The organism is Sphingomonas sp. (assembly GCF_036387595.1).
Classification (GTDB): domain Bacteria; phylum Pseudomonadota; class Alphaproteobacteria; order Sphingomonadales; family Sphingomonadaceae; genus Sphingomonas.
In genome coordinates, this window is the sequence record NZ_DASVTL010000078.1 from 57672 (window position 1) to 114241 (window position 56570).

General features: G+C 66.2%; 53 protein-coding genes (2 of these 53 cut by a window edge). 25 read left to right on the plus strand and 28 right to left on the minus strand.

The window, feature by feature from the left end; genetic code table 11:
* Positions 1-1313, minus strand: partial view of a DUF5597 domain-containing protein gene (locus tag VF643_RS08100; RefSeq protein ID WP_414713827.1) — the 5' portion only. It extends 262 nt beyond the left edge of the window; 1313 of the gene's 1575 nt are visible here — the first part of the coding sequence; it begins with the start codon at positions 1311-1313; its stop codon lies off the left edge, out of view.
* A 264-nt stretch (positions 1314-1577) separates the two neighbouring features.
* On the opposite strand from VF643_RS08100, the gene VF643_RS08105 reads away from it, so the two are divergent.
* From VF643_RS08105 to VF643_RS08115, 3 genes are all read left to right on the plus strand, one after another.
* Positions 1578-2606 carry a LacI family DNA-binding transcriptional regulator gene (locus VF643_RS08105; RefSeq protein ID WP_331042876.1) on the plus strand — a complete coding sequence of 343 codons (1029 nt, stop codon included), beginning with the start codon at positions 1578-1580 and terminating at the stop codon, positions 2604-2606.
* Positions 2607-2969: 363 nt separating this feature from the next.
* Positions 2970-4151 carry a histidine kinase dimerization/phosphoacceptor domain -containing protein gene (locus VF643_RS08110; RefSeq protein WP_331042877.1) on the plus strand — a complete coding sequence of 394 codons (1182 nt, stop codon included), beginning with the start codon at positions 2970-2972 and terminating at the stop codon, positions 4149-4151.
* An 11-nt stretch (positions 4152-4162) separates the two neighbouring features.
* Entirely contained in the window at positions 4163-4597 is a 435-nt protein-coding gene (locus tag VF643_RS08115; RefSeq protein WP_331042878.1) for a response regulator, read from the plus strand.
* A gap of 51 nt (positions 4598-4648) precedes the next feature.
* On the opposite strand, the gene VF643_RS08120 is transcribed toward VF643_RS08115, so the two are convergent.
* Positions 4649-6259, minus strand: coding sequence for a tannase/feruloyl esterase family alpha/beta hydrolase (locus VF643_RS08120; protein WP_331042879.1), 1611 nt, complete (start codon positions 6257-6259; stop codon positions 4649-4651).
* A 62-nt stretch (positions 6260-6321) separates the two neighbouring features.
* On the opposite strand from VF643_RS08120, the gene VF643_RS08125 reads away from it, so the two are divergent.
* The gene (locus VF643_RS08125; RefSeq protein WP_331042880.1) at positions 6322-6972 is read left to right on the plus strand and encodes a GntR family transcriptional regulator; all 651 of its coding nucleotides are present in this window, start codon (positions 6322-6324) and stop codon (positions 6970-6972) included.
* A 10-nt stretch (positions 6973-6982) separates the two neighbouring features.
* On the opposite strand, the gene VF643_RS08130 is transcribed toward VF643_RS08125, so the two are convergent.
* From VF643_RS08130 to VF643_RS08140, 3 genes are read right to left on the minus strand one after another with little or no spacing between them, the layout of a single operon-like run.
* Positions 6983-7849: a dioxygenase gene (locus tag VF643_RS08130; protein WP_331042881.1), complete on the minus strand. Its 867-nt coding sequence runs from the start codon at positions 7847-7849 to the stop codon at positions 6983-6985.
* A gap of 36 nt (positions 7850-7885) precedes the next feature.
* Positions 7886-8509 carry a malonic semialdehyde reductase gene (locus VF643_RS08135; RefSeq protein ID WP_414713828.1) on the minus strand — a complete coding sequence of 208 codons (624 nt, stop codon included), beginning with the start codon at positions 8507-8509 and terminating at the stop codon, positions 7886-7888.
* Positions 8510-8538: 29 nt separating this feature from the next.
* Positions 8539-9399 carry a fumarylacetoacetate hydrolase family protein gene (locus VF643_RS08140; RefSeq protein WP_331042883.1) on the minus strand — a complete coding sequence of 287 codons (861 nt, stop codon included), beginning with the start codon at positions 9397-9399 and terminating at the stop codon, positions 8539-8541.
* A gap of 91 nt (positions 9400-9490) precedes the next feature.
* Between VF643_RS08140 and VF643_RS08145 the strand changes: the two genes are divergently transcribed.
* Both VF643_RS08145 and VF643_RS08150 read left to right on the plus strand, forming a co-directional pair.
* Positions 9491-10714: a malonyl-CoA decarboxylase domain-containing protein gene (locus VF643_RS08145; RefSeq protein WP_331042884.1), complete on the plus strand. Its 1224-nt coding sequence runs from the start codon at positions 9491-9493 to the stop codon at positions 10712-10714.
* Positions 10715-10730: 16 nt separating this feature from the next.
* A complete protein-coding gene (locus VF643_RS08150) occupies positions 10731-12221 on the plus strand; it encodes a malonyl-CoA synthase (protein ID WP_331042885.1) in 1491 nt (496 codons plus the stop codon).
* Positions 12222-12239: 18 nt separating this feature from the next.
* Here VF643_RS08150 and VF643_RS08155 read toward each other — a convergent pair whose 3' ends face one another.
* Genes VF643_RS08155 through VF643_RS08180 form a run of 6 tightly spaced genes read right to left on the minus strand, consistent with a single transcriptional unit; the run spans position 12240 to position 17838 of the window.
* Positions 12240-13031, minus strand: coding sequence for an ABC transporter permease (locus VF643_RS08155; protein ID WP_331042886.1), 792 nt, complete (start codon positions 13029-13031; stop codon positions 12240-12242).
* Positions 13028-13864: an ABC transporter permease gene (locus VF643_RS08160; RefSeq protein WP_331042887.1), complete on the minus strand. Its 837-nt coding sequence runs from the start codon at positions 13862-13864 to the stop codon at positions 13028-13030. The genes VF643_RS08155 and VF643_RS08160 overlap by 4 nt, the downstream gene beginning before the upstream one ends.
* 3 nt (positions 13865-13867) lie before the next feature.
* A complete protein-coding gene (locus VF643_RS08165) occupies positions 13868-14869 on the minus strand; it encodes an amidohydrolase family protein (RefSeq protein WP_331042888.1) in 1002 nt (333 codons plus the stop codon).
* Between the two features lie 2 nt (positions 14870-14871).
* Positions 14872-15879, minus strand: coding sequence for an ABC transporter substrate-binding protein (locus VF643_RS08170; protein ID WP_331042889.1), 1008 nt, complete (start codon positions 15877-15879; stop codon positions 14872-14874).
* A 2-nt stretch (positions 15880-15881) separates the two neighbouring features.
* Entirely contained in the window at positions 15882-16649 is a 768-nt protein-coding gene (locus VF643_RS08175) for an ABC transporter ATP-binding protein (protein ID WP_331042890.1), read from the minus strand.
* A gap of 10 nt (positions 16650-16659) precedes the next feature.
* Positions 16660-17838, minus strand: a complete 1179-nt coding sequence (locus VF643_RS08180; RefSeq protein ID WP_331042891.1) for an acyl-CoA dehydrogenase family protein — start codon at positions 17836-17838, stop codon at positions 16660-16662.
* 126 nt (positions 17839-17964) lie between these two features.
* Between VF643_RS08180 and VF643_RS08185 the strand changes: the two genes are divergently transcribed.
* Positions 17965-18480, plus strand: coding sequence for a MarR family winged helix-turn-helix transcriptional regulator (locus VF643_RS08185; RefSeq protein WP_331042892.1), 516 nt, complete (start codon positions 17965-17967; stop codon positions 18478-18480).
* Here the strand turns inward: VF643_RS08185 and VF643_RS08190 are convergent.
* The 5 genes from VF643_RS08190 to VF643_RS08210 all read right to left on the minus strand — a co-directional run bounded on the left by VF643_RS08190 (position 18477) and on the right by VF643_RS08210 (position 25897).
* Positions 18477-20822, minus strand: coding sequence for a TonB-dependent receptor (locus tag VF643_RS08190; RefSeq protein ID WP_331042893.1), 2346 nt, complete (start codon positions 20820-20822; stop codon positions 18477-18479). The two genes, VF643_RS08185 and VF643_RS08190, sit on opposite strands and share 4 nt — an antisense overlap.
* Before the next feature lie 117 nt (positions 20823-20939).
* Positions 20940-22688 (minus strand): acyl-CoA dehydrogenase family protein, encoded by a 1749-nt coding sequence (locus tag VF643_RS08195; RefSeq protein WP_331042894.1) that lies wholly within the window; start codon positions 22686-22688, stop codon positions 20940-20942.
* 17 nt (positions 22689-22705) lie between these two features.
* Complete coding sequence (locus tag VF643_RS08200; protein ID WP_331042895.1) at positions 22706-23053, minus strand: cupin domain-containing protein; 348 nt, start codon at positions 23051-23053, stop codon at positions 22706-22708.
* A 176-nt stretch (positions 23054-23229) separates the two neighbouring features.
* The gene (locus VF643_RS08205; RefSeq protein WP_331042896.1) at positions 23230-24543 is read right to left on the minus strand and encodes a sensor histidine kinase; all 1314 of its coding nucleotides are present in this window, start codon (positions 24541-24543) and stop codon (positions 23230-23232) included.
* On the minus strand, positions 24533-25897 hold the full coding sequence (locus VF643_RS08210; protein ID WP_331042897.1) for a sigma-54 dependent transcriptional regulator: 1365 nt from the start codon (positions 25895-25897) through the stop codon (positions 24533-24535). The genes VF643_RS08205 and VF643_RS08210 overlap by 11 nt, the downstream gene beginning before the upstream one ends.
* Positions 25898-26040: 143 nt before the next feature.
* On the opposite strand from VF643_RS08210, the gene VF643_RS08215 reads away from it, so the two are divergent.
* The 5 genes from VF643_RS08215 to VF643_RS08235 are packed head-to-tail and all read left to right on the plus strand — an operon-like array spanning position 26041 to position 33256.
* Complete coding sequence (locus tag VF643_RS08215; protein ID WP_331042898.1) at positions 26041-26262, plus strand: hypothetical protein; 222 nt, start codon at positions 26041-26043, stop codon at positions 26260-26262.
* The gene (locus VF643_RS08220) at positions 26259-27572 is read left to right on the plus strand and encodes an efflux RND transporter periplasmic adaptor subunit (RefSeq protein WP_331042899.1); all 1314 of its coding nucleotides are present in this window, start codon (positions 26259-26261) and stop codon (positions 27570-27572) included. Before VF643_RS08215 ends, VF643_RS08220 begins: the two co-directional genes overlap by 4 nt.
* Positions 27573-27583: 11 nt before the next feature.
* Positions 27584-28264 (plus strand): ABC transporter ATP-binding protein, encoded by a 681-nt coding sequence (locus tag VF643_RS08225; protein WP_331042900.1) that lies wholly within the window; start codon positions 27584-27586, stop codon positions 28262-28264.
* A gap of 35 nt (positions 28265-28299) precedes the next feature.
* Positions 28300-30753, plus strand: coding sequence for an FtsX-like permease family protein (locus VF643_RS08230; protein ID WP_331042901.1), 2454 nt, complete (start codon positions 28300-28302; stop codon positions 30751-30753).
* Between the two features lie 10 nt (positions 30754-30763).
* Positions 30764-33256, plus strand: a complete 2493-nt coding sequence (locus VF643_RS08235; protein ID WP_331042902.1) for an ABC transporter permease — start codon at positions 30764-30766, stop codon at positions 33254-33256.
* A 108-nt stretch (positions 33257-33364) separates the two neighbouring features.
* On the opposite strand, the gene VF643_RS08240 is transcribed toward VF643_RS08235, so the two are convergent.
* Complete coding sequence (locus VF643_RS08240) at positions 33365-34111, minus strand: 16S rRNA (uracil(1498)-N(3))-methyltransferase (RefSeq protein ID WP_331042903.1); 747 nt, start codon at positions 34109-34111, stop codon at positions 33365-33367.
* Positions 34108-34278 (minus strand): hypothetical protein, encoded by a 171-nt coding sequence (locus VF643_RS08245; protein ID WP_331042904.1) that lies wholly within the window; start codon positions 34276-34278, stop codon positions 34108-34110. Before VF643_RS08245 ends, VF643_RS08240 begins: the two co-directional genes overlap by 4 nt.
* 81 nt (positions 34279-34359) lie before the next feature.
* Between VF643_RS08245 and ubiA the strand changes: the two genes are divergently transcribed.
* The 5 genes from ubiA (at position 34360) to VF643_RS08270 (ending at position 38273) form a co-directional block, all read left to right on the plus strand.
* On the plus strand, positions 34360-35265 hold the full coding sequence (gene ubiA, locus VF643_RS08250) for a 4-hydroxybenzoate octaprenyltransferase (protein ID WP_331042905.1): 906 nt from the start codon (positions 34360-34362) through the stop codon (positions 35263-35265).
* Positions 35266-35379: 114 nt separating this feature from the next.
* Positions 35380-35817 carry a hypothetical protein gene (locus VF643_RS08255; protein ID WP_331042906.1) on the plus strand — a complete coding sequence of 146 codons (438 nt, stop codon included), beginning with the start codon at positions 35380-35382 and terminating at the stop codon, positions 35815-35817.
* Positions 35808-36053, plus strand: coding sequence for a helix-turn-helix transcriptional regulator (locus tag VF643_RS08260; protein ID WP_331042907.1), 246 nt, complete (start codon positions 35808-35810; stop codon positions 36051-36053). Before VF643_RS08255 ends, VF643_RS08260 begins: the two co-directional genes overlap by 10 nt.
* 104 nt (positions 36054-36157) lie before the next feature.
* On the plus strand, positions 36158-37504 hold the full coding sequence (locus VF643_RS08265; protein WP_331042908.1) for a TldD/PmbA family protein: 1347 nt from the start codon (positions 36158-36160) through the stop codon (positions 37502-37504).
* Positions 37497-38273: a 3'(2'),5'-bisphosphate nucleotidase CysQ gene (locus VF643_RS08270; protein ID WP_331042909.1), complete on the plus strand. Its 777-nt coding sequence runs from the start codon at positions 37497-37499 to the stop codon at positions 38271-38273. The genes VF643_RS08265 and VF643_RS08270 overlap by 8 nt, the downstream gene beginning before the upstream one ends.
* A gap of 7 nt (positions 38274-38280) precedes the next feature.
* Here the strand turns inward: VF643_RS08270 and VF643_RS08275 are convergent, their stop codons facing one another.
* Complete coding sequence (locus tag VF643_RS08275; RefSeq protein ID WP_331042910.1) at positions 38281-39012, minus strand: hypothetical protein; 732 nt, start codon at positions 39010-39012, stop codon at positions 38281-38283.
* Between the two features lies 1 nt (position 39013).
* Entirely contained in the window at positions 39014-40255 is a 1242-nt protein-coding gene (locus VF643_RS08280) for a toxic anion resistance protein (RefSeq protein ID WP_331042911.1), read from the minus strand.
* A gap of 138 nt (positions 40256-40393) precedes the next feature.
* Between VF643_RS08280 and VF643_RS08285 the strand changes: the two genes are divergently transcribed.
* The 6 genes from VF643_RS08285 to VF643_RS08310 all read left to right on the plus strand — a co-directional run bounded on the left by VF643_RS08285 (position 40394) and on the right by VF643_RS08310 (position 44481).
* Positions 40394-40702, plus strand: a complete 309-nt coding sequence (locus VF643_RS08285) for a hypothetical protein (protein ID WP_331042912.1) — start codon at positions 40394-40396, stop codon at positions 40700-40702.
* Complete coding sequence (locus VF643_RS08290; RefSeq protein WP_331042913.1) at positions 40699-40992, plus strand: type II toxin-antitoxin system RelE/ParE family toxin; 294 nt, start codon at positions 40699-40701, stop codon at positions 40990-40992. The genes VF643_RS08285 and VF643_RS08290 overlap by 4 nt, the downstream gene beginning before the upstream one ends.
* Before the next feature lie 93 nt (positions 40993-41085).
* Positions 41086-42930: a translational GTPase TypA gene (gene typA / locus VF643_RS08295; RefSeq protein ID WP_331042914.1), complete on the plus strand. Its 1845-nt coding sequence runs from the start codon at positions 41086-41088 to the stop codon at positions 42928-42930.
* 353 nt (positions 42931-43283) lie between these two features.
* A complete protein-coding gene (locus tag VF643_RS08300; RefSeq protein WP_331042915.1) occupies positions 43284-43655 on the plus strand; it encodes a hypothetical protein in 372 nt (123 codons plus the stop codon).
* 77 nt (positions 43656-43732) lie between these two features.
* Positions 43733-44038: a DUF3297 family protein gene (locus VF643_RS08305; RefSeq protein ID WP_331042916.1), complete on the plus strand. Its 306-nt coding sequence runs from the start codon at positions 43733-43735 to the stop codon at positions 44036-44038.
* Positions 44039-44142: 104 nt separating this feature from the next.
* A complete protein-coding gene (locus VF643_RS08310; protein WP_331042917.1) occupies positions 44143-44481 on the plus strand; it encodes a PilZ domain-containing protein in 339 nt (112 codons plus the stop codon).
* Positions 44482-44487: 6 nt separating this feature from the next.
* On the opposite strand, the gene VF643_RS08315 is transcribed toward VF643_RS08310, so the two are convergent.
* Positions 44488-46335, minus strand: a complete 1848-nt coding sequence (locus VF643_RS08315; protein WP_331042918.1) for an ABC-F family ATP-binding cassette domain-containing protein — start codon at positions 46333-46335, stop codon at positions 44488-44490.
* Between the two features lie 58 nt (positions 46336-46393).
* Positions 46394-46603: a helix-turn-helix domain-containing protein gene (locus VF643_RS08320; protein ID WP_349256120.1), complete on the minus strand. Its 210-nt coding sequence runs from the start codon at positions 46601-46603 to the stop codon at positions 46394-46396.
* A 140-nt stretch (positions 46604-46743) separates the two neighbouring features.
* Between VF643_RS08320 and VF643_RS08325 the strand changes: the two genes are divergently transcribed.
* Both VF643_RS08325 and VF643_RS08330 read left to right on the plus strand, forming a co-directional pair.
* On the plus strand, positions 46744-47652 hold the full coding sequence (locus VF643_RS08325) for an outer membrane protein (RefSeq protein WP_331042920.1): 909 nt from the start codon (positions 46744-46746) through the stop codon (positions 47650-47652).
* 162 nt (positions 47653-47814) lie between these two features.
* Positions 47815-50136 carry a TonB-dependent receptor gene (locus VF643_RS08330; protein ID WP_414713823.1) on the plus strand — a complete coding sequence of 774 codons (2322 nt, stop codon included), beginning with the start codon at positions 47815-47817 and terminating at the stop codon, positions 50134-50136.
* A 48-nt stretch (positions 50137-50184) separates the two neighbouring features.
* On the opposite strand, the gene VF643_RS08335 is transcribed toward VF643_RS08330, so the two are convergent.
* The 6 genes from VF643_RS08335 to VF643_RS08360 form a co-directional block, all read right to left on the minus strand.
* The gene (locus VF643_RS08335; protein ID WP_331042921.1) at positions 50185-50460 is read right to left on the minus strand and encodes a hypothetical protein; all 276 of its coding nucleotides are present in this window, start codon (positions 50458-50460) and stop codon (positions 50185-50187) included.
* 59 nt (positions 50461-50519) lie between these two features.
* Positions 50520-51329 carry a LytTR family DNA-binding domain-containing protein gene (locus VF643_RS08340; protein WP_331042922.1) on the minus strand — a complete coding sequence of 270 codons (810 nt, stop codon included), beginning with the start codon at positions 51327-51329 and terminating at the stop codon, positions 50520-50522.
* Complete coding sequence (locus VF643_RS08345; RefSeq protein ID WP_331042923.1) at positions 51326-52453, minus strand: sensor histidine kinase; 1128 nt, start codon at positions 52451-52453, stop codon at positions 51326-51328. The genes VF643_RS08340 and VF643_RS08345 overlap by 4 nt, the downstream gene beginning before the upstream one ends.
* Positions 52454-52946: 493 nt before the next feature.
* Positions 52947-54068 carry an OmpA family protein gene (locus VF643_RS08350; protein ID WP_331042924.1) on the minus strand — a complete coding sequence of 374 codons (1122 nt, stop codon included), beginning with the start codon at positions 54066-54068 and terminating at the stop codon, positions 52947-52949.
* Positions 54069-54180: 112 nt separating this feature from the next.
* Entirely contained in the window at positions 54181-54624 is a 444-nt protein-coding gene (locus VF643_RS08355) for a DUF2793 domain-containing protein (RefSeq protein ID WP_331042925.1), read from the minus strand.
* 25 nt (positions 54625-54649) lie between these two features.
* A protein-coding gene (locus VF643_RS08360) for a phage tail protein (RefSeq protein WP_331042926.1) crosses the window boundary here: on the minus strand, positions 54650-56570 show its 3' portion. Its footprint extends 206 nt past the window's final position; 1921 of the gene's 2127 nt are visible here — the last part of the coding sequence; the start codon falls outside the window, past its right edge; its stop codon occupies positions 54650-54652.

Genomic DNA, 56570 nt, shown 5'->3' on the forward strand with positions numbered 1-56570 from the left:
TTGCCCTTGGGCGGGTCCATGCCGAACTGGGGGCGGCCGAAACTCGCCGTGGCGCGCCATCGCCCCAGCGCCATCACCTGCTGGTGATCGGCCTTGGGATCGTTGGGTTCCACCGCGCCCCATGTCTTGCCAGCGAACGCCAGCTTGGCCCAGAGCCGGACCATCGGCGCGAACAGCGCGTAATTCTGCGCGAAGACCTGGATCGTTGCTGGGTCCAGCTTCTTGGCGCCGAGCGGGAAATTGGCATAGCCCGTCTCATCCATGCCGAAGGGCGCGAAGCCGAAGCCGCGATGGCCGATCAGCGCGAAGAAGAACCGCGCATATTCCCGGTCGTTGCCCGTCTCGGGCACGAACAGCGGATTGTCCGCCCGGCCGTATAGATCGAGATAGCGGTTGTAGGCCGCCGCATCGCGATTGTAGATGTCGGGCGCCAGCGCATCGATGTGCGGCGCCGCAGCCTTCCACACGTCGATCACGTCATGGGTCGGGCCACCGCTGGAATAGGTCGCCGGATCCTGCTTCTTGAACGGATCGCTGAGCGCCGCGTTGACGTACATCGGCAGCGGCTTCACCGCCTTGCCCGCCGCGGCCACCGCATCGACGTAGCGCGCGATGGCCCAGGCGTGGAAATACTCGTCAGCATCCTTGCCGAACGCCTCGCGCCAGGTGCCCGGTTTCGCCTTCAACCGCGCGACCAGCGCGGCCGGGGCCGGGCCGTCGAACAGCTTCTGTGCGGCAGGTCCGTAATCGCGCACACTGCCATAGGTGCCGGTCTCGTTCTGCGGCTGCACCATGATGATCGTGTGCTGCGGATCGGCCGCCTTGATGTGCGTCATCAGCGCGACGAACGCACGCCGGTCGGCATCCCGCGTAGCCTTGGCGAACGGCGACAGCGCGTAATGCACCTCGCCCTTGGCATTCATCATCCGCGGAAAGCGCTTGTTGTCGAGCTTGACCCATGCGGGCGCGTAATTCGGCCCGGTGTTCTTCCAGGTGCCGAACCACAGGATGACCAGCCGCACGTTGTGCGCGCGCGCCTGCGCCAACAGCGTGTCCAGGAAGGAGAAGTCGAACCGCCCTTCCGTCGCCTCGATCTGCTCCCATGCGATCGGCACTTCCACCGTATTGGCGTGCAGCGCCTCGATCGTCGGCCAGACCTTGGGCAGCATCGCCGGCCAGGCGCTCGAATTGTTCACCTGCGCGCCGAGCATCAGATAGGGTGCGCCATCGACGATCAGCGCATGGCGCCCGTCGCGTGACACGATACGCGGCATTGCTCCGGACTCGGCGGCGAGCGCAGGCGCGGCCGCCATCAGCCAGATCGCGGTAGCCACGGCACACAGCCGGCCGATCGGCCCGACTTCGGAGCGCACCCACCGCTTGACGTCGATCATGCCACATCCCCTCGACCCCGCGCCTTGCCGCGATGATCCCGCTTGCTAACCAACCCAGGACCGGCACCAAGTCAATCTTTAATTGCCACCGCTGGCATAGGTCGGTCGTCTTTCGTGTGGAGCCTCGCGCGAAACCGGCTAAGAGCGGGCGCAGGGGAGAGCAACGATGACGATCCTTCTCGCGTGAGCAGCTTCAAATCCGTCACCATCACCCAGGTCGCAGAGGCCGCGGGGGTGTCGATCCGAACCGTCTCGCGGGTGCTCAACGATTCGCCCAAGGTCGCCGCCGAGGTGCGCGAACGGATCAAGGCGACGATCGAGACGCTGGGCTTCAGGCCCAGCAGCCGGGCGCGCGCGCTCGCCTTCGGGCGCTCATCCCTGATCGGCGTCATCCAGGACGATCCCAACGCCCACGTGATCGGCGTCCTGCAACGCGGGATCGTCGAGGTGTGCGCAGCCAAGGGATATGAGCTGGTCGTTCACCCGGCCAAATTCGGTCATCCCGAGCTGATGCCCAGTATCGAGGATTTCGCGCGGCGCTCGCGGATCGACGGGTTGATCGTGCTGCCGCCGATCTCGGAAGCCTCCTCGATCCCGATGGCGTTGTCGCAATTGGGCGTACCGACAGTGGGCATCGCCTCGGTACGCGTGCCCGGCTATCCGGCCGCGCTTGTCAGCTGCGAGCGGGATGCCACGGCGCTGCTCGCCGATCACCTCGTCGCGCTCGGCCACCGCCGCATCGCGATCGTCACCGGGCCGATGCATTTCCACTCGGCCAAGGAGCGCGAGCAAGGCTTTCGCACGGCGTTAGCCGCGCACGGCCTGCCCCTGCCCGACGCCTATGTGCGCGAGGGCGATTATGGCTTTGCCTCGGGCCATGCCGCGGCCGGCGCCCTGCTCGATCTCGCGGCGCCACCGACCGCGATCTTCGCCAGCAACGACATCATGGCGGCCGCCGCGATCAAGGCTGCTTTCGATCGGGGGATCGCGGTTCCCGCCCAACTATCGGTCGCCGGCTTCGACGACAGCGACATCGCGTCGATGGTCTGCCCCGCCCTGACCACCATCCGTCGGCCGCTCTTCGAGATGGCGAAGGCAGCGGCCGAACGGCTGATCGGAATGATCGAGGACCGCAGCCTGACGAGCCTGCCCGACCATCACGTTGCCTTGAGCCTCATCGAACGACAATCCACCGCACCCGCGTGCGATTGAGACGTCCGCGTCCAAGGGATAGGTTCGTCGGGGAGCAGCATGGGCAGGTACGACGCCAACGCCTCGCAGTCCTTGCCGGACGCGATATTGTAAGAAGTTGCCAACCTGACCTTCTTCAATCGCAAGCAGCTTTCGCGTACCTATCGTATCTTCTTCCTACCTACGCTCGGTCGAGTGATCTTCGGAAGGTTTGGACATCTACCTGGAAAGCTGGTGGGGGCGCCGGCGAGGGCATCTGCTATCGCTGCCTGATCCTGATCGACGGAAGGCGACAAGACATGCACCCGTGACGACACGCTGATACTTGATGAAAAGCGAATAGGCGGGCAAAAGCACGTCGGGGATGGGACGGGGGAGGTATACTTGGAGAAGTTTAACGCTTGGTTGTTGGCAGATGGTCTGAACCTTCAGCGCGGACAGTCGGACCCGTTTTCGGCTGCGATCCGCGCGACGCGTATGCCGATGATCGTGACGGACCCAAAACAGCCGGACAATCCGATCATCTTCGCCAATGATGCTTTCCTGACCATGACAGGTTACGCGCGCGAGGACGTCAATGGCGTGAATTGCCGCTTCTTGCAGGGGCCGGATACCGACCCCGCGCATGTCAAGAAGATCAAGGAGGCCTTGGCTAGGGGGGAAGACGTCTCGGTCGACATCCTGAACTACCGCAAGGACGGCACGCCGTTCTGGAATGGCCTGTATATCAGCCCGGTTTACAACGCGCTCGGAGAGATACAATATTTCTTCGCGTCGCAGAGCGATGCCACCGAGCGCAAGAACCATGAACTAAATGCAGCCAATCTCCAGGTCGATCTGGAGCGTCTTGTTTCCATCCGCACGGAGGAACTGGAACGCGCGCTCGGGACGAGCACGCGCCTCGTCGCCGAATTCGAGCAGCGCGTCCGTACACGTACGGAAGAATTGGAAGAAGCGCTCTCCACCAGCAACCTGCTGCTTCACGAAGTCGACCACCGCGTGAAGAACAATCTGCAGATGATAAGCGCCATGCTGATGCTGCAATCGATGAGCATTCCCGATGCCGGGATCAAGACCACGCTTCACGAGATGCTGGAACGCGTCGAGGCCATGGGCCTGGTGCACAAGCGGCTCTATCAATCCGATAACATCGCCGAATTCGATCTGGGTGAGTTTACGCGCGAAATCGCCATCAATCTCGTCGGCGCGTCGGGACGCAACGACATTGGCTTGGTCATCGATACGGATAGCGTGAAGATCAAGGCAGACGATGCGGCCACCATCGCGCTCGTCATCAACGAGACGATCACCAACGCGCTCAAGCACGCTTTCCCCTCGGGCCGCGCCGGAGACCTGCACGTCAGCATCAAGCCCGTCGAGAGATCCTGTGAAATCGCGATCCGGGACAATGGCGTCGGCATGGGCTGCTCCAGTTCGCATCGTACCGGCTTTGGTCATACGCTGGTCGAAACCCTGGTGCGGCAACTCCATGCCGATATCGAATGGACTCCCACGCTACCGGGAACATGTGTCAGGATAAAGTTGCCCATATCGGCAGCGGCGTGAACGGAACGAGCGTGAAAATCCTGATCGTCGAAGATCAGTTTCTGATCGCCAGACAGGTCGAGATGATCGTGTCGGCGGCCGGCCACCGCGTGGTCGGTATCGCATCGAGCTTGGCCGAGGCGTGCCGGATGGGAACGGCGTCGGGGCCGGATATCGCTTTCGTCGATCTCAGCCTGGCGGACGGTCTCACCGGTGCGGCGGTCGCTCGCTTCCTGATCGACGAATGTCATGCGAGCGTCGTCTACACCACGGCGAACCTGCGCCGCCTGCCCCAGGATCTTTCGGGCGCCTTCGGCGCTGTGGAAAAGCCCTTTACCAAGGGCGGACTTCTCGCGGCGCTGGGCTATGTCGTCGCGGTCGTCCGGGATGGCCTCTGCCCGGACAAGGTGCCGCGCAGCCTCAATCTGCCATCGCCGGGCCACGGCGCTCGCGGCTGCGTGGCCTGACGACGTTGCGTTGAGTAGCCAGCAGGCAAACGCAGATCTTCCGCGGGAGCGTCAGGTCTTGGCGCAAGTGAAACTGGTCGCCGCATCCATGCTGCCCGAGCCGCGATACCGCGCGATCTTTGGATAGGCGCAGACCGGTCGGGTGCGCAGCAGCCTGCCGCCTTCTCGTCGTTCGGTCTTGCCCGCGACGATCGCGTCGGGCGCCTGGCCTGCCTCGACCCAGTTGATGATCGCGGTCATCGCGTCCATCCGGTCCGGACCATAGCCGCCAAAACAGTGGAACATGCCTGGAAGCAGGAACAACCGCACGGAATCGGATCCGGCCGGACCGCCGCCGCGCGCGGTCGCGGCGTTGAAATAGTCGATCGTGTGCAGCGGATTGGTGCCGAGATCGGCCCAGCCGTGATACATCAGCAGCTTGCCTCCGCGCCGCGCGAAATCGCCGAGATCGGGGTCCAGCGCATCCACCATCTGACGGCCCTCGGTCATGCGGGCCGGATCGCTGGTGAAGTCGAAAGCGTCGGCCCGCGCCTGCGGATCCTGCACGGGATAGGCCATGTACTTCAGGAACTGCTCGGCCAGCTGCCCCTGGTAGAACATCGGACCGCGCGGATCGCTGACCCATTCGAACCAGCCGGTCTTGATGTCGTTGGGCGGCAGATAGATGACGCCGTCGGGTTCGGCCCCCGGCAGCACGCCGTGAACATAGGGTCGCCCGTTCGCCGGTGGTCCGGACCTGATCTTCTGAAGCGTCACCAGTTCGGCCGCCGTTACGCACGCGCCGCCCGCATCGCCTGAGCAACGCGGCAGGTCGCGTGCGGGGTCGAAATTGCAGGCGCGCGGATCGGCGATAAGGCCGTCCCTCACACCGTCTTTCGCATCGCAACGGCGCAACACCGCCGCAGCGATCATCGGCATCTTGGGCGCAGGAATCGGGGTCTGCGCCAGCGCACGTGACGTCCAGAGATAGGAGATCGAGGTTTCGGTGAAATTGAGCAGCGGCGCTCCCGCAACGATGCCGTCGAAATCCTGCGGAAACCGCTGCGCGGAGATCAGCCCCTGCCGCCCGCCGTTGGAACAGCCGTCCAGATAGGCGAAGCTGTGCGCGCGATCGAAATACATCCGGACCAGCTGCTTCGACGCTTCCGCGGTCAGATGCGTCGCGCGATAGGCCCAGTCGATCTTCTTCTGCAGATTGCGGGCGGCGAAGGTCGCGTCCGGCTCCGCGCGTGCGTCATGCCCGGTGTTGGTCGCAGCGGTAGCAAAGCCATGCCGGATCGCCGTATCGCGATATTGTGCGTAGAAGGTGTCGACGGGCTGCCCGCCATAGCCGCCGTTCCCGGTCATGTAGATGCGTCGATTCCAGCGGGTGGGCAGGCGTACCTCGAACTGGATCTCCGGCGTAATGACCCCGCGCACGCGGCAATAGGCCGGAACCGTCCCGGTCGCCGGAACGTCCACTGCCGAGGCGATCGTGAGGTCGGCGGTGAACGCCCGCATCAGTGCCTTGCACGGGATTGCCGGCGCCACGTCGGCGCGGCTGTAATCGAGCCGTGAGGCGCCCGCATCGAGGAAGCTGTAGCCGTTCGACGCCGCCGCCGGCGACCCGATCATCGCGCCATATGCCGCCGCCAGTGCGATCAGCCGCGGTGCATGTCCCATGTCGGAGCCTCCCAACGTCGTATTAAGCATGATTTCTGCGAGAATATCGATAAAGTGCCGCCATGCCGGACAGTGTCGATCCATCCTCCGCCACCGAACGAGCCTATGGCCGCCTGCGCCGCATGATCGTGACCGGGGAGATCGCGCCGGCGCAGCGGCTGAAGGTCGAGACGCTCAAGCAGCTCCTCGACACCGGCGCGACGCCGATCCGCGAAGCGCTGAGCCTGCTGACGTCGGATCAACTGGTCGAGCGGGTCGACCAGCGCGGGTTCCGTTCCGCGCCCGCGACCAAAGCCCGGTTCATCGAAATCCTGACGCTGCGCTGCACGCTGGAGAGCCTGGCGCTGACCCGCGCGATCGCCAGCGGCACGGCGGAATGGGACGAGCGGCTCGTGCTCGCCCTCCACCGCACGACGCGCGCGCCCCGCACGCTGTTCGAGGAGAGCGAGGTCCACCACAAGGCGTTCCACATGACTTTGCTGGACGCGTGCGGCATGCCGATGCTGCTTCGGCTGTGCGGCCAATTGTACGATCTCAACATCCGCTACCGCTATCTCGCCGGCACCGCGGTCGACTATGGCCGGCGCGACATCGCGCGCGAGCATGGCGACGTGGTCGCGGCGGTGCTCGACCGCGATGCGCCGCTCGCGGCCGAACGCCTGGTCAGTCATTATCAGCGTACCGGCCAGTATCTGGCGGACAAGCTGGCATAAGGCGACGTCATCATTCCGCGGTCAGGATCAGGTCGAAATCGACGCTCGAATAGCCGCCGTCGACCTGGCCTGACAGGGCCAGCCCTCCGGGAAAGCTGCCTGCCGGCTGCGGGACATAACGCATCACGAGATCGCGCCGCACGCCGAACACCGTATCTTCATCCAGATACGGATCGTCGTCGGGAAACACCTCGGTCACCAGCGTGCGAAAGCCGTCGGCGGTGACGATGAAGTGGAGGTGCGACGGACGCCAGGCGTGGCGCCCGCTCGCGCGCAGCAGCTCGCCCGCGGGTCCGTCGGTCGGCACTTGATAGGGAACCGGTCGCACGGTGGTGAAGGCATAGTGCCCGTCGTCGTCGGCGGTCAGCAGGCCGTGGAACGAGTAGGTATCCTGATCCGGATCCTGGCTGGAATACAGGCCGTTCGGCGCGGTCTGCCAGATGTTCACCGCCGCGCGGGGCACGGGCCGGCCCGACGCATCGCGGACCTGCCCGCGGACGAGCACGACTTCGCCGGCGAATTGCCCCTTCAGATCGCCGCCGTTGGCAAGCGCGGGCGCGCCGGTGACATGGAACGGCCCGAGCACGCTCGAACTGGTGCCCGCCGGCGTCGAATGGATCATGTCGACCAGCGACGACACGCCGAGCACGTCGGAAAACAGCACGAACTCGTTGCGCTCGGGCGTGGTGATGCGACCCGCCCAGCCGAGCAGTTCCAGCCCCTTGCGCCATTCGTCATGCGTCAGCCGGGTTTCGAGCACGAACGCGTGGAGGTGCTGCGCGAGCGCGCCCAGAACCTCGCGCGCGCGCGGATCGCTCGCATCGTCGAAATAGCCGCGGAATACCTGGGTGATCGTTTCGGGAGTCAGGTCACGCATGGCGGGCGTCCTTGCGACAGGCGGAATGCGGTCATGCTATCGTACCGAACAGGCGGCGGCGAACGGCAAGCGCGGCAGCTTGGCGAACAGCGCGGTCTCGTCCGCATAGCCCAGGTTGCAGAGGAAATTGGATCGCACGCTGGTCCCTGCGAAGAACGCATCGTCGACCACCGCATTGGAAAAACCACTCATCGCGCCGACATCGAGGCCGTATGCCCGCGCGGCAATCATGAAATACGCACCTTGCAGTGTCGAATTGCGGAACGCGGTTTCCTCGGCCAAGGCGGGATTGTCCGCGAAGATGGCCCGGCGCTCGTCGTGCGGAAACAACTCGGGCAGCAGCCGCCAGAACTCGCGGTCATAGGCGATGATCGCGGTGACGGGTGCGTCTGCCATCTTGGCGAAATTGGCCGGCTTCACCGCGGCACCGAGCTTTGCCTTGCCCTCGGACGACTGCACGAAGACGAAGCGCGCCGGACACGAGTTCATGCTGGTCGGCCCCGCCGCGGTCGCGTCGTAGATTGCCTGGAGCAATGCGGGGTCGATCGGGCGTGCGGTCCAGGCATAATGCGATCGCGCGCTGCCCAGGATGATGTCGATCGCGTGCGCATCGAGCACGGCGCCCTTGGCCCGTGCGGCGCGCACATTGTCCCAGGCCATCCTGCGGTCGGCTGGTTCCGCTAGCGTCGTCACCGCGCGGGCTCATCGACGATCGGGCTGGCGCAGATGCCGATGCGCTCGATCTCCACCTCCACCGTCTCGCCCGTAACCAGCCAGCGCGGCGGCGTGCGGGCGTGACCGACACCCGGCGGCGTGCCCATCGCGATCAGGTCGCCGGGCTCAAGCGTGGTGTATTCGGAAATGATCGCGATCGCTTCCTCGACCGACCACATCATGTCGGCCGTGTCGGCGCTCTGGAGGATTTCGGATCCGACCCGCGATTCGATCTTCAGCCCGCGCGCGCCTTCGGGCAGTTCGTCCGGTGTCACGACGATAGCGCCGACCGCCCCGGTCGCGTCGAAGTTCTTGCCCGGCGTCCATTGATGCGTCTTGCGCTGATAATCGCGCACCGACCCGTCGTTGAAGACGGTATAGCCGAACACATGCCCCAGCGCCTGATCGCGCGCGATATGACGCCCGCCGCGGCCGATCACCACCATCAGTTCGACTTCATAATCCAGCCGGTCGGAACAGGCGGGACGGACCATCGCTGCGCCGGCCGGCATGATCGACGTCGTGCTGCGCATGAAGATCGCCGGATAATCCGGGATGTCGTAGCCGCCTTCCTTGACGTGATCGACATAGTTCAGCCCCAGGCAGATGATCTTGCCCGGCCGCTCCACCGGCAGGCGCGGTGTGATGCGGGCGACCGGAATGGCCGGCGCGCCTTGCACCAGCGACACGATCTCCCCGCCTGCGACCCGTCCCGCCGCAAGTGCCGTCAGGTCCGTCCCGATCCGCTCGTCGAGCGCGGTCAAGTTCGTCGCCGCGTCGCCATCGATCAGGAACACCGCATTGCGACCCTCCAAGCTGCCCACCATCAACCGCATGCCAATCTCCATTGTTGCGGCAAAACTATAGATTGAACTTGTCGTGTCAACGAATATCGATATTGTGGCCGCCGACGGGGAGTGTGGAACGATGCAGTCCGGATCGTTCAAGGACATGATCGCGACGCTGTTGGAGCGCCGCTTCAAGCCCGCGCGCAAGAGCGACGACGGGCCGATCGAGCTACTGTGCACTGCGTTGCTCAGCGAAACGGGCGACATCGCGACCGTCGGGATCGGCCGCCAGATTCTGGGGCGCTACCGGGCCATGACGGCGGGTGAAAAGGCACGGTTCTTCGGATATCTGGCACGCGATCTCGACATCGACCCGTTCGCGGTCGCGGCGTCGGCGAGCAGATATGGCCAGGAACGTACCGCCGAACGCCTCGCTGCCCTGCTCGAAGCCGCCGAACCTTGCCGGCAGGAACTGCTGCGGCGGCTCAACCGTGTTCCGGGGGCGACGCCACTGCTGGTCGCCATGCGGTGCGATCTGTTCGCCGCCATGCGCGACGATCGCGACCTTCGCCGCATCGACCTCGACTTCGCGCATCTTCTGTCGTCCTGGTTCAATCCCGGCTTTCTGGTTCTCAAACGGATCGGATGGGACAGTCCGGCGGACATCCTGGAAAAGATCATCGCCTATGAAGCGGTGCACGAGATCGGCGACTGGGAAGAGCTGCGGCGCCGCATCCACCCCGACGATCGCCGCTGCTTCGCCTATTTTCATCCCAGCATGCCAGACGAGCCGCTGATCTTCGTCGAAGTCGCGCTGGTAGCGGCCGTTCCGCGTTCGATCCACGCGGTGCTGGCGACGGCACGAACCGCGCTGCCGCCCGACCACGCGACCACCGCGGTATTTTATTCGACATCGAATTGTCAGGAGGGGCTGCGCGGCGTCTCCTTCGGCAATTCGCTCATCAAGCAGGTGGTCGAGGATCTCGCGCGTGAGTTTCCACAACTCACGACCTTCGTCACGCTGTCCCCGATTCCCGGCTTTCGCGCCTGGCTCGACGCTCGCGGCGATACGAAGGTCGGCGGCTGGCGCACCGCGGCGGCACGGTATCTCGTCGATGCCAAGCGCGCGGATGGCTTGCCGATGGACGCCGTAGCGCGATTCCATTTGGCCAACGGCGCGATTCTTCATGACATTCAAGCCGATGCTGACCGATCCGACAAGGGTATGGAGCAATCGCATGGCCTGATGGTCAATTATCGCTACGACCCAACGCGGCTGGAGGCGAATATAGACGCGTATTTCGGCAAGGCGTCTGTCGCGCGATCCCCGCTGGTCGCCGACCTGCTGAAGATGCCGGCATGACACGCCTGGAGGGGCCATGACCAACACCTTGTTCGATGCATTGTTCGGCCCGCGCCAGGCAAGCCCGCGGCCGTTCCTGATCCCGCGACACGGCGATCCGGTCACCTATGGCGCGTTCCTCGACCGGTCCGCGCAGCTTGCCGGGCTGTTCGAGCAGCTGGGCGTGGAGAAAGGCGACCGGATCGCGGTGCAGGTTGCCAAGACGCCCGAGGCGCTGGCGATCTACGCCGCCTGCGTGCGGACGGGAGCAGTGCTGCTGCCGCTCAACACCGCCTATACCGCCGACGAAGTCGCCTATTTCATTGCCGACGCGCAGCCGCGGCTGCTGATCGCCGATCCCGGGTCCATCGACGCGCTTGGCGGACTCGCCGCGCGACATGGCGCGACGCTGCTGACGCTGGGCGCCGATGGGACCGGCACGCTGACCGATGCGGCCAACGCCCATGGCACCGATCATGGCGTGCGCGCGTGCGAACCGGACGATCTGGCGGCGATCCTCTATACGTCGGGCACTACCGGTCGGTCCAAAGGGGCGATGCTGTCACATCGCAACCTGCTGTCCAACGCACAGGTTTTGGCCGAGCTATGGCGGTTCACCGCGGACGACGTCCTGCTCCATGCCTTGCCGATCTTCCACACTCACGGATTGTTCGTCGCGGTCAACACCTGCCTCGCTGCGGGCGCATCCATGATCTTCCATCCCGGCTTCGATACCGACGCGGTCATGGACGCGCTGCCCCGCGCGACCGCGATGATGGGAGTCCCGACCTTCTACACGAGGCTGCTGCAAAGCCCGGCGCTGACCCGCGATCTGGTCGGCCACATACGGGTCTTCATTTCAGGCAGCGCGCCGCTGCTGGCCGAGACCCACCGGGAGTTTTCCGTGCGGACGGGGCACCGCATCCTGGAACGCTACGGGATGACCGAGACGAACATGAACACGTCCAATCCCTATGTCGGCGAACGCAAGCCCGGCACCGTCGGACTGCCGCTGCCGGGCACCGAGGTGGCGATCACCGATCCCGACACCGGCGCCGAACTGCCGCACGGCGAGGTCGGGATGATCGAGGTCCGCGGGGCCAACGTGTTCCGCGGCTATTGGCGCATGCCCGAAAAGACCGCCGACGAACTTCGCGCCGACGGATTCTTCATCACCGGCGATCTGGGCTGCGTGGATGCCGACGGCTATCTGGCGATCGTGGGACGGCAAAAGGATCTCATCATCTCGGGCGGCTACAATATCTACCCCAAGGAGATCGAGCTGCTGATCGACGAACTGCCCGGCGTCGTAGAATCCGCGGTGTTCGGTGTCCCCGACGCCGATTTCGGCGAGGCGGTGGTAGCGGCGGTCGTCGCCGACGGAGCAAGCGCGGAAGACGTCATCGCGGCCCTCCGGCCGAAGCTCGCCCGGTTCAAACAGCCGAAGCGGGTGATCCTCCTCGACGATCTGCCCCGCAACGCGATGGGCAAGGTCCAGAAGGCCGTGCTGCGCGACAGCTATTCCTAGAACCCCCTCCCGAAGCGCTCATTCCTGAAAGGATCGCGCTCCCCGGTGCCAGGCGAGCCAGCGATGCTCGGCGGCGGAAAAGAGCATGTTCAGGCCGTAGCCGAGCAGGCTGAGCAGCAGCAGCGCCGCCCACAGGCGCGGTAGCGCGAAGCTGGCCTGCGCATCGACCAGATAGCCGCCGATACCGTTGCTGGCGCCGACCAGTTCGCTGATGATCGTGACGACCAGTCCGACCGATACCGCCACCCGCATGCCCACCACGATCGACGGCGCGGCGGCTGGCAGCAGGATGCGCCACATCGCCTGGCCACGCCGGATCTGATACGCCGCGGCGGTCTCGCGCATCGTCGGATCGACCGCGCGCGCGCCATCGACGGTGTTGATGAGGATCGGCCAGACGGCGGCGCTGACGATCAGCGCGATCTTCGATGTGTCGCCGAGGCCCAGCAACAGGGTCAGCGCGGGGATCAGCGTCGCTCCCGGCAGCGAACGGAAGAAACCGATGAACGGATCGAACCCGCGGTAGAGAAGCGGGTAGGCCCCGAGCACCAGGCCGGCACCGACCCCCAGCACCACCGAAAGCGCAAAGCCCAGGATAAAGCGCCACAGCGTCTGGCCGATGGTTAGCAACCCCGCGGTGGAAAGAAAATCGCGGCCAAAGGCTGCGGCGATCTTGTCCGGGGTGGGAAAGAAGATCGCCATGGTCGTTCCGAAAAACGGCACCAGCCACGCGGTCAGTGCGTACCACAGCGCAAGCAGCGCGATGATCGACGCAAGTTCGATACGAACCGCTCGCCCCCGGGTCATCATGGCTGTTCCTCGCGGTGAGCGGCGTGCCAGGGCATCAGCCGTCGTTCCATCCGCGCCAGCAGCGATCCCAGCAGCATTCCCTGAACGCCGATCAGCACGAGCAGCGCGTACATGCCGACATAATCGCCCGCCTGATCGAGCTGAAACACCAGGATGCCAAGTCCGCCGCCGCCGCCAAGCGCGACTTCGGACGTGATCGTCACCAGCAGCGCTATCGACGCCTGGATACGCACCGCGGTGGCGATGCCCGGCAGTGCGCTCGGCAGCACGACCCGCCGGATCACCGCCCGACGGCCAAGCCCGAACGAGCGTGCGGTCTCGATCGCGGTCGGGTTCGTGTCGCGCACGCTGTAGGCGGCCTGAATGAAGACCGGCCAGATCGTGGTGAAGCAGACGAGAAACGCCTTGCTGAACGTCGATGGTCCCCACAGCAACACGACCAGCGGGATCATCGCGACGGTCGGGAGTGGGCGCAGGAACTCCACGAGCGGCCGGACGACATGCCACGCCACCTGGCTGCGTCCCGCGACCAGCCCGGCCGGAATCGCGATGGCGAGGCCGATGGCGAAGCCGTAGAGCGCGGCGCTCCAGGTCGCCGCGGCATTCGCCCACAACGACGGCTGCGCGAGCAGGCGCACCACGCCGACCGCGACGTGCGAGGGGCGCGGCAGATACCGGCCGTCCACCACGCCGCCCGCAATCAGCACCTCGATCGCCAGCAGCACGATCGCGACCGTCCAGAAAGGCAGTCCGCCGCGGACCCAGCGGGGCCAGGACCGCGGTCGCTTGGGTGCGCGGCTGGCGACGGACCGCAAGGGGAGCGCGGTGGCCATGCTTCAGGCGAACGCCGCTACCTTGGCGAAGCCGAGCAGCTGCGCGGCATTCACTTCGAGGATATTATGCTTTTCGGTCTCGGTCAGGTGAACCGAGTCGGTGATGTAATCGACCGCAAGAATGGGGTCGATCCGCGGCGAATCGCTGCCGAGCATCATCTTGTCCGCCCCGAACAATTCCTTGGCAGCGAGCAGCACCAGCGGCTCCTCGATCACCGACGTGTCGAACCAGAATTTGGCGTAATGGCTCGCGACGCCGCCCAGCTCGGCATATTCCTGCGGATTCTGCTGCTGATAGCCGTGGTCGAACCGGTGCGCGAAGAAGGGCAGTCCGCCGCCGGTCGTCGAGATCAGGAAGCGGATATCGGGGTAGCGGCTGGTGACGCCGCGAATGATAAGCCGGGTCGCGGCGACCGCGATTTCGGCGGGGCTGCAGAAATCGGGGCCGAGATGATATTCCTGCGCGCCGGGCACCGACGCCATCTGCACGCCGGGATGGAGAAAGACCACGGTCTTGCGCCGGTTCAACTCGGCCCACACCGGCTCGAACCGCTCGTCGTCGAGCGGCAGGCCGTGCGCGGAGCAGCCGATCACCACGCCGACTTGCTCGCTTTGGCCCAGCACGCGGTCGATTTCGGCCAGGGTCGCGTCGATATGGGGGAGCGGCAGACACGCGAAATACGAGAAGCGGCTGCTGTTGGCCGCCGACAGTTCGGCATAGAGATCGTTGGCGAACCGCGCCGCCGCGACGGCCGACGCCTGATTGCGAAAATATGGCTGGTAGGCGCCGATATCGAGGATCTGGCGGTCGCACCCGGCTTCGTCCATGGCCGCGAACCGCTCCTCCAGCACCCCTTCCAGTCCGATGGCGAACCGCTTCTCCCAATATTTGCGCCGGTGAATTCCCAGCACCTGCAGCCCGACGAGTTCCTGGAAACCGCCAAGCTCGTCGAGCTTCTCGAACAGCTTGGGCGAGTGGAAATGGGTATGGACGTCTATGCGCATGGCTAGGATCCTCGAGGCGGGATGGGCGATCGGCAGGTCCGGGGCGCGATGGCGTGGCCGGAATAGAAGAGGTCGGAAAGCCGGGCCACCGGCGTGTGCGTGAAACCGTACCGCAGCGTGTAGTCGGCGATCGAGCGGATCGCGTCCATCTGGAAGCACCGGCTCCACGCGGCGAGCGGCACCCGTGCCGCCGCCTGACGATCGGGGACGATCTGCGGAAAGTAGCGCGGCATCGCCGCGCGCGCCTCCGCCGGATGCTCGGCGGCATATATGGTCGACTTTTCCGCTGCACGGATGAACGCCTTCAGCTGGCGCGGATGGCTGTCCGCCCAGACGGTGTTCACCGCGATCGGCCCCAGCGGATGGCCGAGCGCGGTCTCGGCTATCGGATCGCCGATCTTGCGAAACCCGGCGGCTTCGGCCTTGGGCACCAGGCCCGGGGACACCGATGCCGCGTCCAATTGGCCGCGGCCGAGCGCGGGCACCGCCTGTGCGGTCGGCATGGTGACCAACTGAATTCTCGCTGAATCGCCGCCGTTGCGATCGACCGCGCCGCGCAGATAAAGTTCGCTGCCACATTTGCGGCAACTGGTGTTGACCTTGCGGCCTGCCAGATCAGCCCAGCGGCGAATGGGGCTGTCGGGGCGGACATAGACGCCCTGGAACGCCACGTCCGCGCGATCCGGGCTGCTGTGGACGGTCGTCACCCATTGGATCGGCAATTGCTGCTCGCGCGCGATCAGGCCGGTGACGACATCGACGTTGGCGAAGTGGACGGTGTTGCTCAGCAATGCGCTGACCGCGGCGTCGCCGCGCGGAACGTCGATGAAGCGCACCTTGATGCCCTGTTCGGCGAAGAACCCCTTCGCTTCTCCCAGCCGCAGCGCGACCAGGTCCGGCACCGGCAGCAGCCCGACGACGACGGTATTCGGGTCGTCGCTGGCGCTGGCGCAGCCCGCCACGAGCAGGCACAGCAGCGACCCAAATACCGCTGCCGGCGCACGCGCCACGTTCAATGCCCCTCGACCATGGCCACGCCCTGTTTGCGCACGCCAGAGAACACATGCGCGCGCAGCCGGGTGAATTCGGCCAGTTCCTTGGTCGCGACCTGATCCCGCGGGGAAGGCAGATCGACGACGATTTCTTCCTTCACCCGCGTCGGCCGTCCGCTCAGCACCAGCACGCGATCGGCAAGAAACACCGCCTCGTCGACATCGTGGGTGACGAGCAGCGTGGTCATCCCGAAGCGGTGATGGATGTCGAGCAGCAAGTCCTCCAGGTCGGCGCGGGTCTGCGCATCGACCGAGGCGAAGGGTTCATCCATCAGCAGGATCTCGGGCCGGTAGGCGAGCGCCCGCGCGATCGCCACGCGTTGCTGCATCCCGCCCGACAATTGCCACGGGTAATGCTCGGCGAACCCCTCGAGCGACACCGCGCCGAGCGACTCGCGCGCGCGTTCCTCGATTTCGGCGCGTGGCAGCCGCTGGTTGACCAGCGGCAGCTTGATGTTGTCGGCGACGCTGAGCCACGGCATCAGCGACGCCCGATAATCCTGAAAGACCAGCGCCATCTGCGCGGGCGGCCGGGTGACCCTGGCGTCCGCCAGGATCACGTCGCCCTCGGCGGCCATCAGCCCCGACAGGCAGCGCAGCAAGGTCGTCTTGCCGCATCCCGACGGTCCGACGATGCAGACGAACTCGCCGCGCGCGACCGAGAAGCTGATCCCGTCGAGGATCCGCGCGGACCCGTAGGATTTGGCAAGGCGATCGACGCGCAGCATCGGCCCGGCGTCAGGCGGCGGGCGCGGCGTGCGCCGCCACGATCGCCGAACCGTGGATCGCATAGGCCGCGTCGCTCACCAGAATATGCGCCTGTGCCACCTTGATGTCGCGCAGCGTGCCCTCGATGACGTTGGGCAGGAACGCGGCCTTTGTTCCAGCGCGCCGGAATGCGGTATCGGCGCAGGCGAGCGCCACGTCGGTGATGTGCACCGCAATCGCGCGGCCATGCGCGGACACGACCGGATCGGCGCTCTGTTCGGTCGTCAGCGTCTCCAACGTGGTGTAATATTCGAGCATCAGCGCCGACGCCGCCTCCAGTTGCACCGACAGGCGGCTCACCTCGGCGGCGACGATCTCGCGCGTGGCAAGTGCGGGGCCGAGCCGCGCGGCCTGTTCGGTCAGCAGCGCCAGCGCGCGCCGTCCGATCCCCCAGGCAAAGGCTGCATGCTCGTAGATCGCGATCAGGATGCCCGGCCGCCCGTACAGGCGGTTGCCGCGCAGCTGGACCCGGCCGACGTTGGCGATCGCGCGGTCGGCGGGGATGTGGTAATCCTCCAGCGAGAAGTCGATGCTGCCGGTGCCGCGCAAGCCAGACACGTTCCAGTTGTCATGCCGCGTAACGTCTTTCTGCGGCACGACGATCAGCAATTCCAGCTTGGAGTCGTCGTCGAGCTTGACCGCGCAGACGATCCAGTCGGCATTGTGGAAACCGCTGCAGAACCGCCACCGGCCGGTGATCGCGTAGCCATCCGCGGTGCGCCGCGCGGTGCCGCTGGCACCCGCGACGAAGGAGACGACGGGCGGCCCGTCCGCGAATATGGCGGTGAGTGCGGAACTGGGGAAATAGGCAGCCAGTGTGCCGACGCCGTTGTTGTGCACCATCGCGCACCATGCGGTTGCCGAATCGGCCTCGGCCAGCGCGGCCAGCACCTTGCACTGGGTCGCGATCGAGGCTTCCATGCCCCCCATCTCTTCCATCAGCCGCATGTTGAGCAATTGGTGCCGCTTGAGCAGCGCCAGACTCGCCGGCGACAGATGCTGCTGCGCCTCCGATTCCGCGGTCGACGCCTGCAACTCCTCACGGATCGACGCGACGCGGCGCAGCAGTTCGCTGCACAGCCGCTCCTCGTCGGCTGCGGGTCGCAGTTCCTCGTTTCGGTCCGGAAGACGTGCCAGCGACGCGACCATGTTTGATTTCCCTTCTCGGTTCTGCGAAGCGACGCAGGAATCACTATCGACTAACAGTTATCTGAGATAATAGTTATTGGTTGAAATGTCAACCGCGCGTTCGGCGTGGAGACCAAAGGATCGATCATGGCTCAACCCGAACGCCCCCGGCGCGGCGTCATTCGTGACAGTGCGCCAACCGCAGCAGATTCCGACTATCATTTCGGCGTCTTGACGACGCTGAGCGGCTTTGCGGTCCGGTGCATGCATCAATATCTCGTTGCCGGGCTTGCGTCGGTGGTCGAGCAGGAAGGATTGAAGCCGCACCAGTTCACCGCCTTGTCGCTGATCGTCGACAATCCCGGCATATCGCAGCGCGACGTTGCGCAGGCGTTGACGATCAAGCCTTCGAACATGGTGCCGCTGATCGACGAGCTTGAACTTCGCGGTTTCGTCAAGCGCAACGCCGCCGCCACCAACCGCCGCAGCTATGCGCTGACTGCGAGCCGCGACGGGCGGCGCTTTCGGGACCGGGCACTGGCAGTGATTGCTGGTCATGAGGAGAACCTGCTGCGTTTTCTGAACGACGACGAGCGCGCATTCCTTGCGGGTCTGACGCAAAGGCTGGATGCCCATGTCCGCGGCAGACCCGCCTCGGACTAGAAATTGACCTGTCCGCGAATGCCGGCATAGCGGCGGAAATCACGCGCGATCTGCTGGGCATAGGCAGGGCCGTTGCCCGCGAACGTGCCGTTGAAGGTGATCGTGCCGACGCGGTATTGCTGATCGAACAGGTTGTTGACGAACAGGCTGAGTTCGAACCGCCCGTCGCCGGTGGTGAAGCCCGCGGCGGCTTCGGCGATCCCGTAGGCCTTCTGGACGCGCAGCGGATCCTGCGACACGTCGAAATTGACCTTGGACTGCCAGACATAGCCGAGTTGAACATGCGCCCGGTGCTCGCCGACGTCGAACTCTTGCCGCGCGGAAACGGTGTAACGCCAATCGGGCGCGTTAAGGAACGGTCTGCCGTCGAGCACCTGATAGGTGAGCGCCGGGCTGGCCTGCGTTATACATCCGAGCGCCGCGGTCTGACCCGGGTAGCAATTCGCATCGGTCCGCACGAACCGCGCGTCCAGATACGTCACGCCGCCGCTGATCGTGAGTCCCTGCGTGGGTGCCGCGGTCAGTTCCAGCTCGACACCGTCGATGCCGACCGTGCCGGCATTGGTCAGTGCACGCAGGCCGTCGCTCGGGCGCGTGATCGTTGCCTGATAATCCTCGTACCGCGTCCGGAACGCCGCCAGGTTCACGCGAACGCGCCCGTCGGCGAACTGGCTTTTCAACCCGATCTCATATTGCTCCGACGTCATCGGATTGGCGGGGCCGTTGTTGAACTCGGCGATGGTCAGGCTGGCGCCGCTGTTGGTGGCCTTGCCGGTATAGCCCGTGGCGTAGCTGGCGTAGGCCAGCACGTCCGACGTGGCCTGATACGCCAGCGCCAGTTTGCCGGTGAGCGCATCGTCCTTATAGTCATAACCGCTGTTGAGGGGCGGCGCCGTCGTCCGGTCGAAATCGAAGCGGTTCTTTTCGTTGATGTAGCGCAAGCCCCCGGTGATCGTGAATTTGTCGGTCGGGTGGACGTTGATCTGGCCGTAGAGGCCGATGTTGCGCGTATCGACCGACGCGAAGGCCAGCACCGGCACCAGCGCCGGCGTAGGCGTGATGACCCCCGTCTGCTGATTGATCGCGCCGACCGGTATCGTCGCGATGTTGTAACCGCGGCGATCGAGCAGGTTCGAGACGAAGCCGTCGAAATACAAGGCGCCCGCGACATAATCGACAAACCCGCCGGCGGGCGACGTGACGCGCAATTCGTGCGTCCGCGTCTTGCTCTTTTCGGTGTTCAGGAATTGCAGCAGGACTGCGGCACGGGTGTTGTCGGCGTCGAAATTGCTGACGTTCCTGAACCGACGTAACGCGTTGAGAAATGTAAGCGTGTGATCGCCGATGTCGAGGTTGAACTCCAGCGACGCGCCGTAATTCGTCTGCCGCGCGAACGAGGCGACGTCGTTGTCGACTTGATCGTTGCCGGCGCCGATATCGACCTGCGGCCGGGGCACCTTGGTGCTGGTTCCGATCGTGAACAGCGGCGATGCGCCCAGCGTGGAATTGAGCTTGTTATAATCCGCGGCCAGCTTGATCTCGAAGCCTTCGGTCGGGCGGATCGTCATCTTGGCCCGCCCCGAATAGGCATCGCCGCCATTCAGATTGTCGCCGGTGAAGACGTTGCGGACAAAGCCGTCGAGCGTGCGCGCAAGTGCCGCGACGCGGATCGCCACCTTGTCGGAGATCGGCTGCGAATAGATCACGCTCGCACGATACTCGCCGTCCTGCGCGATCAGCGCCGACGCGCTGCCCTCGACCTTGTCGAAGCGGGGATCGTTGGTGACGACGTTGACCACGCCCGCGACCGAGTTCTTGCCGAACAACGTGCCTTGCGGACCGCGCAGGATCTCGATCCGCGCGATGTCGATCAGGTCGCCGAATGCCGCGCCGGGTCGTTGCAGGACGACCCCGTCGACCACGGTCGAGATACTGGAATCGACGCCGACCGAACTGTTGTCCGAACCGATGCCGCGGATGCGGATCGAATTGTCGCGTGCCTCGAACCCGGAAGTGAAGGTAACGCTGGGCGCGATCGCGCCGATCTGGCTGATGTTGACCAGCCCGCGCTCCTGCAACGCTTCACCCGATACCACGGTGACCGCCACGGGCACGCGCTGCACTGATTCCTCGCGTCGCTGGGCGGTGACGATGATGTCCGCAAGGCCGACCTTGTCCTGGGGTGCAGTGCTGGTGGTCGTGTCCGTGGTTGCCGCCGTCGTGGCATCCTGCGCCCATGCAGCCTGCGGCAACAGCGAAGCACCTGCAAGAAGGCAGGCAAGCCACCGTCGCGCCGCGAGGCGGGTAGGCAATTGGCGGCGCTTTAGAATCGTCCTGTTCATAGCTGTCCCCTCCTGGGATGAGAACCGCCGACTCTTGCCGGTCTGTCGTTCAGTTATGCAGTAACACTGTTATCAATTATAATGTCAAGCCGCTTGCGTGCGGCAGTGCGAGAGGGGTTAAGCTCGCGCAGCGGCGACCCGAATTTGCGCGAACGGCGCCAGGCTCCCGGCCGCGCGTTCGATCTGCGTGGCGAGCATCGCGGCGCGCGCATCGATGTCGTGAAGATGATGTCGCCCCGCTGCGATCAGGCGCCGGTGCGACGGGCTGCCGTCGTCGTCGAGCGCACACAGGCGCGCGGCGATCCAGCCTGTCGCGGCAAGCGCTGCCAGGTGCAGAAAGGCGGTCGCTCCCGCGTCTCGGCCATGCGTGTCAGCGGCCATGCCCGACAGATGCACCGCCGCTGCGTCAAGATACCCGAGGCACGCGCCATAACGCTTGGCCTCACCGGCGGGGCAGGCGGCCAGCGACGCATCGGCCCCGCGGCGAAACACGTCGAACCCGCGTCGGTCGCCGCGCAGCAGCCGTCGGTGCAACAGATCCAACGCCTGGATACCGGTCGTGCCCTCGAAGATCGTCAGGACGCGCGCATCGCGCAGCGCCTGTTCGACCGGCCACTCGCGGGTATAGCCCGCACCGCCCAGCACCTGCATCGCCGCGCTCGCGGTATCGAATGCGATCTCGCCGCCCGTCGTCTTGACGATCGGCAGCAGCCATTGGACCAATGCCGCGGCATCCATCCGCTCTGTCTCGTCCGTGGCACGTGCCGCGATCTCGGCCAGGTTCGCAGCCTCCAGCACGAGGCCGCGCATCGTCTCGACCGCCGCGATCATGCCGAGCAACTGCCGCTGCACGTCCGCGTGCTCGGCGATTCTGACTGCCTGAGCAGACGTACCGCCCTGGCGGCGTTCCTCGGCATAATGCAGCGCCGTATCGGCACACCCGCCCGCGATCGCCAGCCCCTGCACGCCGACCGACAGCCGCATATTGGTAATCATCACGAACATCTGTGCAAGGCCGCGGCCCTCGGTGCCGATCAACTCGGCCACGGCACCTTCGAAGCCGAGCGCGCAGGTCGGCGATCCGTGCAGCCCCATCTTGTGCTCGATACGGCGGACCGAGACCGCGTTGCGCACCGGACCTGCCTCGGTGTCCACGACGCTCGACACCATGAACAGGCTAAGACCGCCCGCACCGGGTGCCGCGCCCGGCGTGCGCGCCAGCAGACAATAGCCGATGCGCGGCGTGAGATCGTGATCGCCGAGCGAAATCCAGCATTTCTCCCCCGTCACCTGCCAGCGGCCGTCGTCTTGCAGGATCGCCTGCGTTCGGATGCGCCCGACGTCGGACCCCGCCTCCACCTCCGAAATCGTGATCGCCGCGCCCCAGGCGCCCGTGGCGAGCGACGGCAGCCATTGGGTCTGGAGCGCGGGGCTCCCATGCGCGGCGATCAGCTTGGCGGCGGCCCGCTGCGGCACCGACATCATTCCGAAGGCGGGGCACGCGCGGTCGAACACCTCCTGCGCGGCCACTGCGACGATCAGCGGCAGGCCCTGACCGCCGGCCGCGACGGGCTGTTCCAGCGTCGGCCAGCCTGCTGCGACGAACGCCGCCCATGCCTGGCGGTGACCGTCCGCAGTCGTGACGCGACCGTCGATCAGCGTGCAACCATGCGCGTCGATGCCGTCGTTCAGCGGCGCAAGATGCAGTTCGGCGAATTTCGACGCCTCGTCCAGAATGGCAAGGATCGTCTCGGCATTCGCCGCGGCGCATTCCTCATCCGTCGCACGCACGCGCGCGATGCTCGGGGTCGCCTCGATATGCGCGGCGATCAGCGCGGTGTCGACGACCGGATATTGCGCTCTCATCTGCCCTGCCCCGTGCGTCAGGCGGCCGCTGGAATATAGGGAATGATCACCAGCATGGTGGAGGTGTCGTTCGATCGGTTCACCACTTCGCGCGTTTCGCCAGGCGCGATGGTGCAACTGTCGTAACGGCGCAGAACAGTTTCCCGGCCATCGACGATTACCGCGATCTCGCCCGATACCACGACGTAGATCTTCTCGACCGTGCTGCTGTCGGGTCCGGCGCTTCCGCCGGGGAGATAATGGGAAAGCCCCACCCACTGGTTCGCCGGGCCGTCCGGCTCAAAACCCTGCAAACGCAGACTGACACTGCCCCGGTGGTTGGCGGCGTCATAGGGTCGTGCTTCGTCGAACCGCGTGACCTTCATGCCGTGTCCCCTAATGGCAGCCGCCGGATATGGCTGCGGGCCATGCCACGAGCCATATCCGACCTGTCTAAAGCTCCGTTACGTATATAACAATACTGTTATGGGATATAATTGAGTGATCGACATCGTGCTCCATTATGATGCGCCTGCACCCGGTGACCGCCACGCGCCAGGCATCAGTCGAGCAGGAGGATCCGAAAACAGGCGCCGCCGCCGGGGCAATCGACGATGTCGATCTGCCAGCCGTGCGCGACGATGATCTGGCGAACCAGGTTGAGGCCGATGCCGTTGCCCTCTGCCCGCGTGGTGAAAAAGGGCAGGAACACGTCGCGCCGCAACGGCTCGGGCACGCCGGGTCCGTTATCGCGGACCGCGATCGTCGTCGCAGAGCCGCCCGCGATCGAGAGGGTCACGCGCGGGTGAATCGCGGTGGCGCTCGCCTGTGCGGCGTTTCGCAGCAGGTTGATGAGCGCCTGGCCGAGCAGATCGGGGTCGGCGCGCAGCATGAGGTCGGGCGCGACCTCTGCCGCCAGCGTCACTCCCGGCCATTCGCTGCCGATCAGCCGCACCAGTTCGTCCGCGAACGGCGCTGCGCGAAAGTCCTGCAGCCGGACCGCGGGCGCGGTGGACACCGCGCGGTAGCTTGCGATGAAGCCATGAAGCGCCTTGGCGCGCCGTGCGACCGTCCGCACCGCCTCTCGCGCGCCCTCGCTGTCGCACGGGTCGGCTTCCAGCAACGCGGCAGCGGTCGCCGACAGCGACGTCACCGGCGTCAGCGAATTGAGTATCTCGTGCGTCAATACCCGCACGAGATCGGTCTGTGCCGCAATCTCGACGGCGTCGAGCGTACCCTGCACCGGCTCGACGGTGATCGCCCGGACACGCGCACCGAGTCGCACCAAAGTCGCCGCACGCAGGATCGCACGCTGCGGGCCGCCCGGCAGGCGCAGGATGATGAGCTCCGCCCCACCGCGTTCCGGATCGGCCAGCCGCGCGGCGAAGGTTCCGCCGAACGCGGCGTAATCCGCGGGCCGCGTGCTCTCGGCGTGGCCGAACAGGCGCCTGGCCGCCTTGTTGGCCAGCCGAACGCCGCGCGCGTCGTCGACGGTGAGCAGCGCGACGGGCAGGTCGTCGACCAGCGCTTCGAGAAAACGCAGTTCCTCCAGCCCTGTGGTACGCTCGCGCTGCAGACGCGCCATCGCATCGTTCAGCGCCTGGCCGAGCACCGCAAAGCCGGTGCCGCCGCGGGGATCGAACCGGGTCGCATAGTCGCCGTGGCGCTGCGCCTCGACGAAGCGCGCGATCATCACGTTGGTGCGCGAAACGTGACGCCACAGCCCGGCAACCGCGCCAACGGCGAGCAACAGCGCGATGATCCGCACTGCCACAAAGCCGGCGGTCTCGAACGCCAGGGTCACGCCGAACCAGGCGGCGATGATCGCCGCGATCCATGCGACCAGGATCAGCGTAAAGCGCAGATCAGAGCCCATGTTTCTCCATCCGGCGGTACAATGCTGCGCGCGACACGCCGAGTTCGGCCGCGGCGGCCGAGATGTTGTAGCCGTGCTTGCGCAGCGCCTCCTCCACCAGCCGGCGTTCGACCCGGTCGAGATTGTAGTCGGTCGGCGGCGCCACGACCGCTACGCGCGCGGCGGGCGCGGCGAGCGGAAAGTCTTGCGGTTCCAGTGGCGCATCGCCCGCCAGGATCACGGCGCGTTCGATCGCGTGGCGCAATGCGCGGACGTTGCCCGGCCAGTCGTGCGCGATCAAAGCCTCCATCGCGGCATAGGTGAGCAGCGGCGCGCGCCGATCGTAGCGGCGGGCATAATGATCGAGGAAATGATCGACGAGGGCGCGAATGTCCTCGCGCCGTTCGCGCAGGGGAGGCAGTTCGATCTCGACGGTATTCAGGCGGAACAGCAGATCCTGCCGGAAATGCCGATCGTCGCGCAGCGTCGCCGGCGTCATGTTGGTCGCAGCGATCACGCGGATGTCCACCGGCACCGGCTTGTTCGCGCCGACCGGCGTCACCTGACGCTGCTCCAGCGCGGTCAGCAGCTTGGGCTGGAGATGGAGCGGCAGGTTGCCGATTTCGTCGAGGAAGAGCGTGCCCCCATCAGCTGCCTGAATGCGGCCGACGCGATCGCCGCGCGCGTCGGTGAAGGCGCCCTTCACATGGCCAAACAGCTCGGAATCGATCAGGTCGGTGGCGATCGCGCCGAGATCGACGGTCTGGACCGGCCGGTCGGCCCGTCGCGAATGACGGTGGAGCGCGCGCGCGACCAGTTCCTTGCCGGTGCCGTTCTCGCCGAGTACCAGTACGTTGGCCTCGGTCGGTCCCGCCCGCGCGATCAGCGAGTGGACGCGCGCCATCGCCGGCGACGCCCCGATCAGCGGCGCACTTCCCGCGGCCGGCACCTCGGCGGGGGCCACCAGCCCACGCTGGCGGCGCAGTTGAGCGGCGGTGCGCACCGTTGCGAGCAGCCGGGCGTTGTCCCACGGCTTGGAGACGAAGTCGGTCGCACCCCGCTTCATCGCCTCCACCGCTACGCTCACGCCCGCATGCGCGGTTATCATCACGACGATGACGTGCGGATCGGCGACGAGCAACGTGTCGAGCAGCGCCAGCCCCTCGGCTGCATCGGTCGCGCCGCGGCCGTAATTGGCATCGAGCAGCACGACGTCGGGCGCACGCGTGGCGACGATTGCCGCGGCATCCTGCGGGTCGCTCAGCGTCACCACCTCGGCGAACAGACCACGCAGCAGCAGGCGGATCGCGGTCAGTATGTCCTCGTCGTCGTCCACCACCAGGCACAGGTCGAACGGTGCTGCTGTCCTGGTCATTGTCCGCTTCCGTACACGTCGCTGTTCGATATCGAACACTTCGGCGATGATGTCGCCTGCGAAATGACGCGAATGGCCGGTTTATGGGCTGGCACGATTCCTGCTTGGGTTCCTGCGCAAGCGTCGGCAACAGGGAGACGGTTATGCGCGAAACAGGCAGACGGCGGATCGTGGCGATGTTGGTGCTCGGGGCGATAGTGCTGGCGTCGGTGATCCTGCCGGGTCCACGCGCGCAGCTGAAAATCGGCACCGCCCAGGTTTCGCTGCTGATCGAGACCGGGCCTGTGCGTTTGCAGGCCCGGGTTGCGAACGAGCTTCCGACCCCGAAGACGCTAGCGCTTTCGATCGGCGGAATCACACCGTGAGCGTGCTGCGCTTGAAGCGGGAGGCCGGAGCGGCCGTGCCGGTCACCGGTAGCGGCATGGACCGGGTGGTGGCGCGCAGCGGATGGTCGCCGCGCGCGAAGATGGCGGGCGGGGCGGGCTTCCTCCTGCTGCTGCTCGCCGGCTTCTGGTGGTTCGCCCCGCGTGAGGGGTCGCAGACGATCGCCGCCGACCGGCTCACGCTGTCGCCGGTACGCCAAGGCGTCTTCGAGGATTTCGTGCCGCTTCGCGCGCGGGTGACGCCGCTGCTCACCGTCTTTCTCGACGCGATCGAGGGCGGACGGGTCGAGCAGGTGATCGCCGAGGATGGAGCTTCGCTGGCGAAGGGACAGCTGATCGCGGTGCTCTCCAACGCCGAGCTGCAATTGTCGACGCTGGCGCGCCAGACCGAGGTCGAGCAGCAGATCAACAACATGCGCAGTCAGGAACTGGCGCTCGCGCAGACCCGCCTGACCAACGAGCGCGCGGTGCTCGAAGCCGGTCTGGCAAGCACGAAAATGCGCCGTCAGTATGAGCGTGAGCGCCCGCTCGCCGAGCGCGGTTTCGTCGCGGGCAAGCAATTCGCCGACACGCAGGATGCGTATGAATATGAGCAGCAGCGCCTGCGCGTGTTGGAGCGCAGCCGGGCGACCGACGAACGGCTGCAGGCCAGCCAGCTCGCGCAGACCCGCGCCTCCGCCACCTCCATGCGCGCCAGCCTCGGCCTTGCGCGGGCCAATCTGGAGGCGCTCAATCTACGCGCGCCGGTGGCTGGGCAATTGTCGGGATTCAGCATCCAGGTCGGCCAGTCGCTGAGCCGCGGCGAACGGGTCGGCCAGATCGACAGCCCCGGGCGCAACAAGCTGATGTGCGGGGTCGACGAATTCTACCTCGGACGCGTCGCTTTGGGGCAGAGGGCGAGCGTCACGATGAACGGCCGCACCTATGCCGCCAAGGTCGCCAAAATCTATCCGCAAGTGCAGAACGGCCAGTTCCAGATCGACCTGCACTTCACCGCGGGTGAGCCGGCCGACCTGCAACGCGGCCAGACGCTCCAGGCCAAGCTCACGCTCGGCGACGCGCAGCCGGCCAAGTTGATCCCGAACGGCGCCTTCTACAACGAAACCGGCGGCAATTGGGTCTTCGTGCTCGCCCCCGACGGCAAAAGCGCGGTCAAGCGCCAGGTCAGGCTCGGCCGGCGCAACGCGGACTCCATCGAGGTGCTCGAAGGGCTCGACCGGGGCGAGCGCGTAATCACCTCTCCTTACACCGGTTTCGCCGACAAGGGCCGGCTCGACCTCTCCGCTTCATGAAAGGACATTCCATGCTCCAGATGCGTGCGCTCTCGCGGGTCTACCGCGCCGATACCGTCGAGACGACCGCGCTGGACGCGATCGACCTCGACATCGCCGACGGTGAATTCGTCGCGATCATGGGGCCGTCGGGGTGCGGCAAATCGACCCTGCTCAATCTGATGGGGATGCTCGACAGCCCCACCGGCGGCTCCTACCTGTTCGATGGGCAGGAGGTCGCGGGGCTCAGCGAGGCGCGGCTCGCCGAGGTTCGCAAAGCGGCGATCGGCTTCATCTTCCAGAGCTTCAACCTGGTCGACGAACTGTCGGTGCGCGAGAATATCGAACTGGCCTTGCTCTACCACGACGTGTCGGCGGCCGACCGCAAGCGCCGCACCGACGAGGTGATGGACCGCGTCGGCGTCGCCCACCGTGCCCGGCACCGGCCAAGCCAGCTTTCGGGCGGCCAGCAGCAGCGCGTCGCGGTGGCGCGTGCGCTGGTGTCCAGCCCGCGCCTGATCCTGGCGGACGAGCCGACCGGCAACCTCGACACCGCGCACGGCGAGGAAGTGATGCGCATGCTCCAGCACCTGAACACCGAAGGCTCGACGATCGTGATGGTCACCCATTCGCCCGCGCATGCCGATTACGCCAGCCGGATGGTCAACATGCTCGATGGCAAGATCCTTCAGGAGCGGCGGCGGGCGGCTTGAGCGGGGCCGGAGCGATGCTGCGCAACCATCTCACGATGGCATTCCGATTGCTGGCGCGCAATCGCGCGTATGCAGTCATCAACATCGGCGGGCTGGCGCTCGGGCTGGCCGGATGCCTGCTGATCCTCAGCTACATCCGCTACGAGCGGAGTTACGATAGCTGGCTACCCGAAAGCGATCGCATCTATCAGGTTCAGTCGGTTTTGCGGGAGCCGGGGCAGCCGGTGGCGCGGTCGCAATCCAGCCCGTTTCCCGTCCGGGATACGCTGGCGCAAGGGTTCCCGCAGATCGCGGCGATCACCGTCGTGCGGACGGGGCCGACGGTTACGACGCGCGGCGGCTTGCCCGTATTCGTACCTACCGCGTCGGTCGATCCGGCGTTCTTCGACATCTTTCGTCTGCCCTTCGCCTACGGTTCGGCGGCGACCGCTTTGCTCGACACCAATTCGATCGTGCTGACCGAAAGCGAGGCGCGGCGGCATTTTGGGAAAACGAACGTCGTTGGGCGAACGATGACCCTGGGGGCAGGCGAAGGGAAGCGCGACCGCCGCGTCACGGCGGTGCTGCGCGATCTTCCCAAGAATTCTTCCCTGCGGCTCAACCTGCTTTTCCGCAACGATCAGGCGCAGTTCGCCAAATGGCCCGCGTCTGAAACGGGGTGGGGCGCAATGAGCCAGCAGCATTATGTCAGGCTGCGCACCGGGGCGGACGCGACGGCGATCAACGCGGGGCTTCCCGCTTGGGAGAAGCGCACGATCCCGCCAGAAACCGCTCGGGGTAGCACCCTGTCGCGCGCCGATATGCTCGACCTGCGACTCATGCCGATGACCGGGGTGCATCTGGGCGATGCGCAGCAGGGCACGAGCGTACCGGGCGGCGACCCAAGGACGCTGGCGACGTTCGGGATCGTTGCGTTGCTGATCCTGGGCATGGCGGTGATGAACTTCGTCAACCTGTCGACCGCTCGCGCGACGCAGCGGGCGCGCGAGATCGCGCTGCGCAAGGTACTGGGCGCGTCGCGGCGGCAGATCGTCGTGCAATTGCTCGGCGAGTCCGTGCTGATGACCGCGGTGGCGATGCTGCTGGCGTGTACGATCTTCGAACTGGCAACACCGTGGATCGCGGTATGGACGGGCGCCGACCTGCATGTCGCCTATCGCGGCGCGGGAGGGATGCTGGTTCCCGCGCTTGTTCTGTTCGCGGTCACCGGCCTGGCGGGGGGATTGTATCCCGCGATCCTGCTCAGCCGTTTCCGGCCGGCCGACGTGCTGCGCGCCAACAGTTCTGCGGCGCAGCCCTCGGGAACAGGGCGGGTGCGCACCGTCCTGGTCTTGTTCCAGTTCGCGGTCGCGATCGGGCTGATCGCGAGTACGTGGGTGATCGCCGCGCAGACGCGCTTCATCGCGACGATCGATCCCGGCTATCGCCGCGACGGGCTGATCCAGGTCGATTCCGCCTGGCGTTTCGCGGGCGATCAGAGCGAATATGGCGCGGCGCGGCCGCAGTTGCTGGCGATCCCCGGCGTGGTCGCAACTGGCCGGACCAATCTGGCGCTGGCGGCGACCAACAAGTCGAACGTCACCGCGCATGTGCCGGGCGGGCCGGAACTGTCGTTTGGACGCTATGCGATCGACAAGGATTTCTTCGACACGATGGGGATGCGCATCCTCGCCGGACGTGCGCTCGGCGATCGGTTCGCGACCGACCGGGTCGAGCGGGTCGATTATGACAAGGTCGCCGATCCGCAGCGCGGGGTGAACGTCGTCGTCAATCGCGCCGCGGCGCGGCTGCTGGGGCACGCCGACCTGCAAGCGGCGATCGGAATGCCACTCGCGACCGGGATCGATGGCGCGGACGTGACCGCGACGATCGTCGGCGTCGTCGAGGACACGCGCATCCGCACGCCCCGCGATGCCATCGAACCGATCGTCTATCTCTACGATCCCCTGCGCACGAGCCAGGTGATCGTCCGCTACGCCGCGGCTCGGCCTGCCGACGTGATGGCGGGGATTGCGCGGGTGTGGCGGCAGTTCGAACCTGAAATTCCGTTCGAGGGGCGGTTTGCCGAGGATATCGTCGGCGAGACCTATGCCGCCGATCGTGCGCGCGGTGCCATGTTCGCGACCTTTGCCGCGCTGGCGGTGCTGATCGCATGTCTGGGGCTATACGGTCTGGCGGCCTTCGCGACGCGGCGGCGAACGCGCGAGATCGGCATCCGCAAGGTGCTGGGCGCGCAGGTGCGCGACATCGTCCGCCTGCTCGCTTGGCAATTTTCCAAACCCGTCGTTGTCGCCAATCTGATCGCCTGGCCAGCGGCCTGGTGGGTGATGCGCGACTGGCTGGACACTTTCGACGTCGCCATCGCGCTGACGCCGACCCCGTTCGCGGTTGCCGGCCTGATGGCACTCGCCGTCGCCCTCGTCACCGTTGCCGGCCACGCACTCCGCGTGGCCCGACTGAACCCGATCCACGCCCTTCGTTACGAATAGGAGCCTTCCCATGTGGCGCAACTATCTCACCGTCGGCCTGCGCGCGCTGATGAAGAACCGCACCTATGCGCTTATCAACATCCTCGGCCTTGCGATCGGCATGGCGGCGTGCCTGATGATCCTGCTGACCGTGCGCTACGAATTGAGCTATGATCGGTGGCTGCCAGGTGCGGAGAACGTCTATCAGATCCAGTCGTGGTACAAAGACCCCGACACCGGCCGCGAGGACGCGCTGCAGATGACGCCGTTCGTCACGGGCGCGGCGATGCAGAAGGATTTTCCGCAGATCGAGCGCTGGGTCTATGCTTTCGGCACGACGCCGGTCGTGATGAAGGACGGCCAGGCGTCGCCGAGCGAGGATTTCCTCTTCACCAACGACGATCTGCTCGACATCCTCAAGCTGCCGATGCTGCGTGGCGCACCCACGCTGCGCCAGCCCGGCGACACCGTGCTGACCCGGACGGAGGCGATCCGCCGGTTCGGCACCGACGACGTCGTCGGCCAGACGCTTAGCGTCATCAGCCGCGGCCAGACTCGCGACTTGCGCATCACCGGGGTGCTGCGCGATCTGCCCAAGAATTCGCACCTGGAGATCAACATCCTGTCGCGGATCGACATCCAGGCATTCAATGCCGATAACCTACAGTCGCTGAGCTGCTGGGGCTGCCAGAATGGCTGGATATGGGCGCGGCTGAAGCCGGGCACCGACCCCAAGGCGCTGGAGGCACAGTTCCCGGCGTGGGAAAAGCGCAATATTCCCGACGAGAATGCCGGCGACGCGCGCTTCAACGGCGGTGACGCGCAGGACTGGCATCTGGTCAACGTTCGTGACATCCACCTCGGTCGCGCGCAGAGCGGCGCGTTGACGCCGGGCAACGACCGCCAGACGATCGTCACCTTCGCGATCATCGCGTTGTTGATCCTCGGCATGGCGATCATCAATTTCACCAATCTTGCCACCGCACGGGCCGGGCAGCGCGCGCGCGAAGTCGCGCTGCGCAAGGTGCTGGGTGCGACGCGCAAGCAGCTGATCTTTCAGTTCATCGCCGAATCGGTGCTGATCTCGATATTCGCCATGATTATCGCGCTCGCTTTCGTCGAACTGCTGATGCCACCGCTCGCCGCGTTTCTCGATGCCGATATTCCGGTGACCTATCTGGGCAGCGGCGGCATCCTCGCGCCGGTACTCGCGCTGATGTTAACGGTCGGCCTGCTGAGCGGCATCTACCCCGCCTTCTTCCTCTCGCGCTTCCAGCCCGCACAGGTGCTCAAAGCAAACAAATCGGCCAGCGAGGCGCAAGGGACAGGCCGGCTGCGCAGCGCATTGGTCGTCGGCCAGTTCGCGGTGTCGATCGGGCTGATCGTCTGTACCATCGTCATCTACGGGCAGACCGTGTACGCGCGCACCGTCGATCCCGGCTACAGCCGCGATCACATCCTGCAAGTCGACGAACTCAGCCGCTACCAGCTCTACAACATGGGCGAGACGATTGCGGCGCAAACCGCGCGCGTGCCCGGCGTGCAGGCGGTGGGCCGTACCGGGATCGGCGTCGCGACCGACAATAATAACAACACCGGCGTAATGGTGCCGGGCGCGACCGAGCCGGTGACGATCGGCAACTATCCGGTCGACATCGGCCTCAAGGACGCCATGGGGCTGAAAATGGTCGCCGGGCGCTGGTTCGATACCCGCGCGATGGACGAGTTGACCCTGCCCTTCCCATCCGACCCGGCGAAGGAGCGCGCGCTCGTCGCCCGGGGCGGGCACGTCGTCGTCAACGAACTGGCGGTCAAACGGCTCGGCTTCAAGAGTCCCGCCGAGGCGATCGGCAAGACGGTGCGTGCGGGACTGGTCGACAACGAGATCGGGCTGATGCCGGTGACGATCATCGGCGTGATGAAGGACGCGCGGTTCCGCTCGATCCGCCAGCCGCTCGATCCGCTCATGGTCTGGAACGCGAAGGCCGGACAAAGCGTGATGATCGTGCGCTACCGCGGTGATCCTGCGACGGTGCGTGCGGCCGTCGAGCAGGCGTGGAAGCAGGTCGCGCGCGAAGTGCCGTTCAACGCCAAGTTCAGCGATGACATCATGGTCGAACTGTACAAGGCCGAGGATGCACGCGCCAAGACCTTCGCGGGCTTTGCATTGCTGGCGGTGATCGTCGCGTGCCTGGGGCTGTTCGGGCTGGCCGCCTTCACCGCCGAGCGCCGGACGAAGGAGATCGGCATCCGCAAGGTGCTGGGTGCCAGAACCCGCGACATCGTCCGGCTGCTGGTCTGGCAATTCACCCGGCCGGTGATCGTGGCGAATCTGATCGCGTGGCCTGCGGCATGGTGGCTGATGCGGGGCTGGCTCAACGGCTTCGACGCGCGGATCGCGCTGACCCCCGTGCCGTTCCTCCTGGCAGGTCTGGTCGCGCTGGGGATCGCGGTGGGCACGATCTCGGCGCATGCGCTGCGCGTCGCCCGGACCAATCCCATCAAGGCCCTGCGCTATGAATGAGATGTTCGTGCACGATGGGACAGGGCACCGATCCCGCTCCTTCGCGCGTCGTTCCGGTTCGCGGTGTGCCGTGTGCTGCGGCGGTACAGAGGCGTGCGAATGGGGCGCTTACCGATCCCAATCCCCCGCCGACGCCATCCAGACGGCAATGGCCGCCGCCGCCGCGGTATCGGCACGCAGGATGCGCGGTCCCAGTGTGATGCCTACCGCCTGCGGACAGGCGCGGATGGCAAGGCGTTCTTCGGAATCGAAGCCGCCTTCTGGACCGATCAGGATCGCCGCCACGCCCGAGCCCACTTGCATTGCCTGCGCCGCGGGCGCGCCGCCGGTTTCGTCGGCGAAGAAGAGCGTGCGGTCCGCCGGCCAGTCGCGCAGCAGGGACGCGAGTTTGATCGGATCGGCAATCTCGGGAATCGCGGTGCGGTCGCATTGTTCGGCCGCCTCGATCATGTGGGCGCGCAGGCGATCGACGTTGGGCTTGTCGACGATGGTGCGGCGAGTGATGACCGGCACGAAGCGCGCGACGCCGAGTTCGCACGCTTTTTCCGCCATCCAGTCGACCCGACCCTTCTTCAGCGGCGCGGCGCACAGCCAGAGGTCGGGAACGGCATCGCGCGCGCGCAGGCGCTCGGTAACGTCGAGCATGAGGTCGCGCTTGCCGATGGACGTGGCGACCGCGAGCCATTCGCCGGTCATGTCGTCGAACAGCTTGACCGGAACGCCCGGCTTGATGCGCATGACTACGCCGAGATAATGCGCCGCCGTACCGTCGATGCGGATCGATCCGGGCGCGAGCGGACCCGCCACGTATAGTCGCGGCGTGGACTGCGGCGGCCAGGCCGGGGTCGCGATCACGAGCGCCCCCCCTTGCGACGCTTCCACACGGCTCGGCCGAGCAGCCATAGGCCTCCGATCACCGCCGCCCCCGCGATCGCCGCGATCGACACCACGCCGGCGACGCGTGCGATCGCCCAGAACAGCGCCTCTACGAAGCGGCCGACCGCCACCGACAGGCCGATCAAGGGAGAAGGCTCATCATCACGCTGCTTGCGATAGCGCGGGCGGGCTTGCGCGCCTACCTTCGCGTTCGTAGGCGCTAAGGGATGAGCGCAGACATCGTCCCCGACAGCCAGCATCGTGGCGTGGTCGGTATGCTGCCGCCCACGGTGCGCGGGTTGGCGATGCTCGCGCGATTCGATCGGCCGATCGGCTGGTGGCTGCTGTTCTGGCCGGGCGCCTGGGGCGTGGCGCTGGCCGAGGGCGCCTTCGCCCGCTGGGACTTGATCGCGTGGCTGCTGCTCGGCAGCATCGCGATGCGCGGGGCGGGGTGCGTCTATAACGACATCGTCGATCGCGATCTGGACGCGCAGGTCGCGCGCACCGCGACGCGCCCGATCCCGAGCGGGCTGGTGCCGATCCGGCTTGCCTGGGTGTGGCTCGCGGTGCTGTGCCTGGTGGGGCTGACGGTCCTGCTCCAGCTGACGCCGTTCGCCGCCGGCGTGGCGCTGGCCAGCCTAGCGCCGGTCGCGGCATACCCGTTCATGAAGCGCATCACCTGGTGGCCGCAGGCGTGGCTCGGCATCGTCTTTTCATGGGGCCTGCCGGTCGGCTGGAGCGAGGTGACGGGCGGCTTCGCGCCGGCGATGTGGCTGCTCTACGCCGGGTCGATCGCCTGGGTGATCGGATACGACACGATCTACGCGCTGCAGGACCGCGAGGACGATGCGCTGATCGGGGTGCGATCGTCCGCGCTGCGCATGGGCCCGCACGTGCGGGCGGGCGTGGCGGGATGCTATGCGCTGGCGGTGGCATTATGGGCCGCGGCAATGTGGCAGGTCCGCGCCGATCCGCTCGCGCTGCTGGCGTTGCTGCCGGTGGCGGGGCATTTCGGCTGGCAGGTCGTGCGTCTGCGTCCCGACGATGGCGCGCGCGCGCTGGCGCTGTTCCGGGCGAACCGGTTTGCGGGGTTGTTGGTGTTCCTGGCGTGCGTCGTGGTCGGGACGGCTTAGGGTCTCTGGCATCAACGATCCCGCAGTCCGCCGCGGATAAATTGCCCGCAATGTAAAATATACTTTCCCTTAACGGCTCTCGCATAGTCTGCCGCCAGATATGGAGGACGTCACATGCTCGAGTTCACGATGGGTGGAGCCTGGTTTCGGTGGAGTGCCTTCGACAAGCGCTCCAAAGCCCTCGCGACCGCGAGCATGAGCCTGGGCGCGATCTCCGGCCTCCTGATCGGAATGGCCGTAAAGCCCGTCAACACGCGCCTTCAATTCGACGTCGCGCAACACGTGCCGGCATTGGCGTTCGCGGGCCTTGCCGCTGCTGCACTGGCGACCTGGCTGTGGCATAGTTTCAGCCTGCTCCAGGACGAGATGTTCAACCGGGTGCAGAAATGGACCCTTGGCATGGCGGGTGCGTGGACCTGCGCCCTATCCGGCATCTGGGCGATACTGGCTGCTTCGTCGCTCACCGCGCCGATGCCTTCGGCAGCGCCGGCGCTGCTTTTCGCCGCAACCACATTCGTGCTCTGGTTCGTGGCAGTCCGCAAATGGGCGTAGTGACCAGCTTGCCGGTGATCCGTGGCGAGCGCGGATTGACCCAGCAAGGACTTGCCGAACTGCTTGGCGTGTCTCGCCAGACCATCAATTCGATCGAGCGAGGACGGTTTGAGCCGAGCCTGTCCCTCGCCCTCAAGGCTGCTCTCCTGCTTCAACTGCCGGTCGACGAGTTGTTCCGCCTGGATGTCGGCCACGGCTTCCTGATGGCGACCGCCTCCGGTGAGCCGGTCTTGTGATTACAAGCGCCGCAAGGTGAACTTGCACCTTCCCTGACTTAGCTTGGGGTGTCACCGCCCCAGCCCTGTTGCACACGGTATCCCTGCCCCCTAAGTCGAACGCCATGCTGACTCTCGACCAAGCCCGCGACCACGCCCAGGAAATCGTCGCGCGTGCGATGCGCGCGGGCGCCGATGCGGGCGATGCGGTGTTCGCCGCCGATGCTGCGCTTGATGTGTCGGTGAGGCTGGGCAAGCTGGAGGATGTCGGGCGGTCGGAGAGTGCCGAACTGGGCCTGCGGGTGTTCGTCGGCGCGCGATCGGCCAGCGTTTCCACGTCGGACCTGTCTTCGGCCGCGCTCGATGCGCTGGTCGAGCGGGCGGTGGCGATGGCGCGCGAGGCGCCCGAGGATCGCTGGGCAGGATTGGCGCCCGAGATTCGGCTGATGCGCGGGGCAGCGCCGCTGCTCGACATAGACGATGGCGGCCAGGTATCGCCCGAGCAGTTGCGCGACGCCGCGCTTGCGGCCGAGGACGAGGCGCGCGCGGTGGCGGGCGTCACCAACAGCGAAGGCGGCGGCGCCAGCGCCTCGCGGATGATCTGGGCACTGGCAACGAGTCACGGCTTCGCCTCCGCTTATGCCGCGACGGGCTACGGCCTGTCGGCGAGCGTGATCGGCGGCGAAGGGGCGGGCATGCAGCGCGATTACGCGCATCATTCCACGCGCCTGCTGCGGCATCTCGACGCACCCGAGGACATCGGCCGCCGCGCAGGCGAGCGCGCGGTTGCCCGCCTGAACCCCGGACGGGTGGCGAGCGGGGCGATGCCGGTGGTGTTCGATCCGCGCGTGGGCGGCTCGCTTGTCGGGCATCTCGTCGGCGCGATCGGTGGCCAGGCGATCACCCGGCGGACAAGCTTCCTGCTCGAAGCGCTCGGCACGCAGGTGTTTGCGTCTGGCATCACCATCCGCGACGATCCACACCGCCCCCACGGCCTGCGATCGCGTCCGTTCGATGGCGAAGGGCTGCCGGTGTCGCCGACCGCGCTGGTCGAGGACGGCGTGCTGGAGACGTGGCTGCTGGATTCCGCGTCGGCGCGCCAGCTGGGGCTGGAGCCGACCGGCCATGCCGCGCGCGGCATTGGAGGCGGGCCGGGTGTCTCGACCAGCAACGTCTATCTGGCGGCGGGTGCGATGCCGGTCGCCACGCTGTTCGGCGACATCGCGGATGGCGTCTATGTTACGGAGTTGATCGGACAGGGCGTCAACGGCGTGACCGGCGACTACAGCCGCGGCGCTGCCGGCTTTCGCATCGAAGGCGGTCAGATCACAGGCCCGGCCGCCGAATTCACCATCGCGGGCAATCTGCGCGACATGTACCGCCAGATGATCGCCGCCAACGATCTTGAGTTCCGATACGGCGTCAACGTGCCGACGCTGCGCATCGACGGGATGACGGTCGCGAGTGGCTGACGGGCAGTTCGCCGGCGACGTGGCCGGGATCGTCCGGGAAGCTGGCCGACACGCGCTGGCCCAGTGGCGTACCGACTTCCAGCGGTGGGAGAAGTCGCCCGGCAACCCGGTAAGCGAGGTCGATCTGGCGGTCGACGCGCTGCTGCGAGCCCGCCTGGCGGCTTTGGTGCCGGAGGCGGGCTGGCTGTCCGAGGAGACCGCGGATCATCCGGACAGGCTAACGCGCCGGCTATTGTGGGTGGTCGATCCGATCGACGGAACGCGCGACTTCATCCGCGGACGTGCGGGCTGGTGCGTATCGGTGGCGCTGGTGGAGGATGGCTTGCCGATCATCGGCGTGCTTGACGCGCCGGCGCGGGCTGAAACCTGGGTCGCCACCCTTGGGGGCGGGGCGTCGCGCAACGGTGTCGTCCTTCGGGCTTCGAACCGGCAGACGCTGGCCGGTGCGCGGGTGCCGACCGACGCCTTGTCGAAGGCCGATCGCGATTTCGCGATGGTCGACAAACCCAATTCGATCGCACTCCGGATTGCCATGGTCGCGGCGGACGAGGCGGATCTGGTCGCCACCTTGCGGTGGGGCAACGAATGGGACATCGCCGCCGCCACGCTGATCGCGATCGAGGCGGGTGCATCGGCCACCGATGCTCTGGGCGCCGAACTGGTCTTCAACAAGCGAGAGCCGCAGGCATTTGGCGTGCTGGCGGCGGCGCCCGGCATCCACGCCGCGGCGGTGACGCGGCTGGCGGCGCGGGCCGCGGCGCTGCGCTGACGCCGGCCTACCGCTCCGACCCGTCGTCCTTGTACTTCATCTCCAGAAAGCGGCCGCGGGTCGCCAGTGCGTCGAGGTCGGTCTGCGCCAGGCGCTGCGTCATCTCGGCGATCTCCTGCTCGATCAGCTTCAGGCCATCGACCAGTTCGGCGTCGGGAGTCTTGCCGTTGCGCGGGGTGGCGCGCAGCGTCGGGGGCACGCGGGCGTAATCGGTGACAAAGGCGGGAAGCTGCTCGCCGATCAGGCGACGGACCTCATAAGCCGCCTCGTCACCTTCGCCCAGGCCGGCGAGTTGCGGCGACAGCGCCTCCAACTGCAGGCCGATGCGATCGACCAGAGTACGCGCCGGCGCGGGCAGAGCCGGCCGTTGCGCCTCCAGCCAGCGTTCGGTGCGCGCAGGCAGCACCTTTATATCGGCCTCGCGCAATTTGGCCTCGGTCGGCGGCTTGGCCACCGGCGCCAGCGCGATGGCCAGCGTCACCGCCACCATCATCAGCAACACCGCCAGCGCACCGAAGATGCCGAGCGGGAACAGCGTCGCGCCGACGATCGCCGCGACGAGGAGCAGGACGGCATTGGCTGCAGCGATCAGCGCCACGCGGCGGCCGAGCGTCGTCGCGCCCCGCTTCATCCGCCGCGAATGGCCGCGAATGGCACCGCGCGCGGTGTCGCGCCCATCGGTGGCGATCCGTGCCCAGGAGGCCCTCGCCTGCGCGATCACGTCATCGACTTCGCTCACGTCACATGGCTTCCAGCTTGAACTGCGCCGATGGCCCGGTCAGCGCGCCCGACCCCTGTGACTGGCCCTGCGACTGCCCTTCGGCGCGTGCGATATAGCCGCGCGACTTCTCGACCTCGTTCGACAGCGTCCCCACCGTCGTCTTCATCGAATCAAGCGCCTTCATCTTGAACGTGTCGATCGCGTCCATCGTGTCATAGACGTTCTGGAAAGCACGCTGAAGCACCTCGATCGGGATCGTCGCGGACGCCGCCTGCTCATGGATGCGCGCGCTATTGTCCTTCAGCAGCTTGCCGGTCGAATCGATGATGTTGGCGGTCGTCGTGTTCAGCTGGGTAATCTGTTCGAGCACCAGTTTCTGATTGGTCAGCGCCTGAGCGACCGTCACCGCGGTGCGCAGTGCTGACACGGTCGTAGTGGAGGCGCGATCGACGCCCTTCACCAGTTCGACATTGTTCTTCTTGACCAGGTCGAGCGCCAGATAGCCCTGCACCGTCACCGCCATCTGGGTCAGCAGATCCTGAGTACGCTGGCGGGTGTAGAACAGCGCGGTCTCGCGAATCGCCTTCGCCTTGGCAGGGTCGGTGTGGTCGAGGTCGGCGGCGGTATCCTCCAGCTTGGCGTCCATGATCTTGGACAGGTGGATCATCTGCTCCAGCCGCCCCATCGCCGCCCAGAGGTTCGCGCGCTCGGTGTCGATCGCGGCATTGTCCATCAGCAACTCGTCCTTGCCGCCCGCCAGGCTCTTCAGGATCGCGCTGATGTGGGTCTGCGAGGATTTGTAGCCGTCGAAATAATCGCGCATCTTGGAGCCGAACGGGATCATGCCGAACAGCTTCTTGGGCGCCGACAGATTGCCGCGCTTGCCCGGATCGAGATCCTCGATGATGCGGCGCAGCTGCGCCAGATCGGCACCGACGCCGCTGTCCTTGTCCATCGCCTTGACCGGGCGATCGAGAAAGCGGTTGGACTGGCCCGCCGCCTCGCGGATTTCCTTGGCGCCCATCGCGGTGATCGCATCGACGCGCTTGCCGAATTCGGGGCTGTTGACGTCCTGCGCGACCAGATCGGCGACGAAGCCCTCGACGCGTTCCTCCAGCTTCGACCGGGTGCCGGCATCGACCGGCACCAGCCCCGACGCCTTCTCCGCAGCGACGACGGGCACCGGATCGGGCGGGGTGAGCACCAGTGCGGGTTCGCCGGAGAGCGCCTGGGGGGTGATCGTCTCGGTGGTCGTCGCCATGTGATCTTACCCTGTCGTGTTCGGCCCCAAGATGACGGGCGGGGCGGCATCGTTCAAGTGTGTTGCTTCTATAGCACGGCTATCGCACTGACAACCGCGACCCTCCATGCTATGTGCGCAACGCATGGAGGTGCCGCGATGGACGACATGGTGAAGGTCATCTGGACCGATGGCGAAGCTGCCGTCCCCCTGCCCGCCGAATTCCGCTTCGACACCGACCATCTGCGGATCAGCCGCGAGGGCGACCGGGTGGTGCTTGAAGCGGCCGAGGCGCGCGAAGACGGCGATATCGACGATGATGCGATCGACGAGGAGACCGGACTGACGGTCGGCCGGTTGCGCGCGTTGATCCAGGAGGGACTGGACAGCGGCGACGCCGGATCGCTCGACATGGAGGAAATCAAGCGGGAAGGACGCTTCCGCATGCAGGCGAATCGCAAAGGTTGAGCGTCGTCCGGAAGTCCCGGCTTGCCAAGCGCGACCTGATCGAGATCTGGTGTTATATCTCGGTCGAAAGCGAGCATTTTGCCGATGCGATCCTCGACAAGATCGAGGCTAAGCTCAAGGCGCTTGCCGATAACCCGAAGATGGGTACAGGCCGGCCCGAATATGGCCCCCACATCCGCAGTTTCGTCGTAGGGCACCACATCATTTTCTACCGACCGATCGCGCTCGGTATCGAGGTCGTTCGCGTCGTTCATGGCAAACGCGACGTCCGCCGCATGTTCCGCCGCTAAGCCGCCCCCACTTCCTGCCCCCACTTCCCGCGGCGCAGCATTTGCGCTAAGGGCGCGCGCAATCCTTGTTCCCGCATTATCGAAAGAATTCCCATGAGCCTCCGCAATGTGGCCATCATCGCGCACGTCGATCACGGCAAGACGACACTGGTCGACCAGCTGTTCCGCCAGTCGGGCACGTTCCGCGACAACCAGCGCATCGAAGAGCGCGCGATGGATTCCAACGATCTGGAGAAAGAGCGCGGGATCACCATCCTCGCCAAGCCGACCTCGGTCGACTGGACGCCGCCGGGTGCAACCGAGTCGATCCGTATCAACATCGTCGACACGCCCGGCCACGCCGACTTCGGCGGTGAGGTGGAGCGCATCCTGTCGATGGTCGACGGCGTCGTCCTGCTGGTCGATTCGTCCGAGGGCGCGATGCCGCAGACCAAGTTCGTGACCGGCAAGGCGCTGGCGCTGGGCCTGCGTCCGATCGTCGTCGTCAACAAGGTCGACCGCAACGATGCGCGCATCCAGGAGGTGCTGGACGAGGTGTTCGACCTGTTCGTCAGCCTCGATGCGAACGACGACCAGCTCGATTTCCCCGTCCTCTACGCCTCGGGCCGCAACGGCTATGCCTCCACCGACATGGACGCGCGCGAGGGCACGCTGATCCCGATGTTCGAGACGATCGTCAGCCACGTTCCGGCCCCCGCCGTCGAGGTGGAGGACGTACCCTTCACCTTCCTGGTGACGTTGCTGGACCGCGACAATTTCCTCGGCCGCGTGCTGACCGGTCGTGTCAATTCGGGGACGATCAAGCTCAACCAGCCGATCCACGCGCTCGACAACGACGGCAAGATCGTCGAGACGGGCCGCGCGTCGAAGATCCTGTCCTATCACGGGCTGGAGCGCGTTCCGGTCGAGGAGGCCAAGGCGGGCGACATCATCAGCCTCGCCGGCCTTTCGGTCGCGACCGTGTCGAACACGATCGCGGACCCCAGCGTCAGCGAGCCCCTTCATGCGCAGCCGATCGATCCGCCGACGCTGTCGATGCGATTTGCGGTGAACGATTCGCCGATGGCGGGTCGCGAGGGCACCAAGGTGACGTCGCGGATGATCCGCGATCGCCTGTTCCGTGAGGCCGAGTCGAACGTTGCGGTCAAGGTGACCGAAGCCGCCGACCGCGACAGCTACGAAGTTGCCGGCCGCGGCGAGCTTCAGCTCGGCGTGCTGATCGAGACCATGCGTCGCGAGGGCTTCGAACTCGGCATCAGCCGTCCGCGGGTGCTGTTCGGTGAGGACGAGAACGGCAACAAGACCGAGCCGTATGAAACCGTCATCATCGACGTCGATGATGAATATTCGGGCACGGTCGTCGAGAAGATGAACGTCCGCAAGGCCGAGATGATCGACATGCGCCCGTCGGGCGGCGGCAAGACCCGCATCACCTTCTCCGCGCCGAGCCGCGGGATGATCGGCTATCACGGCGAGTTCCTGTCCGACACGCGCGGCACCGGCATCATGAACCGGCTGTTCGAGAAATATGGCCCGCACAAGGGCAAGATCGAGGGGCGCAAGAACGGCGTCCTGATCTCGAACGGGTCGGGCGAGGCGAACAGCTATGCGCTGGGTCCGCTCGAGGAGCGCGGCATCCTGTTCGTCGGCCACGGCGAGGCGCTGTACGAGGGGATGATCGTGGGCGAGAACGCCAAGCCTGACGACCTCGAGGTCAACCCGATGAAGACCAAGGCGCTGACGAACTTCCGCGCGAGCGGCGGCAAGGACGACCAGGTGCGTCTGACCCCGCCCAAGCGCGCGACGCTGGAACAGGCCATCGCCTATATCGACGATGACGAGATGGTCGAGGTGACGCCCAAGTCGATCCGCCTGCGCAAGCGGTTCCTCGACGCCAACGAGCGCAAGAAGGCGAGCCGGGCCAAGATCGCGGCGTAACTCTCTCCGAAACGGACCCGTCTCGCGCCAGCGAACGGGTTCGTCTCGCCAGACCGGCCTCTTCATGGGGAGGCCGGGATGCCGTTGCTGATCGAATGGCTTGCAAGGACCAAGCAGCACCAAAGATCGGTGCATTGCCAGGCACGATTCCTTGCGCGCTGTTCGTTGCTCTGGAAGCCGAGCCACGCTGGACCAAGCCGTTCGGCGAGCCTGAAGCAGCCGTTGCGTCGATGAACCTGCGCTAACTATCTCATTCCGCGACCATTCAGCCCGAATCGCCTAGAACCGAAACACGGTCGAGGCGTCGTGCGTTATCGCCATGCGGACCGGGCGTATGTTCAGGAGGGTTCGAGATGAACGGTTTGATGAAGAAGGCGGCGCTGGGACTGACCCTGACCGCAACTGCGCTCACCGCGGCGGCACCGGCCGATGCACAGCGCTGGCGTGGAAACCGCGGAAACCGCGGCGGAGATGTCGCCGCGGGTGCGTTGCTCGGCGGGATCGTCGGTCTGGGGCTGGGTGCTGCCATCGCGTCGAACGATCGCGGGCGCTACTACGATCGTGGTGACTATTACGACCGCGGCTATTATTACAATGCGCCACCGCAGGTGATCTACCGTGAGCGTTTTCGCGGACCGCGGCGCTTCTATCGCGGCTATTACGACGGCTATGCGCCGCGCGGCTATTATCGCGCGCCGCGTTACCGTGGCTATTACGGCTATTGAGGTCGGGCGGCGTGGCCTTTCGGGGCCGCGCCGTTTTGCTATGGCGCAGGCGCCGACGTTCGGGCTAGGGCGCGGGGATGAGCGACACTCCTTCCCCTGATGCACCTCCGGCCGATACGCCGCCCGATCGTTTGTCGATCAGCCCGGACAGCCCTTACTTCGACCAGGCACTGCTGGCGCGCGGCATCGGCATCCGATTCAAGGGCGCCGAACGCCATGACGTTGAGGAATATTCGATTTCCGAAGGCTGGATCCGTGTCGCGCTCGGCAAGAAGGTCGATCGCCACGGCCGCCCGCTGACGCTCAAGCTGAGCGGCACCGTCGAGGCATGGTACGAACGCCCCGATCCAAGCGATACGGGTGCTGGCGACGACGCCGACTGAATTGACCCGCGCCGGCCGCGTCGCAGCATCCGCTTGTTGACCAATGCGCGGTTAACCAGCGACGACAGGTGGGCGTTCAAACGTCGGCGGGCAATGTCCGTGTCATGGCAACTCCCCCAAACTTTCCGCAATGGCTGGCACGCGAAGAGCGCAAGGCCGATCGTAATGGCCTACAGCTGAGCGGTATCGCGATCAGTTCGAAAGCGATCCGGCAACCGGTCGAGGTGATCGACCTGTCACCGCTCGGCTGCCGGCTGCGCGTGCTCGAGCCGATGCAGGTGGGAAGCTACATTACGCTGGAGAGCGGCCGTCCGTCGGGAGTGCCGACGCCCCCGATGGAAGGTTGGGTCGCCTGGTCCCGCCCGTTCGAATGCGGGATCGACTTCGCTCAGCCCATGCCCGCACCCATCGTCGCACAGATCGCGGCGCGCGCCGCCGCCTGAGGCTACCTAAGCCGCTTCGAGTGCCTCGCTGGCTTCGAGCCACTTGGCTTCGGTCGCATCCAGCTTCGTCTGGAGATCGGCGCGTCTTTTTGACAGATCGGTCATCGACAGCGACGCGAAGCGCGGTTCGGAACCGGCGGGGTCGAACATCGCCCGGTCCACGGCGTTACGCTCCTTGGTCAGGCATGCTGTCTCCTCCTCCAGTTCGCGGACGGTTCTCCGCAGCGCCAGGTCGCGATCGCGGGCCTGCGCGTCGGCCTTCTTGTCCTTTTTCGTCTTGGCCGCCGGCTTCGCATCGCCCTTGAGGACGAAGTCGATGTAATCGTCCAGCGTCCCGTCGAATTCGCGCGCCGTGCCGTTATCGACCAGCACGAGCCGGTCCGCCGTCAGTTCGAGCATGTGGCGATCGTGGCTGACCAGCACGACCGCCCCCGAATAATCGTTGAGCGCCTGGACCAGCGCCTCGCGCGCATCGACGTCGAGGTGGTTGGTCGGCTCGTCGAGGATAAGCAGGTGCGGCGCGTCGCGGGTGATGAGCGCCAGCGCCAGGCGCGCACGTTCCCCGCCCGACAGCCTGCCGACCTTGGTCGTCGCCTTGTCGCCCGAAAACCCGAACCGCCCGAGCTGACCGCGCACCGCCGCAGGTGCGGAACCGCGCATGATCCGGGTCATATGTTCGAGCGGCGTGTCGTCGGTATCCAGTTCCTCGACCTGATATTGGGTGAAATAGCCGACCTTCATCTTGCCGGTCGCGTTCATCTCCCCGTCCATCGGCGCCAGCTGCGCGGCGAGCAGGCGGGCGAGCGTCGTCTTGCCGTTGCCATTGCGCCCGAGCAAGGCGATGCGATCGTCGGGATCGAGGCGCAGGTTCAGGCGCTTGAGGATCGGCACGTCCGCATAACCGACGCTGGCCATGTCCAGCGTGATGAGCGGCGGGCGCAGTTCCTCGGGGTTGGGGAAGCCGAACGACAGCGTCGGATCGTTCGCCATCTCGGCGATCGGCTGCATCTTCGCCAGCATCTTCTGGCGGCTCTGCGCCTGTTTGGCGGTGGAGGCGCGGGCGGAATTGCGCGCGACGTAATCCTGCAACTTGGCGCGCTGCGCGTCCTGGCTGGCCTTGGCGGCGGCGAGTTGCGCCATCCGCTCGGCGCGCTGGCGCTCGAACGCGTCATAGCCGCCGGGATAGAGGGTGATCTTGCCGTTCTGCAGATGCAGGATGTGATCGACGACGTTGTTGAGGAAATCGCGCTCGTGGCTGACCACGACGATCGTCGCCTTATAGCCTTTCAGGAAATCCTCCAGCCACATCACCGCTTCGAGATCGAGGTGGTTCGACGGTTCGTCGAGCAGCAGCAGGTCGGGCTGCGAGAAGAGCAAGGCGGCGAGCGCGACGCGCATCTTCCAACCGCCGGAAAAACTGTCGAGCGGCTGGCCCTGCATCGCCTCGTCGAAGCCCAGGCCCAGCAGGATCTGCGCGGCGCGCGCGGGCGCGGTATAGGCGTCGATCGCGATCAGCCGCTCGTATATGTCGCCGAGCTTGTGGGCGTCCTCCTCCGTCTCCGAGGCGTGCATCAGCTCGGCGCGCTCGGTGTCGGCGGCCAGCACGGTGTCGAAGGGGGTGGCGACGCCGTGGGGGGCTTCCTGCGCGATATAGCCGATGCGGGCGCCCCGCGGCATGTCGGCGCTGCCGCCGTCTGGCTCCAGCAGCCCGGCGATCACGCGCACCATCGTGGATTTACCCGCGCCGTTGCGGCCGATCAGGCCGACGCGGCTGCCCGGCGGCAACGTGGCCGTCGCGCCGTCGAGGATCGTGCGCCCGCCAAGGCGCACGGTGATGCCGTTCAGATTGAGCATGGACCAGCCGTTAGCAGATGCAGCATGGATTTGCGATAGGGGGCTGCCGGCGTTGCGGCTACCGTTCGCCTTCGATCCAGAGGATGTCGCCGGGCGTACAGTCCAGGATGGCACAGATGCTGGCCGGCGTTTCGAAACGCACGCCCTTTACCCGGCCCTGCTTGAGCAGCGAAAGGTTCGCCTCGGTGATGCCGATCCGTTTGGCCAAATCCTTGACGCCCGAGACTGCGAGCAGCGTCAGGCTGCCCGAACCGATGCGGATCGGCAGTTCGGCACCGCCGGGGCTGTCGTGGGTCAGCCACAACCCCAGCGCCGGGACCGCCAGGGCCGCGACGCCTACCGACACCATCGCCGCCCCGTATCGCCCGCGCCGAAAATACGTCGCCGGTCGCAAATCGCCGTCTCGAGGTGAAGCGCGCAGCGCCGACGCTGAGCGAGCGGATCGACCGTGCGGGCGGCGTCGGCTACCGGGCCTTTGCCGGGTACGACAAGACGATCGGACTGGTCGGAGTCGAGGCCGGTATCGGCAACGGTGGCAAGGACGCCAGGCATGCCGTCACCCGCGGAACGTATCGCCTTGATCCCGGCTGGGCATGGGATGCCTCGGCGCGCTTCGGACTCCTGCCAGCCGCCAATCTGCTGCTCTACGGTCGCGCCGGCTATGGCTGGACGCGCGCGAACGAGCAGGTCGCCTTTGGCGCGGCTGGACGAACCCCGTTCCGGCGGAAGACGACCGAGGGCGGGTTCATGTATGGCTTTGGTGCCGAGATCGCGGTGGCCAAGTCCTTCGCCATCCGAACCGAGTTCGACCAGACCGGCAAGAGCTTCAAGGCCGCGCGCCTGCAACTCGGCGGTGTCGTCCACTTCTGCGCGTCGCCGGGCCTCGCCGAATGGCTTGGGCGGGGTCCGGCCCCATTTTTTCGGAGAATTGCGATACGCACTATGCGCGGCGCAGCCTTGCTGCCGATCATGGTCCTGGCGCTCGCCGGTTGCGCCACGGAGATCATGCGGGGGTATATCGGTGCTCTACCCGAGGCGGTGATGGCTCGCTACGGCCCGCCGGATCGGGTTTACGACCTGCCCGATGGGCGGCGCGCCTATCAGTGGATGGACGGGACGCGTTCCACCAGCCTGGGCAGCGGGGAAACGCGCACGCGCCTCGTCCGTCGCGGCAGGCAGCCGCCCGAGCGGGTGACCACTACCCGGACCAACCCGGCCATAGTGGGGGAGCGTCGCTGCTACTATACGATGTATGCGCATCGCCAGGGCGGCGGCTGGGTATTCGAAGATTTCGAACGGCCGAAACGGGGATGTTGATCGCATCGTTTTGCTTCGGCCGTGCCCGCGCGTGCCTCCGCGTGCCTTCCATCAGTAACAATCCGACGTTAGAGGCGCGGCAGTGATCCTGCCGAATCCGACTGCGCCAATCAGGCTGCGGCGGATGGGAGCGGCGGGGATGATCCACATAGGGGAATTTTCGTGACCAAGACCGCCGCCTTCCGGGCGCTGCTCCTGCTGACCGGCGCCTGCGCCGCAGCGCCTGCCTTCGCTCAGGACGTGCCTGCGCCTCAGACCGCGACCGACGCGGGCGACACGCTGGGCGACATCGTCGTCACTGCCGAGCGCCGCTCGGAGAATACGCTGCGCGTGCCGGTGTCGGTCGGCGTCGTTTCGGGCGAAGCGCTGCGCGATTTCACCGCAGGCGGCGACGATACGTTGCTGTCGCTGTCGGGGCGGGTGCCGGGGCTGTACGTCGAATCGACCACGGGCCGCATCTTTCCGCGCTTCTACATCCGCGGCCTGGGCAATATCGACTTCTATCTGGGCGCGTCGCAGCCTGTGTCGATCGTCCAGGACGACGTTGTGCTGGAGCATGTCGTGCTGAAGTCGAACCCGGTGTTCGACGTCGCGCAGGTCGAGGTGCTACGCGGGCCGCAGGGGTCGCTGTTCGGGCGTAACACGACCGCGGGCATCATCAAGTTCGATACCATCCGCCCCAGCCAGACGTTCCAGAGCCGCGCCAGTGCTTCGGTCGGCAGCCTGTATTCGACCAATTTCGACGCCGGCGTCGGCGGGCCGCTGATCGACGGCGTGCTGGCGTTCCGGCTGTCGGCGTTGCTCCAGCATCGGCAGGACTGGGTCGACAATGGCTATAATGGCCCGACCGCGGACGGCACGTCGACTCCGCGCAAGAACGCGATGGGCGGGTTCGACGATCGCAACGTGCGGCTGCAACTGCTGCTGACGCCGGGTGATCGCTTCTCGCTGAACCTGTCCGGCCACGCGCGCGATTACGACGGCACCTCGACGCTGTTCCACCGCGCGGCGTTGCGTAAAGGATCGAACGACGTGTCGGGCACACGCCGTGACCGGGTCGATTTCGACGAGGCGGCGGACAATCCCCAATCCTACACGACCTATGGCGGATCGGCCCGCGCGGCCTATGATTTCGGGGGCGCGACGCTGACCTCGATCACCGCTTATGAGACGACATCCGGCTTCAGCCGCGGCGATACCGATGGCGGCGCGGCGGCGAATTTCCCGGTGAACGGCGTGGCCAACGGCTTCGGCCAGAGCCAGGGCAACATCCGCGACCTCGATCAGTGGACGCAGGAAGTGCGCCTCGCCAGCCCGGGCGGCGACCGCTTCAACTGGCAGATCGGCGGCATGTATTTCGACAACCGCGACATCACCGAATTCTACCAGCGCACGTTCTTCCTGACGACGGCGGCACGCAACCCGAACAATTTCGTGCGGCTGCGCGACGTCAACACCTCCTGGTCGGGGTTCGGGCAGGCGAGTTATGCGGTGACGCCCAAGCTGAACCTCACGCTGGGCGGACGGATCACCGAGGACAAGAAGCGCACATTGCTGCTCAAACCCGTCCAGAACGTGGCCGGCGTCAGCCTGTACCCCGCGTCGGCGCGGCGCGACGTGACGTTGAAGGATACCCAGCCGAGCTTCGACGCCGCGATCCTCTATCAGGCGTCGCCCGACTTCAGCCTGTACTCGCGCGTCGCACGCGGTTTCCGCGGGCCGACGATCCAGGGGCGCTCGGCGGTCTTCAATTCGGACTTCACGACCGCCAATTCCGAGACGATCCTGTCGTGGGAAACCGGGTTCAAGAGCAATCTTCTCGGCAACACGCTGCGGCTGAACGGCACGGTGTTCGGCTACCGGGTCAAGGACATCCAGCTCAACGGCAACGATTCCAACGGCAATGGCGTGCTGTTCAATGCGGGCAAGGCCGAGGCGTACGGGTTCGAAGGCGATGCGACGTGGCGGCCGGTGCCGAATCTGACGCTGGGTGCGGGCCTCAGCCTTCTGCACAGCGCGATTCGCGACAAGCGGGTCTTTGCGCAGGTCTGTACGCTGAATGGCGTGACGGTCTGCACCGTGCAGAACCCGACGGTGACGCGGCCGGTGTTCGGCACGCCGACCCAATTCGCGCAGATCGACGGCGAACCGCTGCCGAACGCGCCCGAATACAACGTCGATCTGACCGCGCGCTACGAACAGCCACTGTCCAGCGGCGGCCGCGCGTTCATCGCCGGCGACTTCAACATCCAGGGCTACACCCAGTTCGTCCTCTACAGGACGAAGGAATTCAACGCGAACGGCAATTTCGAAGCCGGGTTGAAGGTCGGTTATGCGGCGCCCGACGATGCGTATGAAGTCTCCGTCTTCGCGCGCAACATCACGGGTGAGAAGAACCTGAAGGGCGTGATCGAGAATTACATGGCCGCGGTGTTCAACGAGCCGCGGATCATCGGCGTCCAACTCAGCGGCCGGTTTCGCTGAGCCTTCATTCGGTCGCCCTGTCCCTATGGGGAAGGGCGACCGACCGGTTTACTCCATGTCGCTCTCGCTGATGACGATCAGTTCCTGATCGGGATCGCGCGCGAGCGCGGCGGCGGCGTAGGTCGCTATGTCGTCGCCGTGGCGCACCACCAGCAGGGCGGCTTCGTCATCCTCCGGCACGTCGCCCGACAGCGCTTCGAGCACGTCATATTGTACCGCGAAGCGATAGGTTTCGCCGCTCGCTTCGCCGTCGAATTCGACCACGCGCGCGTCGTAATCGTTCAGCAGGGTCGTCTCGTCGATCGTCACCCGGTCTTCGGCCATGAATTGCTCCTATGTGTCTTCGCTGGCCCCAAGCGCAGGGGATGCCCGCGGGTTCCGCCTCAATGAACGAAGCGCGCCACCACGTCGCGGTAGCTGCGCGATACCTTGACGCTGGAGCCTGAGTTGAGGACCAGGAAGCATTCTCCGTTGGTGTGCGGCTTCACCTGCTTGACCAGATCGAGGTTGACGATCGTCGAGCGGTGGATGCGCTGGAAACGACGCGGATCGAGGCGCTTTTCCAGATCCTTCATCGTTTCGCGCAGGATCAGGGTGTTGTCGGCGGTTTTGATGACCATGTAATCGCCCGCCGCCTCGATCAGCTCGATGGTATCGACGTCGACGCGGAAAATCTGGCCCTGGTCCTTGATATTGATGAGTTTTTCGAAGCGGTTGGATGCCGGCTCGCCGGCGCCGCCGCCGTCGCCTGCCATGTCCGCCACCGCGTCCGGCGCGACTTCGGCGAGCACTTCCTTCAATTTCTCGGTTTCGCCCGCGCCGCGCTTGTCGGCCAGACGCTGGCGCACCTGGTCCAGCGTGTCGGCAAGCTCGGTTTCGTCGACGGGTTTCAGCAGGTAATTCACCGCCTGCGCCTTGAAGGCCTTCAGCGCGTGATCGCTGAACGCGGTGACGAATACGAACAACGGCGGTTCGACCTCCATCAGCCCCTGCACGACCGAGAAGCCGTCGAAACCGGGCATTTGGATATCGAGGAAGACGAGGTCGGGCTTATGGGTCTTGATCGAACGGATCGCCTCGCGGCCGTTCTGGCATTTGTCGATGATCTCGACGTCGTCGTGGACGCCCAGGCGCAATTCCAGTCCCTGGATCGCGAGCGGCTCGTCGTCGACGAGGATGGTGCGGATGGTCATTGAACCTCTCTGTTCAGATCTTCGAGCTGGAACGGAATCTCGATCTCCACCGAAAAGCCGCCCGTCGGCCTCGCGCCGGTTTCGAACCGGTGGTCAGGACCATAAGCCTGCGCCAGCCGGTCCCTGATATTGGCAAGCCCCACGCCGGTTGAAAGGCTTGGTCGGATTACCGCATCGTGCAACCCCGGCCCGGTGTCGGATACGGCGATCTGCACCCGTTCGCCGCTGAGCCGCACCGCCACGTCGATATCCGCGCCGTCCTCCTGCGGGCTGACCGCATATTTGATCGCATTCTCGACCAGCGGCTGGAGCAGCAGCGAGGGCAGGCGCGCACGCTCGGCGCGCGGATCGACGTCGAACGAGGTGCGTAGCCGATCCTCGAAGCGCATCTTCTCGATCTCCAGATAGAGTTTCAGCGTCTCCACTTCCTGACGGACGGTGACGTGCGCGGTCGGCTCGTTGGCCAGCGTGTAGCGCAGGAACGACGACAGCCGGCTGAGCATCGCGTTCGCCCGCTCGGTCTGTTTCAGCAGCACCAGCGTCGAGATCGAGTTGAGCGTGTTGAACAGGAAATGCGGGTTCAGCTGATAGCGCAGCATCGCCAGCTGCGCCGACGATGCCTGCATCTCCAGCACCTGCATCTCGTCGATCTGCTGTTCGACGATCAGATAGAAATTGATCCCGAAATACAGCGCCGACCAGCCGAAGAGAACGGTGAAGGTGACATAGACAGAGCCGAGGAGACGGGTGAGAGTGACCCCCGGCGTCGCGGTGGTGATGAAGCTGAAGGTGAAGGCGTCGAGCACCGCATAGACGAACGTCGCCGCCGCCAGCGTCGCAATGATGAGGAACACGCTGAGCGCGACCGGCAAACCGCGGTAATACCCATAGAGCGCGGACAGCAGCAGGGTGAGGCAATAGCCGACGATCGCCTCGATGATGATCGGGATCACCGCATCGAGCGTCAGCCCGTTGGAGACCGACGACACGCCGCGCAGCAGCAGATACCCGGCCCAACCCACCGCCTGAAGCGTCCAGAACGCCCTTATCTTGTTCTCGAAGAATGGCCTGGCCGACAGCCGCGGGCGCGCCTTCTGGCTGGGGGGGAGCGGAAGCGAGGCCATGCCCCGTGCGCTTACACCCTGTAGGGGGCGCGCAAAAGAGGGCGGTGACGCTGTACCGGGATCACGAAAGTGTGATGAGCTGAAACCGATCCGCTCGACCCGAGAGGCTCTACTCATAATCCTTGCCGATAGGCTGACAAGGATGAGCGCGTCGAGGCAGCATCCTGAAGCATCCCTCGGCGCCCCAGACGGCCTTGGAGGCAACATCTCGGCCTCGCTCAATGCCTCCTCAGGGCGAACGAAAGGAGGTCAGTCCAAACACCATACCGTTCTGAACTCGATCAGATTTGCTCCCCCCCTTCCCTTCGGGTGAGCGCCTTCTGCGTTATCAAACCTGGTCGCGAACGACTCTGGATGCGCCGTGGTATGACCGGCGCCTAGTCGACCGGAGCACAGACGCGATCCGCCACGGGCATGCGTCCCGACCACTCACGAAAAAAGGGAGGCCGGCTCGCGCCGACCTCCCCATTCTTCATCCCTTCCGGGAAGGCTCTTACTGACCCGAACCCGGACCGTAAGTGACCTCCACGCGGCGGTTCTGGACTTCGCGAACGCCATCGGCCGTATCGACCCGCGGGCGGCTCTCGCCGAACGCTTCGGTCGAAATCGAACCCTCGGGGATCGAACGCGACGACAGATAGCCCTTCACCGCATCTGCGCGACGCTGCGACAGACCGACGTTGTACGTTGCTGCGCCGGACTTGTCTGCGTGACCTGCCAGCATGACCTGTGCGTTGCCGCACGTCTGATACTGGGTGACCGCATTGTCGAGAATCGACCCGGCTTCCGGGGTGATGTCCGACTTGTCCCACTCGAAGAACACGATGAACGGTCCAGGCGAGCAGACCGCAGGCGGAGCGGGGGGCTCGGCAGGCGGCGGGGGCGGAGGAGGCGGCGGCGGCGGCGGCGGCGGCGGGGGTGCCTCGGGCTCGCCGAAGTTGAACGTCACGCCGCCCAGGATGCTGTGCGAACGATAGCGACCCTCGAAGGTGCGGTTCGACACGTCGACCAACTGGACGTTGTCGGCGTTGAAGAAGCGATACTTCAGCGTCGCGTCGATGTTCTCGGTCAGCGGCGCACGGATACCCGCCAGCCCCTGATACGCGAAAACCGTGTCGGAATCGTCGAGGAAATCGCCACGCGTGTTCAGGCCGTAGTTCGCCTTGACGCGTGCGACGCCGACGCCGCCGCCGACGAAGCCCTGGATGCCGTCGTCTTCACCGAAGTCGAGCAGGCCGTTCAGCATGAAGCTGAGCGCCGAGGTCGAACCACCGGCAGTATCAAAACGACCGACCGGCGCGTTGAAGCGACCGCCCGCCGCATTGAATGCAGGTGTCGTGACCGTGGACGTGTAGCCATCGACAGTGGCGCGGCGATAGCCGACCTCGGTTTCGAGGCGGAACGCGCCAAAATCATAGCCGATCGTCGCATCGACGTCGTACCCATAATCGTGATCGACCGAGCCCGCGGAGGACGCGGTTCCGATATCGTACTCGATATCCTCCACGATCATCGCACCGCCTTCGACACCGACATACCATGCCTTGTCCTTTGCGAGGGCGGGCGTGGCGAGAGCGGTGGATGCAAGTGCCAGTATTACGGCAAGCTTCCGCATAAAAGTCCCCTTTCTGAGTTGTCACTACGGACACGGCAAACTCACTACCGGATGGTTGGTTTCGCCGCAACCCAACAAAAGCCGGCGCTGTTGCCTAAACAACACACCTGGATCAGGCCAGCCAGCCCTGAGCTCGCAAGGCGCCGAGGATCGCGACCACCGCCGACCGGCATTCGGCATCGACCGTCGCACCGCCCGTCGGCGACGCGATCGGCGCCACCCGGTCCAGCCGCCACCCTTGCGCGCCATAGCGAACCGCCGTCGCATCCGCACGGCTCCACGCCGCCATGCCCGGCCGCGGCGCGAGGAAGCGCCAGCCGCCGTCGGTCCACCCGGCAATCGCGCCGGCATGCCCGTTCCACGCCCCGGAAGGCGCCGCGCCCACGATCCAGCACGCGCCGGCCGCGGGGCTTGCCGGCGGCGCGTCGACGCCGACGGCTTCGACGCTCGCCTGCACCGCGATGTCGATCAGCGCGAGCGCCTCGTTGTGGGTCCATTCCTTCTGCGCCTGCCCCGCGTCGAGATAGGGCAGCGCCAGCCGTGCGCTGTCGGTCATGTCTTACTCTCCTGCAAAACTTGGGTCACGCCGGCACCGCGATCGTCGTAAGCCGCGAATCCCCGTTCGTGCCCCGCTGGCACACCGTCACCGTCGCAGGACGCGCGACCGTGATGAACGACGCGCCGCTTACGGTCGTCGCGCGCGCCGCCCCGGTGGCGACGGTCACGACGTAAAGTTCCGCTTCTTCGCCCAGCGGCACGTCGGCGCCGTCGATCCAGCGCCAGCCGACCCGGCTCCGCCGCACCCAGCGGACGATCGCCTCGCCCGGCCCGGCGGCTTCCCAGCGCATCCGCGCCACCGCCGGCGGCAGCACCGATCCTTGGTCCAGGCTGACGTTCGCTTCCACCGGCGTCGCGTCGCCCGCCCCCGACGCCAGCACCCGCACGCCGCGCGTTCCCGCCGGCGGGTCGACGGTACGCACCGCCCCCGCCTCGATAGTCGCGAAGCGCACGCCCGCGATCTGCGTGCCGATCGCCCATTCGGTGCCCCGCCGCCCGCGCAACAGCCGCGACAGCCGCCACCGCGCCTCGCCCAGCGGTTCGGCCATCCCGAACTGCACCAGCTCGTCGCCGATCAGCGCCAGGTTGCTCCCCCGATCCAGCGCCGCATCGTCGGCATCGGCCAGCAACATGTCCGCATGGGCGAGGCGCACCACCAGCGTTCCCACGCGATCGGCCAGCACCGCGCTGCCGGCGGGCGGCGGCTGTTCCACCGTCCCGATCGCCGCAGGCGCCGCGGTCGATCCCGCTTCGGTCCAGGTTGCGCCCTCGTCGGTGCTGACGAGCAGCGTGGCGGATCGCCACCCCGCGCCCTCGCCCGCCGCCACGATCGTCAGTCGCGGCGCGCCCAGCAGCGCATCGTCGAGCGCGGGCGTCTCGAACGCCGCCAGCAATGTCCGCCCGGCCACCGCGTCGCGCTGCGCCAGCACCCGCCCGCCGCTCGCGCCGACAGGGCTTGCGGTCGCGCCGCCCACGACGCGCACCAGGTCCAGCTTCACCGCCATGCCTTCCAGCGTCGCCTGCGCCACGCGCCAGCGTCCCGTCTCGCCCGCAATCGCCACGATCGTCCCCGGCACGACGTCGATCGCCTCCAGCCCCGCCGCCACGCTCCGCCGCACCCGCTCCGCTTCGCCGCGCGCGAGCATCGCCTGGGCCACCGCCTTGGCGGTTGCGGCGTCGATCACCGCCGGCACCTCGATCCGATCCTCGCGCACGCCGCCCCCGGGCCGCCGCGCGCGCTGCAACCCCGACTGATAGTCGCGCGCCGCCTCGTAATGCGTCACCGCCACCGCGCCCGGCGCAACGCGCGGTGCCGCCACCGTGCGCACGCCCGTCCCGCCGCCAAACCCCGCATCCGCGATCGTCCGCGTTGCCGCGCCGATGGTGCGGAACGCCAGCCCCTCGCCCGCTACCGCAAACCACGCCCCGCTCGCCTGCGCACACGTCTCCAGCACCGCGCGCACGCTGCCCCCCGCCGCCGCGAACCCGCCGAGCGTCAGCCCGTCGTCGGCCGCGATCACCTCGTCGGCCAGTGCCCGCGCCACCGCGCCGCTCGTCACCGCGCCCGCGTCCGCGACGATTTCGAAGGTCAGCGACGGAATACGGTTGCCGAATTCGGCCAGCTCCAGCCCTTCGAAAACCACATAGGCCGCGCCGCGGTGCGCCGGAGTCGCGCCAGTGCCCTCCGCAGAGGCGATCAGCGGGTCGACCGCCTGGTCCTCGCGCCCCCGATGGACGCGGAACCCGGTGCGCACCTTGAAATCCCCCGCCAAACCGCGGAGCAGCCTGCCATCGGCCCAGATGCGCGCCACGTCGCGGATCGGTCGCGCCGACAGCAGCACCGCGAAATTGGCCGCATAGGCATAATTCGTGCTTTTCGCCTGTCCCTTGCCCCCGCTCGTGCTGCGCGTCTCGATCAGGTCGGTCGCCCAGATCACCGTGCCC

What these genes read in the sequence shown, in the direction of transcription:
- ubiA (WP_331042905.1), top strand. Translation starts at nt 34,360, where the DNA reads ATGAGCGCAGACATCGTCCCCGACAGCCAGCATCGTGGCGTGGTCGGT.
- VF643_RS08165 (WP_331042888.1), bottom strand. Translation starts at nt 14,869, where the DNA reads ATGCGCATAGACGTCCATACCCATTTCCACTCGCCCAAGCTGTTCGAG.
- VF643_RS08315 (WP_331042918.1), bottom strand. Translation starts at nt 46,335, where the DNA reads ATGCTCAATCTGAACGGCATCACCGTGCGCCTTGGCGGGCGCACGATC.
- VF643_RS08205 (WP_331042896.1), bottom strand. Translation starts at nt 24,543, where the DNA reads ATGGGCTCTGATCTGCGCTTTACGCTGATCCTGGTCGCATGGATCGCG.
- VF643_RS08120 (WP_331042879.1), bottom strand. Translation starts at nt 6,259, where the DNA reads ATGGGACATGCACCGCGGCTGATCGCACTGGCGGCGGCATATGGCGCG.
- VF643_RS08335 (WP_331042921.1), bottom strand. Translation starts at nt 50,460, where the DNA reads ATGGCCGAAGACCGGGTGACGATCGACGAGACGACCCTGCTGAACGAT.
- VF643_RS08195 (WP_331042894.1), bottom strand. Translation starts at nt 22,688, where the DNA reads ATGAGAGCGCAATATCCGGTCGTCGACACCGCGCTGATCGCCGCGCAT.
- VF643_RS08305 (WP_331042916.1), top strand. Translation starts at nt 43,733, where the DNA reads ATGAGCGACACTCCTTCCCCTGATGCACCTCCGGCCGATACGCCGCCC.
- VF643_RS08235 (WP_331042902.1), top strand. Translation starts at nt 30,764, where the DNA reads ATGTGGCGCAACTATCTCACCGTCGGCCTGCGCGCGCTGATGAAGAAC.
- VF643_RS08285 (WP_331042912.1), top strand. Translation starts at nt 40,394, where the DNA reads ATGGACGACATGGTGAAGGTCATCTGGACCGATGGCGAAGCTGCCGTC.
- VF643_RS08180 (WP_331042891.1), bottom strand. Translation starts at nt 17,838, where the DNA reads ATGGTCGCGTCGCTGGCACGTCTTCCGGACCGAAACGAGGAACTGCGA.
- VF643_RS08145 (WP_331042884.1), top strand. Translation starts at nt 9,491, where the DNA reads ATGCAGTCCGGATCGTTCAAGGACATGATCGCGACGCTGTTGGAGCGC.
- VF643_RS08135 (WP_414713828.1), bottom strand. Translation starts at nt 8,509, where the DNA reads ATGGCCTGGGACAATGTGCGCGCCGCACGGGCCAAGGGCGCCGTGCTC.
- VF643_RS08185 (WP_331042892.1), top strand. Translation starts at nt 17,965, where the DNA reads ATGGCTCAACCCGAACGCCCCCGGCGCGGCGTCATTCGTGACAGTGCG.
- VF643_RS08340 (WP_331042922.1), bottom strand. Translation starts at nt 51,329, where the DNA reads ATGACCATCCGCACCATCCTCGTCGACGACGAGCCGCTCGCGATCCAG.
- VF643_RS08255 (WP_331042906.1), top strand. Translation starts at nt 35,380, where the DNA reads ATGCTCGAGTTCACGATGGGTGGAGCCTGGTTTCGGTGGAGTGCCTTC.
- VF643_RS08230 (WP_331042901.1), top strand. Translation starts at nt 28,300, where the DNA reads ATGGCATTCCGATTGCTGGCGCGCAATCGCGCGTATGCAGTCATCAAC.
- VF643_RS08345 (WP_331042923.1), bottom strand. Translation starts at nt 52,453, where the DNA reads ATGGCCTCGCTTCCGCTCCCCCCCAGCCAGAAGGCGCGCCCGCGGCTG.
- VF643_RS08215 (WP_331042898.1), top strand. Translation starts at nt 26,041, where the DNA reads ATGCGCGAAACAGGCAGACGGCGGATCGTGGCGATGTTGGTGCTCGGG.
- VF643_RS08155 (WP_331042886.1), bottom strand. Translation starts at nt 13,031, where the DNA reads ATGATGACCCGGGGGCGAGCGGTTCGTATCGAACTTGCGTCGATCATC.
- VF643_RS08150 (WP_331042885.1), top strand. Translation starts at nt 10,731, where the DNA reads ATGACCAACACCTTGTTCGATGCATTGTTCGGCCCGCGCCAGGCAAGC.
- VF643_RS08200 (WP_331042895.1), bottom strand. Translation starts at nt 23,053, where the DNA reads ATGAAGGTCACGCGGTTCGACGAAGCACGACCCTATGACGCCGCCAAC.
- VF643_RS08300 (WP_331042915.1), top strand. Translation starts at nt 43,284, where the DNA reads ATGAACGGTTTGATGAAGAAGGCGGCGCTGGGACTGACCCTGACCGCA.
- VF643_RS08190 (WP_331042893.1), bottom strand. Translation starts at nt 20,822, where the DNA reads ATGAACAGGACGATTCTAAAGCGCCGCCAATTGCCTACCCGCCTCGCG.
- VF643_RS08210 (WP_331042897.1), bottom strand. Translation starts at nt 25,897, where the DNA reads ATGACCAGGACAGCAGCACCGTTCGACCTGTGCCTGGTGGTGGACGAC.
- VF643_RS08125 (WP_331042880.1), top strand. Translation starts at nt 6,322, where the DNA reads ATGCCGGACAGTGTCGATCCATCCTCCGCCACCGAACGAGCCTATGGC.
- VF643_RS08265 (WP_331042908.1), top strand. Translation starts at nt 36,158, where the DNA reads ATGCTGACTCTCGACCAAGCCCGCGACCACGCCCAGGAAATCGTCGCG.
- VF643_RS08225 (WP_331042900.1), top strand. Translation starts at nt 27,584, where the DNA reads ATGCTCCAGATGCGTGCGCTCTCGCGGGTCTACCGCGCCGATACCGTC.
- VF643_RS08280 (WP_331042911.1), bottom strand. Translation starts at nt 40,255, where the DNA reads ATGGCGACGACCACCGAGACGATCACCCCCCAGGCGCTCTCCGGCGAA.
- VF643_RS08175 (WP_331042890.1), bottom strand. Translation starts at nt 16,649, where the DNA reads ATGCTGCGCGTCGATCGCCTTGCCAAATCCTACGGGTCCGCGCGGATC.
- VF643_RS08160 (WP_331042887.1), bottom strand. Translation starts at nt 13,864, where the DNA reads ATGGCCACCGCGCTCCCCTTGCGGTCCGTCGCCAGCCGCGCACCCAAG.
- VF643_RS08310 (WP_331042917.1), top strand. Translation starts at nt 44,143, where the DNA reads ATGGCAACTCCCCCAAACTTTCCGCAATGGCTGGCACGCGAAGAGCGC.
- typA (WP_331042914.1), top strand. Translation starts at nt 41,086, where the DNA reads ATGAGCCTCCGCAATGTGGCCATCATCGCGCACGTCGATCACGGCAAG.
- VF643_RS08140 (WP_331042883.1), bottom strand. Translation starts at nt 9,399, where the DNA reads ATGCGGTTGATGGTGGGCAGCTTGGAGGGTCGCAATGCGGTGTTCCTG.
- VF643_RS08350 (WP_331042924.1), bottom strand. Translation starts at nt 54,068, where the DNA reads ATGCGGAAGCTTGCCGTAATACTGGCACTTGCATCCACCGCTCTCGCC.
- VF643_RS08130 (WP_331042881.1), bottom strand. Translation starts at nt 7,849, where the DNA reads ATGCGTGACCTGACTCCCGAAACGATCACCCAGGTATTCCGCGGCTAT.
- VF643_RS08355 (WP_331042925.1), bottom strand. Translation starts at nt 54,624, where the DNA reads ATGACCGACAGCGCACGGCTGGCGCTGCCCTATCTCGACGCGGGGCAG.
- VF643_RS08260 (WP_331042907.1), top strand. Translation starts at nt 35,808, where the DNA reads ATGGGCGTAGTGACCAGCTTGCCGGTGATCCGTGGCGAGCGCGGATTG.